Source organism: Amphritea atlantica (assembly GCF_900111095.1).
Lineage (GTDB): Bacteria > Pseudomonadota > Gammaproteobacteria > Pseudomonadales > Balneatricaceae > Amphritea > Amphritea atlantica.
Genome location: NZ_FOGB01000003.1, coordinates 1 through 57,671, shown reverse-complemented (window position 1 = coordinate 57,671; position 57,671 = coordinate 1). Strand labels below are relative to the sequence as shown.

53 protein-coding genes and 1 pseudogene (1 of these 54 running past the window's edge) are annotated in these 57,671 nt (G+C 49.6%); 35 read left to right on the top strand and 19 right to left on the bottom strand.

Annotated features, from left to right (window positions below):
- From BMY09_RS06165 to BMY09_RS06120, 10 genes are all read left to right on the top strand, one after another.
- A protein-coding gene (locus tag BMY09_RS06165; protein WP_091355423.1) for an NADH:flavin oxidoreductase/NADH oxidase family protein crosses the window boundary here: on the top strand, positions 1 to 409 show its 3' end. Its footprint begins 794 nt before the window's first position; the window shows 409 of its 1,203 coding nt (coding positions 795-1,203); its start codon lies beyond the left edge, outside the window; it ends in the stop codon at positions 407 to 409.
- A gap of 473 nt (positions 410 to 882) precedes the next feature.
- The gene (locus BMY09_RS06160) at positions 883 to 1,872 is read left to right on the top strand and encodes a ParA family protein (protein ID WP_091355420.1); all 990 of its coding nucleotides are present in this window, start codon (positions 883 to 885) and stop codon (positions 1,870 to 1,872) included.
- Positions 1,873 to 1,996: 124 nt separating this feature from the next.
- Positions 1,997 to 2,305, top strand: coding sequence for a transposase (locus BMY09_RS06155; protein ID WP_217647399.1), 309 nt, complete (start codon positions 1,997 to 1,999; stop codon positions 2,303 to 2,305).
- Between the two features lie 8 nt (positions 2,306 to 2,313).
- Positions 2,314 to 3,168 carry an IS3 family transposase gene (locus BMY09_RS06150; protein ID WP_338024150.1) on the top strand — a complete coding sequence of 285 codons (855 nt, stop codon included), beginning with the start codon at positions 2,314 to 2,316 and terminating at the stop codon, positions 3,166 to 3,168.
- 71 nt (positions 3,169 to 3,239) lie between these two features.
- Positions 3,240 to 3,524, top strand: a complete 285-nt coding sequence (locus BMY09_RS06145; protein ID WP_091355416.1) for a hypothetical protein — start codon at positions 3,240 to 3,242, stop codon at positions 3,522 to 3,524.
- Between the two features lie 2 nt (positions 3,525 to 3,526).
- On the top strand, positions 3,527 to 4,423 hold the full coding sequence (locus BMY09_RS06140; protein ID WP_091356226.1) for a TIR domain-containing protein: 897 nt from the start codon (positions 3,527 to 3,529) through the stop codon (positions 4,421 to 4,423).
- 313 nt (positions 4,424 to 4,736) lie between these two features.
- The gene (locus tag BMY09_RS06135; protein WP_091355414.1) at positions 4,737 to 5,039 is read left to right on the top strand and encodes a hypothetical protein; all 303 of its coding nucleotides are present in this window, start codon (positions 4,737 to 4,739) and stop codon (positions 5,037 to 5,039) included.
- A gap of 337 nt (positions 5,040 to 5,376) precedes the next feature.
- The gene (amrB, locus tag BMY09_RS06130) at positions 5,377 to 6,156 is read left to right on the top strand and encodes an AmmeMemoRadiSam system protein B (protein WP_091355411.1); all 780 of its coding nucleotides are present in this window, start codon (positions 5,377 to 5,379) and stop codon (positions 6,154 to 6,156) included.
- The gene (gene amrA / locus BMY09_RS06125) at positions 6,143 to 6,733 is read left to right on the top strand and encodes an AmmeMemoRadiSam system protein A (protein WP_091355409.1); all 591 of its coding nucleotides are present in this window, start codon (positions 6,143 to 6,145) and stop codon (positions 6,731 to 6,733) included. The genes amrB and amrA overlap by 14 nt, the downstream gene beginning before the upstream one ends.
- Positions 6,720 to 7,217: an O-acetyl-ADP-ribose deacetylase gene (locus BMY09_RS06120; RefSeq protein ID WP_245756514.1), complete on the top strand. Its 498-nt coding sequence runs from the start codon at positions 6,720 to 6,722 to the stop codon at positions 7,215 to 7,217. Before amrA ends, BMY09_RS06120 begins: the two co-directional genes overlap by 14 nt.
- A 116-nt stretch (positions 7,218 to 7,333) precedes the next feature.
- Here BMY09_RS06120 and BMY09_RS06115 read toward each other — a convergent pair whose 3' ends face one another.
- The 3 genes from BMY09_RS06115 to BMY09_RS06105 all read right to left on the bottom strand — a co-directional run bounded on the left by BMY09_RS06115 (position 7,334) and on the right by BMY09_RS06105 (position 9,348).
- Positions 7,334 to 7,753 carry an Hsp20 family protein gene (locus tag BMY09_RS06115; protein ID WP_091355404.1) on the bottom strand — a complete coding sequence of 140 codons (420 nt, stop codon included), beginning with the start codon at positions 7,751 to 7,753 and terminating at the stop codon, positions 7,334 to 7,336.
- A 168-nt stretch (positions 7,754 to 7,921) separates the two neighbouring features.
- Positions 7,922 to 8,329 (bottom strand): immunity protein Imm33 domain-containing protein, encoded by a 408-nt coding sequence (locus BMY09_RS06110; RefSeq protein ID WP_091355401.1) that lies wholly within the window; start codon positions 8,327 to 8,329, stop codon positions 7,922 to 7,924.
- Between the two features lie 131 nt (positions 8,330 to 8,460).
- Positions 8,461 to 9,348: a helix-turn-helix domain-containing protein gene (locus BMY09_RS06105; protein WP_175483454.1), complete on the bottom strand. Its 888-nt coding sequence runs from the start codon at positions 9,346 to 9,348 to the stop codon at positions 8,461 to 8,463.
- A 149-nt stretch (positions 9,349 to 9,497) separates the two neighbouring features.
- Here BMY09_RS06105 and BMY09_RS06100 point away from each other — a divergent pair, with 149 nt between their 5' ends.
- Together BMY09_RS06100 and BMY09_RS06095 are read left to right on the top strand one after the other, a co-directional pair.
- Entirely contained in the window at positions 9,498 to 9,863 is a 366-nt protein-coding gene (locus BMY09_RS06100; RefSeq protein ID WP_091355395.1) for a protocatechuate 3,4-dioxygenase, read from the top strand.
- Positions 9,856 to 10,695, top strand: a complete 840-nt coding sequence (locus BMY09_RS06095) for a class III extradiol dioxygenase family protein (RefSeq protein ID WP_091355393.1) — start codon at positions 9,856 to 9,858, stop codon at positions 10,693 to 10,695. Before BMY09_RS06100 ends, BMY09_RS06095 begins: the two co-directional genes overlap by 8 nt.
- Before the next feature lie 99 nt (positions 10,696 to 10,794).
- Here BMY09_RS06095 and BMY09_RS06090 read toward each other — a convergent pair whose 3' ends face one another.
- On the bottom strand, positions 10,795 to 11,724 hold the full coding sequence (locus tag BMY09_RS06090) for a flavin reductase (protein ID WP_091355391.1): 930 nt from the start codon (positions 11,722 to 11,724) through the stop codon (positions 10,795 to 10,797).
- 219 nt (positions 11,725 to 11,943) lie between these two features.
- Positions 11,944 to 12,900: a 4-hydroxyphenylacetate catabolism regulatory protein HpaA gene (hpaA, locus tag BMY09_RS06085; protein ID WP_245756513.1), complete on the bottom strand. Its 957-nt coding sequence runs from the start codon at positions 12,898 to 12,900 to the stop codon at positions 11,944 to 11,946.
- A 351-nt stretch (positions 12,901 to 13,251) separates the two neighbouring features.
- On the opposite strand from hpaA, the gene BMY09_RS06080 reads away from it, so the two are divergent.
- Both BMY09_RS06080 and BMY09_RS06075 read left to right on the top strand, forming a co-directional pair.
- Positions 13,252 to 14,427: a p-hydroxyphenylacetate 3-hydroxylase oxygenase component gene (locus BMY09_RS06080; RefSeq protein ID WP_091355385.1), complete on the top strand. Its 1,176-nt coding sequence runs from the start codon at positions 13,252 to 13,254 to the stop codon at positions 14,425 to 14,427.
- A 165-nt stretch (positions 14,428 to 14,592) separates the two neighbouring features.
- Positions 14,593 to 15,447 carry a PA4780 family RIO1-like protein kinase gene (locus BMY09_RS06075; protein ID WP_091355382.1) on the top strand — a complete coding sequence of 285 codons (855 nt, stop codon included), beginning with the start codon at positions 14,593 to 14,595 and terminating at the stop codon, positions 15,445 to 15,447.
- A gap of 108 nt (positions 15,448 to 15,555) precedes the next feature.
- Here the strand turns inward: BMY09_RS06075 and acnA are convergent, their stop codons facing one another.
- A complete protein-coding gene (gene acnA / locus BMY09_RS06070; RefSeq protein WP_091355380.1) occupies positions 15,556 to 18,273 on the bottom strand; it encodes an aconitate hydratase AcnA in 2,718 nt (905 codons plus the stop codon).
- A gap of 751 nt (positions 18,274 to 19,024) precedes the next feature.
- Here acnA and BMY09_RS06065 point away from each other — a divergent pair.
- A complete protein-coding gene (locus BMY09_RS06065) occupies positions 19,025 to 21,820 on the top strand; it encodes a bifunctional aconitate hydratase 2/2-methylisocitrate dehydratase (protein ID WP_091355378.1) in 2,796 nt (931 codons plus the stop codon).
- A 469-nt stretch (positions 21,821 to 22,289) separates the two neighbouring features.
- On the opposite strand, the gene acnB is transcribed toward BMY09_RS06065, so the two are convergent.
- A complete protein-coding gene (gene acnB, locus BMY09_RS06060; protein WP_091355376.1) occupies positions 22,290 to 24,884 on the bottom strand; it encodes a bifunctional aconitate hydratase 2/2-methylisocitrate dehydratase in 2,595 nt (864 codons plus the stop codon).
- A 444-nt stretch (positions 24,885 to 25,328) separates the two neighbouring features.
- On the opposite strand from acnB, the gene BMY09_RS06055 reads away from it, so the two are divergent.
- From BMY09_RS06055 to BMY09_RS06030, 6 genes are all read left to right on the top strand, one after another.
- Positions 25,329 to 25,781: a hypothetical protein gene (locus tag BMY09_RS06055; protein WP_091355373.1), complete on the top strand. Its 453-nt coding sequence runs from the start codon at positions 25,329 to 25,331 to the stop codon at positions 25,779 to 25,781.
- A 41-nt stretch (positions 25,782 to 25,822) separates the two neighbouring features.
- Entirely contained in the window at positions 25,823 to 27,109 is a 1,287-nt protein-coding gene (locus BMY09_RS06050) for a hypothetical protein (protein WP_091355371.1), read from the top strand.
- An 89-nt stretch (positions 27,110 to 27,198) separates the two neighbouring features.
- The gene (locus BMY09_RS06045) at positions 27,199 to 27,834 is read left to right on the top strand and encodes a hypothetical protein (RefSeq protein WP_091356224.1); all 636 of its coding nucleotides are present in this window, start codon (positions 27,199 to 27,201) and stop codon (positions 27,832 to 27,834) included.
- Positions 27,835 to 27,887: 53 nt separating this feature from the next.
- On the top strand, positions 27,888 to 28,250 hold the full coding sequence (locus BMY09_RS06040) for a roadblock/LC7 domain-containing protein (RefSeq protein ID WP_019622314.1): 363 nt from the start codon (positions 27,888 to 27,890) through the stop codon (positions 28,248 to 28,250).
- Between the two features lie 79 nt (positions 28,251 to 28,329).
- Positions 28,330 to 28,800 (top strand): PAS domain-containing protein, encoded by a 471-nt coding sequence (locus BMY09_RS06035; RefSeq protein WP_091355369.1) that lies wholly within the window; start codon positions 28,330 to 28,332, stop codon positions 28,798 to 28,800.
- Between the two features lie 5 nt (positions 28,801 to 28,805).
- Positions 28,806 to 29,552, top strand: a complete 747-nt coding sequence (locus BMY09_RS06030) for a phosphate/phosphite/phosphonate ABC transporter substrate-binding protein (RefSeq protein ID WP_091355367.1) — start codon at positions 28,806 to 28,808, stop codon at positions 29,550 to 29,552.
- A gap of 69 nt (positions 29,553 to 29,621) precedes the next feature.
- Here the strand turns inward: BMY09_RS06030 and BMY09_RS06025 are convergent, their stop codons facing one another.
- The gene (locus tag BMY09_RS06025) at positions 29,622 to 31,259 is read right to left on the bottom strand and encodes a methyl-accepting chemotaxis protein (protein WP_091355365.1); all 1,638 of its coding nucleotides are present in this window, start codon (positions 31,257 to 31,259) and stop codon (positions 29,622 to 29,624) included.
- A 268-nt stretch (positions 31,260 to 31,527) separates the two neighbouring features.
- Entirely contained in the window at positions 31,528 to 32,553 is a 1,026-nt protein-coding gene (locus BMY09_RS06020; protein ID WP_091355362.1) for a TRAP transporter substrate-binding protein, read from the bottom strand.
- A 493-nt stretch (positions 32,554 to 33,046) separates the two neighbouring features.
- Here BMY09_RS06020 and BMY09_RS06015 point away from each other — a divergent pair, with 493 nt between their 5' ends.
- Entirely contained in the window at positions 33,047 to 33,772 is a 726-nt protein-coding gene (locus BMY09_RS06015) for a GntR family transcriptional regulator (protein WP_091355361.1), read from the top strand.
- Positions 33,773 to 33,831: 59 nt separating this feature from the next.
- Here the strand turns inward: BMY09_RS06015 and BMY09_RS06010 are convergent, their stop codons facing one another.
- The gene (locus tag BMY09_RS06010) at positions 33,832 to 37,737 is read right to left on the bottom strand and encodes a translocation/assembly module TamB domain-containing protein (protein WP_091355359.1); all 3,906 of its coding nucleotides are present in this window, start codon (positions 37,735 to 37,737) and stop codon (positions 33,832 to 33,834) included.
- On the bottom strand, positions 37,734 to 39,458 hold the full coding sequence (locus BMY09_RS06005) for an autotransporter assembly complex protein TamA (protein ID WP_091355357.1): 1,725 nt from the start codon (positions 39,456 to 39,458) through the stop codon (positions 37,734 to 37,736). Before BMY09_RS06005 ends, BMY09_RS06010 begins: the two co-directional genes overlap by 4 nt.
- A 368-nt stretch (positions 39,459 to 39,826) precedes the next feature.
- Here BMY09_RS06005 and BMY09_RS06000 point away from each other — a divergent pair, with 368 nt between their 5' ends.
- Genes BMY09_RS06000 through BMY09_RS05990 form a run of 3 tightly spaced genes read left to right on the top strand, consistent with a single transcriptional unit; the run spans position 39,827 to position 42,268 of the window.
- Positions 39,827 to 40,282 (top strand): ATP-dependent zinc protease family protein, encoded by a 456-nt coding sequence (locus BMY09_RS06000; protein WP_091355355.1) that lies wholly within the window; start codon positions 39,827 to 39,829, stop codon positions 40,280 to 40,282.
- 9 nt (positions 40,283 to 40,291) lie between these two features.
- Positions 40,292 to 41,209 carry a 30S ribosomal protein S6--L-glutamate ligase gene (gene rimK / locus BMY09_RS05995; RefSeq protein WP_091355352.1) on the top strand — a complete coding sequence of 306 codons (918 nt, stop codon included), beginning with the start codon at positions 40,292 to 40,294 and terminating at the stop codon, positions 41,207 to 41,209.
- Between the two features lie 6 nt (positions 41,210 to 41,215).
- Entirely contained in the window at positions 41,216 to 42,268 is a 1,053-nt protein-coding gene (locus BMY09_RS05990) for a succinylglutamate desuccinylase/aspartoacylase family protein (RefSeq protein ID WP_091355349.1), read from the top strand.
- Positions 42,269 to 42,434: 166 nt separating this feature from the next.
- Here BMY09_RS05990 and BMY09_RS05985 read toward each other — a convergent pair whose 3' ends face one another.
- Together BMY09_RS05985 and BMY09_RS05980 are read right to left on the bottom strand one after the other, a co-directional pair.
- The gene (locus tag BMY09_RS05985; RefSeq protein WP_091355346.1) at positions 42,435 to 42,920 is read right to left on the bottom strand and encodes a Crp/Fnr family transcriptional regulator; all 486 of its coding nucleotides are present in this window, start codon (positions 42,918 to 42,920) and stop codon (positions 42,435 to 42,437) included.
- Between the two features lie 66 nt (positions 42,921 to 42,986).
- On the bottom strand, positions 42,987 to 43,331 hold the full coding sequence (locus tag BMY09_RS05980) for a DOPA 4,5-dioxygenase family protein (RefSeq protein WP_091355344.1): 345 nt from the start codon (positions 43,329 to 43,331) through the stop codon (positions 42,987 to 42,989).
- 187 nt (positions 43,332 to 43,518) lie between these two features.
- Between BMY09_RS05980 and BMY09_RS05975 the strand changes: the two genes are divergently transcribed.
- Together BMY09_RS05975 and BMY09_RS05970 are read left to right on the top strand one after the other, a co-directional pair.
- The gene (locus BMY09_RS05975; protein ID WP_175483453.1) at positions 43,519 to 43,947 is read left to right on the top strand and encodes a GlcG/HbpS family heme-binding protein; all 429 of its coding nucleotides are present in this window, start codon (positions 43,519 to 43,521) and stop codon (positions 43,945 to 43,947) included.
- Positions 43,948 to 43,961: 14 nt separating this feature from the next.
- Positions 43,962 to 44,342: a hypothetical protein gene (locus BMY09_RS05970; RefSeq protein WP_091355338.1), complete on the top strand. Its 381-nt coding sequence runs from the start codon at positions 43,962 to 43,964 to the stop codon at positions 44,340 to 44,342.
- Positions 44,343 to 44,360: 18 nt separating this feature from the next.
- Here BMY09_RS05970 and BMY09_RS05965 read toward each other — a convergent pair whose 3' ends face one another.
- Positions 44,361 to 44,543 (bottom strand): RSP_7527 family protein, encoded by a 183-nt coding sequence (locus tag BMY09_RS05965; protein WP_091355335.1) that lies wholly within the window; start codon positions 44,541 to 44,543, stop codon positions 44,361 to 44,363.
- A 286-nt stretch (positions 44,544 to 44,829) separates the two neighbouring features.
- Between BMY09_RS05965 and BMY09_RS05960 the strand changes: the two genes are divergently transcribed.
- Positions 44,830 to 46,005, top strand: coding sequence for an MFS transporter (locus BMY09_RS05960; RefSeq protein WP_091355332.1), 1,176 nt, complete (start codon positions 44,830 to 44,832; stop codon positions 46,003 to 46,005).
- Positions 46,006 to 46,281: 276 nt separating this feature from the next.
- Here BMY09_RS05960 and BMY09_RS05955 read toward each other — a convergent pair whose 3' ends face one another.
- Genes BMY09_RS05955 through BMY09_RS05940 form a run of 4 tightly spaced genes read right to left on the bottom strand, consistent with a single transcriptional unit; the run spans position 46,282 to position 50,002 of the window.
- A complete protein-coding gene (locus tag BMY09_RS05955; protein ID WP_091355329.1) occupies positions 46,282 to 47,154 on the bottom strand; it encodes an amidohydrolase family protein in 873 nt (290 codons plus the stop codon).
- 58 nt (positions 47,155 to 47,212) lie between these two features.
- Positions 47,213 to 48,271 (bottom strand): 4-oxalomesaconate tautomerase, encoded by a 1,059-nt coding sequence (locus BMY09_RS05950; protein WP_091355327.1) that lies wholly within the window; start codon positions 48,269 to 48,271, stop codon positions 47,213 to 47,215.
- The gene (locus BMY09_RS05945) at positions 48,264 to 48,941 is read right to left on the bottom strand and encodes a 4-carboxy-4-hydroxy-2-oxoadipate aldolase/oxaloacetate decarboxylase (RefSeq protein ID WP_091355324.1); all 678 of its coding nucleotides are present in this window, start codon (positions 48,939 to 48,941) and stop codon (positions 48,264 to 48,266) included. Before BMY09_RS05945 ends, BMY09_RS05950 begins: the two co-directional genes overlap by 8 nt.
- A gap of 44 nt (positions 48,942 to 48,985) precedes the next feature.
- Complete coding sequence (locus tag BMY09_RS05940; protein ID WP_091356221.1) at positions 48,986 to 50,002, bottom strand: amidohydrolase family protein; 1,017 nt, start codon at positions 50,000 to 50,002, stop codon at positions 48,986 to 48,988.
- Positions 50,003 to 50,225: 223 nt separating this feature from the next.
- Here BMY09_RS05940 and BMY09_RS05935 point away from each other — a divergent pair, with 223 nt between their 5' ends.
- From BMY09_RS05935 to BMY09_RS05905, 7 genes are all read left to right on the top strand, one after another.
- Positions 50,226 to 51,446, top strand: a complete 1,221-nt coding sequence (locus BMY09_RS05935; protein WP_091355322.1) for a LysR family transcriptional regulator — start codon at positions 50,226 to 50,228, stop codon at positions 51,444 to 51,446.
- Positions 51,447 to 51,612: 166 nt separating this feature from the next.
- Positions 51,613 to 52,569 carry a Gfo/Idh/MocA family oxidoreductase gene (locus tag BMY09_RS05930; RefSeq protein WP_091355319.1) on the top strand — a complete coding sequence of 319 codons (957 nt, stop codon included), beginning with the start codon at positions 51,613 to 51,615 and terminating at the stop codon, positions 52,567 to 52,569.
- Between the two features lie 36 nt (positions 52,570 to 52,605).
- Positions 52,606 to 53,598, top strand: coding sequence for an aldo/keto reductase (locus BMY09_RS05925; RefSeq protein ID WP_091355316.1), 993 nt, complete (start codon positions 52,606 to 52,608; stop codon positions 53,596 to 53,598).
- An 85-nt stretch (positions 53,599 to 53,683) separates the two neighbouring features.
- Positions 53,684 to 54,706 carry a TRAP transporter substrate-binding protein gene (locus BMY09_RS05920; RefSeq protein WP_091355313.1) on the top strand — a complete coding sequence of 341 codons (1,023 nt, stop codon included), beginning with the start codon at positions 53,684 to 53,686 and terminating at the stop codon, positions 54,704 to 54,706.
- A 97-nt stretch (positions 54,707 to 54,803) separates the two neighbouring features.
- On the top strand, positions 54,804 to 55,319 hold the full coding sequence (locus tag BMY09_RS05915; protein ID WP_091355310.1) for a TRAP transporter small permease: 516 nt from the start codon (positions 54,804 to 54,806) through the stop codon (positions 55,317 to 55,319).
- Positions 55,316 to 56,602, top strand: coding sequence for a TRAP transporter large permease (locus tag BMY09_RS05910; protein WP_091355307.1), 1,287 nt, complete (start codon positions 55,316 to 55,318; stop codon positions 56,600 to 56,602). Before BMY09_RS05915 ends, BMY09_RS05910 begins: the two co-directional genes overlap by 4 nt.
- Positions 56,603 to 56,614: 12 nt before the next feature.
- A complete protein-coding gene (locus BMY09_RS05905) occupies positions 56,615 to 57,016 on the top strand; it encodes a bacteriohemerythrin (RefSeq protein ID WP_091355305.1) in 402 nt (133 codons plus the stop codon).
- Between the two features lie 388 nt (positions 57,017 to 57,404).
- On the opposite strand, the pseudogene BMY09_RS05900 reads toward BMY09_RS05905, so the two are convergent.
- A pseudogene (locus BMY09_RS05900) lies at positions 57,405 to 57,671 on the bottom strand (isocitrate lyase); the annotation flags it as partial.

Below are 57,671 nucleotides of genomic sequence, written 5' to 3'. Positions count from 1 at the left end.
ATCCAGTTCTGATAGCTCATCAGAAGGCCCGTATTTTGTTGATTTTTGCCAGAAAGCACAGCTGGTTACCAGTGTACCCCTGGTTGCTACAGGCGGATTTAAGAAACGTGCGGATGCGCTTGATGCACTGGCTAGTGGTAGTGTTGATATAGTTGGTATTGCACGAGCAATGATTTTGAACCCTTCACTTGCGAACGACTGGTTGACTAATCGAGCAGGAGACCCGGTATTCCCTCGCTTTGAATCACCACCCCCTGGAGGAATAACCGCATGGTACACAATGCTATTAACCGCTTTGGGCACTGATGATGAGAAAAGCTTCTCTCTGGATCTGACTTCAGCTATCCAACAATATGAAGAACGTGACGAACAGCGTTGTGAAAAATGGAGAAGAAGATTTCGGGTTTAGTTTGAAAGGTATGTCAGATGGGATGTCCACTTTATGTTGATTAATGAAGAGAGCTGCTGCTTTCTTTGTTTTTCCAGCGAGTTGCGAAGCGACGTTCTAACCACTAGCCAGCGACGAAGCCGCGATCTAGAAAAAGCAAAGATTCAGAACGGTTAGGGGCTTCGGTTATTCTTTTATTTTGCTTGCGGTTATGCTCAGATTATCGTTAGATAAAGGCTCGTTTTGCTGCCTGATGAATTAGCAAAACGTCTGAGAACAAAGGGATAGGTTGAAACGCTGGCGGAATACTACGCCGGGTCCGGAATGCAACTGCGCATTCTCGTTTTTGTCTTAAAGGAGATTGCGATGTCAGTTTTTTCCTCTTTATTATCTGATAGTTACCTTGCCTTTAATGAATTCGGCCTGGCATGCATATGCGCAGGGGTAGTATTAAAATGTTATACGGCAATCAATCTTCAACATAGGAGTCAACATTGAAGATAATTAGTATTTTTAACAACAAGGGTGGTGTTGGTAAAACTACCTATATGTACCACATTGCCCATTTATTAGAGAAGCAAGGAAAGAATGTCCTTGTTGTAGATTTAGATAGCCAATGCAATTTGTCAGCATATTCCCTCAGCGACTCTGAGCTTGAAAGAAGCTGGCGCTCTGATCGGGGAAACAGCATTTGGAATGCAATCGAAAGAGTTTATGAAGGTTTAGGAGATATCCGCCAAAGGCGCCCTTCTTCAGTTTCATCTGAGTACCCAAATTTACACATTGTCCCTGGAGATGTTCTCTTAAGTAATTATGAAGATTCTCTTGGTGACACATGGAGTAGTGCTAAAGGTGGAAATGCTCCCGCATTACGTGTTCAATCTGCTATTTATCGATATATAAAATGGGCAGCTGAGCAAGTGAATGCTGATGTTGTAATGTTAGATTTGGGGCCAAATCTTGGCGCATTGAATCGTGCTGTTCTGGCTGCCAGTGATTATTTCATTATCCCGATGTCTCCAGATTTGTTCTCAATAAGAGGCACAAAAAATCTAGGAGCAAAACTCTCAGTTTGGAGGAGAGAGTGGGATCAATGTAATGGGGCAGCAAATAGCGATATTGAGTTACCTCAAGGTCAACCTACATTTCTTGGCTATGTTATGCAGCAGCACAACATCAGAAGAAATGCTGAAGGTATGACGCGCGGGTGGTCTATCTTCGGAGATCAAGTCGAAAGCTCAGTAAGAGAAAACATAATTAATATTCTCGACCCACTTGGGCAAGTACACGATTGGGGAGATGATAATTGGAATCTCGGTCAAATTCCGAACCTTCACAGTCTGGTTCCCTATTCACTGGAGGCCAAGAAGCCTGTGTTTGATTGTACATCCAGAGACGGATTGAATGGTGCTCATATCACAAGGGCAAGAGAAGCAGCACAATATTTCGATCCAATTGTTAACAAGCTTATGACAGTGCTGTAGTCGTATAACAAGTGGGTCCAGGTGACGCCGATGGCGCACCTGCCCCAGGCGTTATGTATCCGAGTGCCCCACAACTTGTAGACACTTTCTATAGCTATAATTAGTTGAAAGTGGAGGTGCTTACATGGCACGTAAAAAGACCCAATCATATACTGAAGAGTTTCGCCGAGAGGCGGTCAAACGTTCTGAAAAACCTGGCGTCACCCAGGCACAAGTCGCTCAAGAACTGGGCATCAGCTCCCAACAAATCGCCAACTGGAAGCGCCAATTCACTCGTTTGTCGGATAAGCAGTTTAACGCGGTTGACGGTGTGGATTACTCCAAGCAGGAAAGTGAAGAGCTTCGTCGTCTGCGTCGCGAAAATAAACGCCTACAAGAGGAGATGGAGTTCTTAAAAAAGGCAGCTGCGTATTTTGCGAAAAACCAAACGTAAGATACGCAATCATTCGCGAGTTTGAAGGCCAATACTCTGTATCGTTAATGTGTCGGACCATGCGTGTTAGTCGTAGTGGTTATTCACGTTGGCGTCATAGAGGGCCGAGTCCGCGCTCAGTCCGTCGTCAGCAAATGGGTGCCAGAATAAAAGAAACGTTTGAGGAGTTTGAAGCGCGCTACGGTGCGCGTCGTATCGCCAGGGAGCTTACCGAGCTGGGTTATTCGTGTTCAGTGAATTATGTTGCAAGTATCATGAAAGCCGCTGATATCAAGGCAAGGAACGGTAAAGGCTTCAATTATCGTCATCACAGTCTGACGATGCTGAACGTTTCGGACAATTTACTTTGGCGAAACTTTAAAGCGCAAGCGCCGAACGAAAAGTGGACAACGGACATCACTTATATCTGGGTTGAGAATCAATGGTTGTATTTAGCAACGGTAATGGATCTTTATTCACGCAGAATAGTAGGTTGGTCGCTGGATAAGTCGATGACGGAAACGTTGGTCACGACGGCGCTAAAGGATGCTCTTATGAGGCGAAAAGTAAAACCGGGTTTAGTTCTTCACTCAGATCGCGGCACGCAATACCGAGCTCAGAAATATATCGACTTTGCGCGTTCAAACGGGCTAGAGTTAAGTATGAGTCGAAAGGGTAATTGTTGGGATAATGCGCCGATGGAATCCTTTTTTAGTCGGTTGAAAGTAGAGCTTATCTACGCGAAGAACTACAGCAGCGTTCAGGATGCCAGGGCGGGTATTTTTGAATACATTGAAATATTTTATAACCGCAAAAGACGACATTCGGCGAATGACAACCTAAGTCCGGTTGTGTTCGAAGAACAGGCTGCGTTAGCGGCCTAAATAACTGTCTACTTTTTGTGGGGAACACCATAGCGAAAAAAGCACTGCCACGTCATAAACAGGAGGGAGCCATGCTTAAAATAACCGGCCTAGATAAGCTACAAAAAGAACTAAAACAGGCAGAGCAAGCGTTAAATGAACTGGATGGCGAGTTGGGCGTTGTGAACTTTGATCCTCACGAACCTGTGAGTATTGAAGCTGCTATCCAGTCAGTTAACCGAATGATTGATAACCGTGTTGAACCGTACGTTGACAATCCCATTGTTGAGTCCCTCGCTGAGCAAATGAAAGAGCGCTATAGAGAAAATATTCTCCAAAAAGCTGCTGAGGCTAGATTACAGTCTGACGAGGATTAATGATGGCCCAAGATATTTTCGGAGAAATTAACAACGCTGTTCTTGACCTACAGAATTCGCAGTTGCAGACATATGAGCGCCCATTGAAAAAACTCGCCCAATTATTGCGGAATGCCGATCTTGAACTGTACAACGAAGAACTAACGAAAGAAGTGGATCTCGATACTTTTATCGCAGAAAGCGAAAAAACTGGGGGTGGCATGGTTGGTAGTGCCCAGCTTGCATGGCCTGATGACCATAAGAAAACGATGGGATTAACGTTGCTTCTTATCGAAAAGTTAGCCAACGACCCAAGTTATGCTACTAACTTCAGCCATCATTTTTTCTATTCTGGGCGAAAAATCATTGCTGGAATCCATGCGCTTACTGGTCAGCTCATCATACCCTTTGTTCGTGATTACAAGAATTATGTCCAGTCGAAGGGGAGTACAGAAACTGTGTTGAAGTCGCCATTCTCACGCAAGGTATTTATCGTTCACGGCCACGATGATGGTGCTCGGGAAACAGTAGCCCGCTTTCTTGAACGCATTGGGTTAGAGGCCGTCATTCTCCATGAACAGGCCAATCAAGGAAGAACTATTATTGAAAAGGTTGTTGCAAACAGCGATGTTGGGTTTGCGGTAGTTCTCCTCACGCCTGATGATGAGGGTTGTGTAAAGGGAGGAACGCCAGAGCCGCGGGCTAGGCAAAATGTATTACTGGAGCTTGGTTACTTCATTGGCCGTTTGGGCCGAGATAAAGTATGTGCTCTCAAACGCGGTGCGCTGGAAATTCCTAGTGATTTTGCGGGTGTCGTTTGGGAGACAATGGATAGTAATGCTGGCTGGAAACAGGCATTGGCGCGTGAACTTGAAGCGGCTGGGCATAGTATTGATTGGAACAAGGTTATGCGCGCTTAATGGGCGATAGTCGTGAAAAAGGGGACAGATTTATTTTCTTGCCTCATACTCAACAGTCTGTATATCTGGTTAAACCGGCGAAGTGGTCGGAAAAGTTACACGTGGTCAGGGATGAAAGAGATGTTAAGATATTTTGGAATCCAGCCCATGCGAGTGAGTAAAAGATTGATAGCCGTGGACTGGTACTGAGGGTCTGTGTTTTACACGGGCAAGGATATTATTGAAGAGCCGGATGCGGTAGTTCCGCACGTCCGGATCTGTGTGGGGTCGTCTCGGTAACGGGGCGCTCTACCACGACTAACTCATAAAGAATATGCAAACATCGACTAAGAAAACTATATCAATCACAGCTGTTGTTTATGCTATTCCAATAGTGCTGTGCGTAGTTTTCAAGCTGGTCAGTTTAGGCTCTATAGGGCCAATCGTTTTATTTTATTCATTAGCAATGGCATTGGTTCTTTCATACGTTTATTACCAGTCCATGCTAAATGTTCAAGCTAAAATAGCAGCAATTATCATTGGGGTATTTGGTGGTGTAGTTGTAGCTACGTTACTGCTAAATTACTTTATGCTGCTAACGCATTTATTTGGCATCAAAGATTATGAGGCAATCTAAAATTCGTTATAACCAGGCCAGCCAGCCAGCCTCGCTCCCTGCGGTCGCCGGACACTCGCAAGCTCGCGCCGTTTATGGCGGCGTTAATGCTCGCTTTGTATTATCGTAGCTACTGCTGTTTTTCTTTGCTTTTTCTAGCGAGTCGCGAAGCGACGTTCTAACCACTAGCCAGCGGCGAAGCCGCGATCTAGCCACTGCTTTCAAAGCGATCTAGCCACTGCTTTCAGCGCGTTATTCAAAAGAGCACCAGTAGTGGGTTGGATGGTGCGGATTGACTGATTGCATTGGGGCTGATGGCCTATACTTAGGGCGTTGCAATAGGTAAGGGGCGGTCGATATGAGAATTAAGCAGTCTGCTGTTGCTGGTATGTTCTACCCGGATAATCCTGATGAACTTGCTTTACAGGTCAGCCAGTTGCTCGCCGATAATCCGCAGCAGGGGCGACTACCGGTGGCTATTCAGGTGCCCCATGCCGGGCTGGTCTATTCCGGGGGGATCGCGGCAAAGGCCTATAATCTGATCCGCCCCTATCTGGATTCGATTACCCGGATAGTGCTCCTGGGGCCAGCCCACAGAGTGCCGCTGCAGGGGATGGCGGTTATGGATGCGGGGCTGTGGCAAACCCCTTTAGGGCAGATTCAGATCGACAACATTCTTAGTGATGAGCTGGTGCGTGAGGGGTGGGTGAGCGTCAATGATCAGGCCCATGCTCAGGAACACTGTCTGGAGGTTCAGTTACCCTTTTTACAGTTGCTGGATGGCCGCTATCGTATTCTGCCGGTGCTGGTAGGGCAGACGCCCTCAGCAGCGGTATCTGCCCTGGTTGCACAGGTGCTTGAAATGCCGGGAACTCTGCTGGTGATCAGTAGTGATCTGAGTCATTTTCATCCCTATAGCGAAGCCTGTCAGCTAGATCGGGCAACCCAGCAGCAGATCGCTCAGCTGGATAGCCAGATAACACCGCAGCAGGCGTGCGGATGTTATGCTCTCAACGGTTTTTTACGCTACGCACAGTCTGCGGGGCTGAAGGCTGAGTTGCTGGGCTACTGTAATTCAGGTGATACAGCCGGTGATAAAAGTCGCGTGGTGGGGTATTCATCCTATGCCTTTTACTGAGAGTTACAGTCAGGATGAACAGCGGTTGTTAGTCCAGCTGGCGCGGCATGCCGTTGTAAGGGGGATTGCAGGACTTGAGCCGGAGCGTCCTGCGGGATATCTGATCCCCTCTGAACTGGAGAGACCCAGAGCCTGTTTTGTGACCCTGAAGATTGATGGTCAGTTGCGCGGCTGTATCGGTAATCTGGAGGCCAATGGCGCTCTGGCTGATGCGGTGTTGCGTAACAGTTATCTGGCGGCCTTTCGCGATCAGCGATTTGAGCCGGTGTCGGAGTCTGAGCGGCAGCAGCTGGAGTATGAGATATCAGTGCTGACACCGATGCAGCCTCTGCCTGTCAGTTGTGAGGCGGATCTGCTGGCAACGCTTCGTCCCGGCATCGATGGTCTGCTGTTTGAGGCAGAGGGACGACGGGCGACATTTCTCCCCTCGGTCTGGGAGCAACTGACCCAGCCTGAGCAGTTTGTTCGACAGCTACGCCTTAAGGCGGGATTGCCCGCGGACTACTGGAGTGATGCAGTGCAGTGCTGGATTTATCAGACGATACGGATTGAGGAGGGTAGCGGTGATCCGGATTGAAACAGCCGATATTACCCAACTCAAGGTTGATGCGATTGTTAACGCAGCCAACAGCACCTTGCTTGGCGGTGGTGGGGTTGATGGCGCTATACATCGGGCTGCCGGTCCACAGTTGCTGGATGAGTGTCGCGCCATTGGCGGATGTCCAACCGGTGAGGCGCGTATAACCCAGGGGTATCACCTGCCCGCGGGCTATGTCATTCATACCGTAGGCCCTATCTGGCAAGGCGGGGAGAGGGGGGAGGCGCAGTTACTGGCCTCCTGTTATCGTGAGTGTCTGAAGCTCTGTCCGGCGAAGGCGATTAAGCGTATCGCTTTTCCCGCGATCAGCTGTGGTATTTATGGCTACCCTAAAGCCGCTGCTGTGGCGATAGCTGTTGCTACTGTTGCCTCGCTGTATCAGCGTGTTGGCGTGGAGGAGGTAATCTTCTGCTGCTTTGATGAAACGATGGCGGACCTTTATCGGACTGAGATAAGTGGCTGAAAATAGCTTTTCAGATGCCGGGCGTAATCCATTTAGTGAGCCGGAAAAACAAAAACAGGGAGTGATGTCTCCCTGTTTTCCGGTTATCCGCAACTGTAACGCGGCGATAAAAATTCTTAGTTAATAGTGATTGCGCGGGGTTTCATTGCTTCCGGAATTTCCTGTACCAGATCGACGTGCAGCAGGCCATTTTCCATGCTGGCTTCGGTTACACGGACATGGTCTGCCAGCTGGAATTTACGCTCAAAGCCTCTGGCTGCGATTCCCTGATGCAGATACTGACGTTCGGTCTCTTCACTCTTCTTGCTGCCGGTAACGGTCAGCATACCCTGTTCAGTGTTGATTGAGACTTCAGACTTATCAAATCCAGCAATCGCCATCGTAATCCGGTAAGCGTGCTCGCTGATCAGCTCAATGTTATAGGGCGGATAGCCGTTCTGAGTTTGTTCATTACGGGTGGCGTTATCGATCATTGAAGCCAGACGGTCAAAGCCGATAGCGGAACGGTAGAGTGGAGCCAGGTCAAATTGACGCATAATAATATCCTCATAAAGCAATATGTTTTTGGTTGCCTATCACAATGATCAGGCGGTTAACGGACCTCTTCTGAGCCTCCGTTAATCTTCTTTATAAGGACAAAAAAAAGCCTTTCAAGGGAAAGGCTGGATTTTTTTAGCAACGTTTAAGGCTTAATGCCGGAGCGGCTAATGTTTAAATTCTGAGACATCGTTGGTGATTTCGACTTCCACCGTGTCAGCGGGAATCTTGAAGTCGTAAACCCGTTCCCAGCCTTCGGATTCCGGGGTGCGCTCCCAGACGGTGCCAGCGTTATACTCCACCAGTTCAGTCAGGGAGGGATCTAACGTAGTCATCTTTTCAACATCAACCGGCAGCAGGTTGGTGACCTCGTCTTCAAGAAACTCCGGGGTCTCATAACCGGTAAACATTCGCCAGCCGGTGTCATTCAGATGTGCAGGTACGGTTTTATACATAAAGCGTACCGGAAGCTTTTCATCAAAGACCAGTTTCGAGACAAGTGCCAGAAAGCCATTTTTCGTTTGGGCAGTTTCATCTTCTTTACTTAAAGGCTTATCGATATCGTCGAGACTCATAACAGCTCCGGTCCAGTGTAATTTACGAAGCCCGTATTCTACGCATTTTTGCGGTCAAAGTTTAGCGAGAAATAGCGCTTTACTGATGGATGACAAGCCAGATAAACAGGATGTGTTAACGCATTGAGCTCTCAATCCTGCATCTTCGATTGTCGAAACTGTTTGGGTGTCACCCCACAAAGCCGTTTAAAAAAGCGGCTAAAGTAGGCGGGATCTGAAAACCCCAGCAGATGAGAAATATCGGCAGCGGATTTACCTGTAAAGATTAAGTTGCGCTGCGCTTCAGTGAGGAGTCGCTGGTGAATCAGGCTGAGTGCTGTTTGTTGCCGTAGTTTTTTACAAATCTCGTTCAGATGGGCTGCGGTAACGCCGACCTTATCCGCGTACCAGTCGACGCTGTGCTCCTGATCAAAATGGCTTTCGAGCAGATCGATAAATCGCTTTAATCGTTGTTCTGAGCGGCTTTTGGGCTGTGCATCGGCTTCGTTCATGAGCGCATGTTGACGGGTAATCCAGATCCCCAGGGAGAGCACTCTGTTTTCCATCAGCAGGTGGCGGTAGATCTCCTTTCCTGCGCACTCTTCGTTAAGAGAGGAGAACAGATCATTAAGGTAGTTGCGGTCAGCTCCGGTTGAAAAAGAGGTCGCTGTACCGTGGGTCCACGAAGGATCATCGAGCACTTTTTCCAGTTTTTTCAGCAGGGGACGGGCCACCGCAAGCACATAGCCGTTGGACCCGGATTCCCAGCGGAATGTGTGAACGCACTGTTCGGGAATGACCAGCAGGTCGCCGGGGCTGATCAGCAGCGAACGATTATCAACCTGGGCTGAGCCCTGTCCTTCAAGGACAAAGAACATCTGCATCAGATCCCTGTGTCGGTGAGGTTTTATCTGCCAGTCATACAGAGCGCTTCGCAGACTCAACTGTTCGCAGTGGACCATATCCTCCAACGGCCAGGCCGTGGATTCTCCATAGAAATCGGTAATAGGGATAGGCTGGTGAGAGTGGCTGTTTGTCATTTTGATCTTGGTAAATCCATGTTTTGTACAATAATAAAGCATGAAATTTGCATTTTATCCAGTATAGATGCGCGTAATATACAACTTGTAGAAAGCACCTATATTTTGATACTGGGGTTTTGGTAGTCCCGCAACTCAATGGAGTCACTATGACTATAAAAAAAATGCGTGCTATTCCAGGCACTACTTTCTTCGATGGACCGATGTCCACGAAGGGTTATCCCGTGAATAAAATGTTCTACTCCTTCAACTCGAAGGAGGGCCGTGATGCCTTTGTCGCCGATGAAGAGGCTTACATGGAGAAATTTAAACTGAATGAAGCTCAGAAGCAGTGCGTGCGTGATCGTGACGTTCTGGGCCTGATTCGTGAGGGGGGGAGTATCTATTACCTCGCTAAAATCGGACCGATTCTGGGTCTGAATGTACAGGATTTTGGTGGTTTACAGACTGGACAAACCACCGAAGAGTTTCAAGCATATCTGGACAGTCAGGGGATAGGTAAAAACAATGGCTAAAATAGTAGGCGGTATCGGTTCATCTCATATTCCAGCCATTGGCGTAGCAATGGACAAAGGTCTGGAAGACACACCCTATTGGCGCGACTTCTTTCAAAGCTATGTGCCTCTGAGAAAGTGGTTTAACGAAGTTGATCCAGACATTCTGATCATATTTTATAACGACCATGGCCTGGAGATGTTTCTGGATAAGAAACCTACCTTTGCCGTGGGTACCGCACCCGAGTATGAAAATGCCGATGAAGGCTGGGGTATTAACCCTATTCCTCCGGTACGGGGTGAAACTGAGTTGTCCTGGCACATTGTCAATGAACTGGTTGAAAATGATTTCGATCCAACCGTTTGTCAGGAGATCAAAGTTGATCACGGTCTGACCGTGCCGCTGACCCTGATGTACCCTGGTAAGGATTACTCAAAGGTCAAGGTTATCCCTATCTGCATCAACTGTGAACGTCACCCGATGCCTAAGCTCTCTCGCAGCTATGCATTTGGTCAGCAGGTCGGTCGTGCGGTTGAATCCTTCGGTGGTGATCAGAAGGTTGTTGTCATGGGAACCGGTGGTCTGTCGCATCAGTTAGATGGTGAGCGTGCAGGTATTATCAACACCGATTTTGACACCGAGTGTCTGGACAAAATGGTATCTGATCCGGAAGCACTGACTAAATACAGTCTGGAAGATATTGTTGAGCTGGCGGGTGGTCAGGGCGTTGAGCTGAATATGTGGATGGCGATGCGCGGCTGTCTGACCGGTAAAGTAACCGAGGGTTACCGTAATCTGATCGCTCCGATCTCCAATACGGCTGCTGGTATTCAGTTACTGATCAACGACTAAGTCTGTTGGTTTCAGTGTAACGGAAATAAAAAAGCCCTGATTGCATATCAGGGCTTTTTTTAGCTTTGAAATAAATGCTTTAAGTTTATAGCTTTGAGTTTATAGCTTTGAGATGAGTGTCTTCAGGTTTTGCTTCAACTGATCGGTTTGATCAGAAGGTATAGAGGCCAGTAGACGGGCTTCTTCAGCCAGTGCCAGTTGCTTCATCTTTTCAGCGACCTCAGATCCTTTCGCTGTGATACGTGCAGTGCTGCCAGACAGTTCAACAAGTCCCTTTTCTGCCATCCAGCTGATAGTCTGATTGAAGGCTACTTCAGGCTGCATAACCCGCTCTGCAAGCTCCTGGGTGTTGATCTCCGGAGACGAGATCATGCGGGCAAGGATGCGCCACTCTTCAGGGGTGATGTCATGGTGTTGTTTGAGTTTTGGATAGAGTTCGGAGCTAAACCCCTGGTAAGCAACGCGCAGCAGGTAGAGCAGATAACTGCCGACGAAATCATCTTCCTGCGATGATGCTGCTTGTGAACTGTTCATCTCCGGGTGTTGAGATGAGATAGCATAGCTACCCCGGGCAAAAACCAGCGGTTCAACGCTATCGTTGTAACGGTAATTAACCACTTCGCCAACTAAGATCAGATGATCGCCACCTTCATAGACCGCCCAGGTTTTACATTCAAACTGAGCAGCATAATCATCCAGAACAGGTGAGCCGCCCAGGCCTTCTGAATAAGCCGCATTGGCGAACTTGTCTTCGCCACGGCTGGCAAAATTATTGGACGTAGAAACCTGATCCTTACCTAAGACGTTAACAGCAAAATGGCTGGCATTTTCAAAGGCAGACAGGCTGTGTGCGCCTTTGTCGATGCTCCAGAGCACCAGAACCGGATCCATAGATACCGAGTTAAAACTGCTTGCGGTGACGCCCACCGGCTTGCCGTCAGCATCCAGAGTGGTGATTACCGTTACGCCGGTAGGAAACTGTGAGAGTGCACGACGAAAATCTTTTGGGTCGAATTCTGTCTGAGACATGGAGGGTCACCTTTGATAAATAGTGTAGCGATGTCGTTATTATTGTATCTGCCGTCGATACCGGGCAGGACAAAACTTAATATATTAATTAATTATAGAGGCAGATCGGCTGGTTAACATATAATTTTCACTGCTTTAATTGTACTTTTCATAAGCTATTTACCCGTGGCTGTGAATGATAAGCATTGTAAAGACGACTTAACTGATTGAAATTATATGCTAATTTTTTCCTTCTCTGTACTGGCTGGCGGTAATGCCTGCATTTCTGCGGAAAAAGCGTGCGAAATAAGCCGGGTCTTTGAAGCCCAACTGGTAGCTTATCTCCGTGATCGGTGCAGAAGAGTATGTCAGCAGGCGTCTGGCTTCCTGCATCAGTCGCTCCATAATCAGGCGCTTGGAGGGAAGCCCCGCCAGACGCCTGCAGATCTCATTCAGGCGAGCCTCAGTCACACTGATCATTGCTGAATAACGGGCCAGGGAGAGATGTTCATGAAAATGGGCTTCGATCAGCTCATTGAAGCGGTGAAATATACGGACATCCTCTTTGCGTATTTTTTGTTTTTTCTGGGTTTGATCTGATAGCCGTGTAATATCGATGAGTACCAACTGGAGCAGTGCTTTCAGTGCCAGCGAGTGTTCCATGCTGTTATGATCGTTCTCATCGGCCATCAGGCTGAGCATGTAGAGCATTCTCTTTGCGGTGGCATCATAATCGGGTGACAGGGCTACACACAGGGGATTATTCATAATGCCATTGTTACCCCAGCGGGTTGGTCCCATCTCGCCCATCAGCTCCCACACAAGTTGTTGTCTTGCGGTAATCACATGACCGGTAGCGTCATTGTCAGTGACGAAAGCGTGGGGAATCGTCGGTGGAGTCAGGAAAAACATTGGTCCGTCGACGGTGTAGCTTGTCTCATCCAGATGAACCCGCACGGTACCATTGAGAATGACATGAATCTGATAAAAGCGATCATGGTGGTGAACGGGCATATTGCGGCCGAAAAAATCTGCCAGCTTTTCCAGTTGTTCGTAATGTATCTCTGCGTCAGTGTAATGCTGATCGTAAGCCTTGCCGATATCGATGTTGGGGATATCGGCTGATGGGCTGTTGCTTTGGGCAAGTGGTGTAGAGTGACTACTCATCGCTTTGCTTCTGTCGGTTAGATTTTCCATATCTGGGTATCACCTTATTATAGCGGTAAAACTGCATCTGTGAGGCTGCCATGTAATAGGTTGATTTGTACAAGTTCTCTCTGGTTATGGCCCGTTCTGTTTAGTCTGGTTTTACTTGAAGTGCGATTTCAGTGCTCTTTGTCCTGGTTTTATAGTAGCTATAGTATAAAAATACTTCATATATTAACAATGAAAAGTACAAGTTACCCTGTGAAAGATCCATTTTATTCTGTCGGTGTGTCATCAATAATGTATTCAGAAGTTTGATAGATGGTCCTGAATCAGGGTGTGAGTACATAGGGTTCAGGTAAGCCACTGTCGCGACAACAATAATGAGAAAGGTAATGAGTGATGCAAAGACCAAATCCGATGCTGGATGAGCTTAAAAAAATTCTCCCTGCTATCGCGGCAAATGCTGTTGAAGCAGAGAAGCTGAGACAAGTGCCAGAGGAAAATATCCGTCTGTTAAAATCGATCAAGCTGCATCGTGCGTTACAGCCTAAAGCTTATGGCGGTTTAGAGTTGTCTCTGCCTGAAGTGACCGATTGTGTTGCAGCCCTTGCCGGGGCCTGTGGTGGTACAGCCTGGGCATTTAGCTTGCTGATTACTCACAGCCATCAGATGGCGATGTTTTCAAAGCAGGCTCAGGATGAGTTCTGGGGTGAGGATCCGGACGCGGTGGCCAGTAGTTCAATCGCTCCCTTTGGTAAGACCGAAGAGTGTGAAGGCGGTGTTATCTTTAATGGCGATATGCGCTGGAGCTCCGGTTGTGATCATGCTCAGTGGGCTATTCTTGGTTTTTTGCGCGATAACAAAGAGACCGGTGAGAAAGACTACTGTTTCGGTGTTGTTCCTGCCAGTGATTATGAGATTGAAGACGACTGGTACTCTGCGGGCATGAAGCCTTCAGGCACCAAGACGCTGAAGATCAAACCTAATACCTTTATCCCTGAGCATCGTATCGAGCGTGCTAAAGCGATGATGTCTGGTCAGTCAACAGGTTTTGGTCTGTATCCCGACAGTAAGATCTATTACACCCCGTACCGTCCCTATTTTGCCTGTGGTTTTGCCGCCATGGCGCTGGGTATCGCCGAGCGGATGCTGACGGTTTATAAGGAGATGACACAAAACCGTACCCGTGCTTATACACTGGCCAGCAGTGGTAAGGAGATTCCACCGCTGATGCGTCTGGCTGAGTCGACCCATCAGGTTGCAGCTGCGCGGGCGTTTATGGAGAAAACCTGGGACGAGCATAAAGAGTTTGGTGAGCAGAAGCGCTATCCAACCGATGCTGAGCTGGCATTCTGGCGGACCAATCAGGCCTATGCGATTAAGATGTGCTGCGAGGCGGTAAACCGGTTGTTTGAGGTAGCAGGAGGTTCTACCTGGATTCACGACAATGAAATTCAGCGTCTGTGGCGTGACTGTAATATGACAGCTGCCCATGCTTATACCGATTACGATGTCTGCAAGCAGATTCTGGGACGCTCCCTGATGGGGATGGAGCCAGATCCAACCATGGTGTAATTTTCCACTTTTTAAAAAGCCCGCAAATGTTGCGGGCTTTTTTGTGGGTTAATGATCCGTATGGGAGAAACGGATTCAGGCTAAAAAAAAATTTAAAAGTGTTAGTATTGCCTTCTTAGTTTCGCCACTGTCGGCTAAAACAGGTTTTTTACATTACAGGTATGCATGAAAGCACCAAAATCTCTTCTGCCGCTGATCGATGAAGGCTTGATCGACGAGGTTATCAGCCGGCTTATGAGCGGCAAAGAAGCCGATATCTATATCGTCAGCTGCTCCGGTCAGATTCGATGCGCCAAGGTTTATAAAGACGCGGTGAAGCGAAGCTTTAAAAATGCTGCGCAATACCAGGAGGGGCGCAAGGTCCGTAGTGGCCGGCGTGCCCGGGCGATGGAAAAAAACTCGGCTTATGGTCGAAAACAGCAGGAAGAGATCTGGCAAAACGCTGAAGTCGATGCGCTGGCAAGATTGTATCGGGCTGGCGTTCGGGTGCCGGAAACCTTTGGTTGTATCGACGGCGTGTTATTGATGGAGCTGGTGGTCGATGATGAGGGAGATGTAGCACCGCGTCTTGGTGATGTACTGCTTACAGAAGAGCAGGCCGTTGAAGATTATGCAGTGATGATGCACTACATAAAGCTGATGCTGTGTGAGGGGATTGTGCATGGTGATCTGTCAGAATTTAATGTGCTGGTGGATGAGTACGGTCCGGTCGTGATTGATCTGCCCCAGGCAGTTGATGCCTCAGCGAATAACAGTGCAAGGTCAATGTTATTGCGTGATGTTACTAATATGACCCGTTACTATTCCCAGTTTGCCCCGGTACTGAGTCTGTCCCGCTTTGGTGAAGAGATGTGGGCGCTGTACGAAGAGGGGGAACTGAAGCCTGAAACTGAGCTGACCGGCCTCTATGACGGTGATGCCGATAGTGCTGATGTTGACTCTGTATTGGAAGAGATCAAAGCAGTTATGCAGGAAGAGCGTGAGCGGCAGGAACGCCTTAAAGAGGCTGAGGAAATTTAATTTTCGTTAAGCCGTTTCCGGCAGATCAGCCCTCTACAGGCTGTTACTGAAATAAAAACCCGCATGATGCGGGTTTTTTAGTCAGTATCTTTCGCTTACGCTGTTCTGCTAAGCATTCGCGGCAATAATGTCGCGTAACACCATCGGCAGAATGCCTTTATGACGTATCTGATCCAGCTCTGATGAGGTATCGATACGTGACAGCAGCTCGATCTGCTGGGATGAGCCATCCGCTCGGTGAATCGTCAGTTCTACAGAGCCTCTGGGCTCAAGTGTATCAATACCATTCAGGTCAAAGGTTTCTGATCCATCCAGATTAAGAGAGGCCCGTGTGACCCCTTGCGGCAATTGCAGCGGTAAAACCCCCATTCCCACCAGATTGGATTTGTGAATACGCTCAAAGCTTTCTGCAATGATCGCTCTGACACCCAGCAGCGCTGGCCCTTTTGCGGCCCAGTCCCGTGATGATCCGGTGCCATACAGTTTGCCGCCAAAGACAACGGTGGAGGTGCCTTCTTCACGGTAACGCGCAGCGGCATCGTAAATAGACATCTGTGCAGGTTCACCTTCAGACGGGTGGTAACGGGTTACCGCGCCAGTGGTGCCTGGCAGCATCAGGTTTCTGGCTTTATTGTTGCCAAAAATACTGCGTAGCATGACATGGTGGTTGCCCCGGCGTGCCCCAAGCGATGTCAGATCGCCCTCTGCAACGCCTTGTGAGATCAGGTATTCACCCGGAGGGGAGTCTGGACGTATCCGGCTTACCGGTGAAATATGGTCAGTGGTGGTATTGTCATCACACATCACCAGCATGCGCGCCCCGGCGATATTGTTTAACGCATCTTGTGGCGTTTCCAGTGAGAAACCGTCGAAGAACGAGATCTCCTGGATGTAGGTTGAATCTGGATCCCAGTCATAAACAGGGCCTGTCGGAGAGGCCAGGTTCTGCCAGGTATCAGGGCCGTCGAGGGCGTTCTCATAGGTTTCTCTGAAGGCTTTCGGATCCATACACGCATGCATCGTCTGAGTAATTTCAGCGTTGCTCGGCCAGATATCTTTAAGGAAAACATCCTTTCCGCTGGCATCCTGACCAATGGGCTGAGTAGTGACGTCAATATTCACGTTACCCGCAATAGCCATGGCAACCACCAGCGGTGGTGACATGAGGAAGTTGGTATCAACATCCGGATGAACCCGGCCTTCAAAGTTCCGGTTACCGGATAAAACAGAGGCTGCGATAATATCGTGGTTTTGCAACGCTTCTTCAATGCTGGGTGCCAGAGGGCCGGAATTACCGACGCAGGTTGTACACCCATAACCAGCGGTATTAAAACCCAGTGCATCCAGATGCTGTTGTAGTCCCGCCTTGGTTAAAAAGTCGGTGGCAACCGGTGATCCCGGTGCCAGAGATGTTTTAACGCCATCAGGTACTTTCATTCCCAGCTCATTCGCTTTCTTAGCAAGAAGACCTGCTGCAATTAATAAGCCGGGGTTAGATGTATTGGTGCAGGCTGTAATCGCTGCAATCACGATATCGCCGTCTTTTAACTCCCTTTCCGGTAACGGTGCGAAAATACCGGCTTCGTCTGCTTTCATTGGCGTCACATTAACGACTTCAGGTTTGCGATCTCCTTCGGTTGCCGCTTTCCTGAAAACGTTGCCAAGCTCAGCCAGCGGTAACCTGTCCTGAGGCCTTTTGGGGCCGGCGACAGAGGGTTCAACCGTGGCCAGATCAAGCTGAAGAAGATCGGTATAGCGTGGCAGCGGCTGGCCTGGCGTCCAGGCCATATTTTGTGCTTTATAGAATGCGAGTGGCAGATCACCATCCCTGCCGGTTGCTCTCAGGTAGTCGGCTGAGATCTCATCAAATGGGAAGAAGCCCATGGTTGCACCATATTCAGGTGACATATTGGCGATGGTAGCGCGGTCAGGCAGGGACAGATTGGCGCAACCCTCACCGATGTATTCAACAAATTTACCCACAACACCGCCCGGATAGTTTCTCAACATCTCCGTGATGGTCAGTACCAGATCTGTTGCGGTAACACCCTCTCTCAGTGCGCCTGTGAGCTCAACACCGACCACTTCAGGAGCCAGCATCTGCATCGGCTGGCCCAGCATAGAGGCACCGGCTTCAATACCGCCAACCCCCCAGCCCACAATACCTAAAGCATTGGCCATTGGCGTATGGCTGTCCATACCAATGAGGGTGTCAGGGACCATCAGTCCATTGATGTTGAGATAGCCCTGTGCCAGATATTCCAGGTTAACCTGATGCACAATGCCGGTTTGTGGGGGAATGATCCTGATCGTTTCAAATGCCTGCGCACCCCATTTCAAAAAGGCATAGCGCTCTTTGTTTCTGGCTGCTTCCAGCTCCCCATTAATTCTGAGAGAAGCGGGACTGCCTGTGTTGTCCATTGTCACCGTGTGATCGATAACCAGATCTGCGCGTACCAATGGCTCGATGATGGCCGGATCCATACCCATCCGCTGAACCGCTGAGCGCATAGCAGCAAAATCCACAATGGCTGGCGTGCCACTCAGGTCGTGCATAATGACGCGACCTGCCGTGAAAGGAATTTCGATCGGCTGCTTACCCTGATGTTCAGTCCAGCCTCCAAGCGCCTGAACCTGCTCAGCGGTTATGCCGTTCTGGCCAACATTCCGGGCGATACCTTCCAGGATGGGGCGAAGAGAGAAGGGTAGTTCATCAAGCTTTATACCAAAGCGCGCAGCGGTATCTGGCAGGCTATGGTAGCGGTGCGCTGTTCCGGGGAGGGTTTTAATGGAACGGGATGGATCAAAATCGATAGGACTTGTCATATTCTATTCCTCTCGCAGATGGGATGCTGCTGAACCTATAAGCTGTTTGCACGAGCCCCGGTCATTGGTGGAGTCGCCCGATCTCCCTGCTTCGTCATATATTCAGCTGTCAAACGAACCGCTATCACCTGCAACATAAATTATTACATTGTTAAGATTGTCGACAATGTTATCGGATAGATAGCTTAAAGCAAGGCTGCTGGCGCTATTTTCGTCTATATTTCATACAATCTACGACTATTTGCTAGTGTGCATAGACTGTTTTGACCTTTTTCAAGTGCTGCCGGACGGGGTTTGTGCAATGCAGAATGGCAGAGGGGGCTAGTCAAAAGAATAAATGAAGGGTCTGGGACAGAATCAGCATATGAAGCCACCGGGCTGCTAAACTGAAGCCAGTAAGAGGCGAGGGGATGGTTCTGACCGATCGATTAAATCACTATGGACACGAGCATCCGTCAAACAGCTGTGTCATAAATAACGACTGACTTATATTGGTCAACCTGAAATTAAGCATCCTTCCTGAATGATTACTGTTTTTCAGCAAAGGAGCAGCTATCCCAAATTTGCAAAAACATGTAGATCTACAACCAATGTATACCATCAGGAACAGATTGATTTTGTTGCCATTTATTTTATTTATACCGACTATAAGCGCAATTTAAACTGTTTTCATTGAGCTGTTTGTTGCTTTTTCCTTATAATCTGCCGCAGATTCATAATTAGAATTAACTGAGACGAGACGCTTTACGCTATGAGTTACTATTCTGACTACCTAGAAGAAATTGAGGTTCGTAAAAAGGACCTTGGCCTGAATCCCAAACCGATTGATAGCGCAGAGCTACTTTCTGAAATCATTGCCCAGATTAAAGACACTGGTAATGAGCATCGCGAAGCATCTTTGAACTTCTTCATCTACAACACGCTGCCTGGTACGACTCCAGCGGCTGGCGTTAAAGCCGCTTTCCTGAAAGATATCGCTCTGGGTAAAGAAACGGTTGCCGAAATATCTCCTGAGTTTGCTCTTGAGCAGCTATCTCACATGAAAGGTGGGCCATCTGTTGCAGCGCTGCTGGATATCGCGCTGTCTGACGACGCTCAGGCTGCTGCTGCAGGTGAGGTTCTGAAATCTCAGGTATTCCTGTACGATGCTGACTACACTCGTTTGGCTGATGCTTACAAAGCGGGCAATGCGATCGCTAAAGATATCCTGGAAAGCTACTCAAAAGCTGAGTTCTTCACCAAGCTGGATGATATTCCAGAGAAGATCAAAGTGGTTACCTACATTGCTGCTGAGGGTGATATCTCCACTGACTTACTCTCTCCGGGTAATCAGTCTCACTCCCGTGCTGACCGCGAACTGCATGGCCTGTGCATGATCTCGCCACAAGCTCAGCAGGAGATCGTTGAGCTGGGTAAGCAACACCCTGACGCCAAAGTGATGCTGATTGCTGAAAAAGGCACCATGGGGGTAGGTTCTTCCCGTATGTCAGGTGTTAACAACGTGGCACTGTGGGCCGGTGAAAAAACCTCTCCATACATCCCATTCATCAACAATCGTCCGGTCGTTGCTGGTACTAATGGTATTGCGCCTATCTTCCTGACTACGGTTGGTGTAACCGGCGGTATCGGTCTGGACCTGAAAAACTGGGTTAAGAAAACTGACGCAAACGGCGAAGTTGTTCGTGACGAAAACGGTGATCCTGTACTGGAAGAAGCATACTCTGTTGCAACGGGTACGGTTCTGACCATCGATACTAAAGCGAAGAAGCTCTACAACGGCGACCAGGAGCTGGTTGACGTAGCCGACGCTTTCACGCCGCAAAAAGTTGAATTCATGAAAGCGGGTGGTTCTTACGCGGTAACCTTCGGTAAGAAACTGCAAACGTTCGCTGCTGAAACGCTGGGCGTTGAAGCGCCAGCGGTTTACGCGCCATCTAAAGAGATCTCTCACGAAGGCCAGGGTCTGACTGCGGTTGAGAAAATCTTTAACCGTAATGCTGTTGGTGTTACTTCTAAGACGCCTCTGCACACAGGTTCTGATGTTCGCGTGAAAGTGAACATCGTCGGTTCTCAGGACACTACAGGTCCTATGACTTGTCAGGAACTGGAAGCGATGGCTGCTTCTACTATCTCTCCAAGTGTTGATGGTGCCTTCCAGTCTGGTTGTCACACCGCATCTGTTTGGGATAACAAAGCTAAAGCCAATACACCTAAGCTGATGGCGTTCATGAACGCATTCGGTGTAATCACAGCACGTGACCCGAAAGGCGTTTACCACTCAATGACTGACGTTATTCACAAAGTACTGAATGACATCACCGTTGACGACCGGGCAATCATCATTGGTGGTGATTCCCACACCCGTATGTCTAAAGGTATCGCCTTCGGTGCTGACTCCGGTACTGTTGCAATCGCACTGGCGACAGGTGAGTCCGCTATGCCAATCCCTGAGTCTGTGAAGGTAACCTTCAAAGGCTCTATGAAGCCTCACATGGATTTCCGCGACATCGTACACGCCACTCAGGCGCAGATGCTGAAGAAGTTCGGTGGTGAAAACGTATTCCAGGGACGTGTCATTGAAGTACAGATCGGTACTCTGCTGGCTGACCAGGCGTTCACGTTCACTGACTGGACTGCAGAGATGAAAGCGAAAGCGTCTATCTGTATCTCCACTGACGAAACGCTGATCCAGTCTCTGGAACTGGCTAAGTCCCGTATCCAGATCATGATCGACAAAGGTATGGATAACGCAGCGGGCATGCTGCAAGGCCTGATCGACCTGGCTGACAAGCGTATCGCGGAAGTTAAATCTGGCGAAGCACCTGCACTGGCTCCGGACGATAACGCTAAGTACTACGCTGAGCTGGTTGTTGATCTTGACGCAATCGATGAGCCAATGATTGCTGACCCGGACGTAAACAACGAAGATATCTCCAAGCGTTACACCCATGATGTGATCCGTCCCGCTTCTTACTATGATGGACGTAAGGTAGATCTGGGCTTCATTGGTTCCTGTATGGTCCACAAAGGCGATATGCAGATCATCGCTGCGATGTTGCGTAACCTGGAGAAGAAAGGTCCGATCACCTTTAACGCGCCACTGGTTGTTGCTCCACCAACGTACAACATCGTTGATGAGCTGAAAGCGGAAGGTGACTGGGATGTTCTCGCGAAATACGCTGGCTTCACTTTTGATGATGAACATCCAAAAGAAAAGGCACGTACTCAGTATGAAAACATTCTCTACTTAGAGCGTCCTGGATGTAACCTGTGCATGGGTAACCAGGAAAAAGCAGCGCCTGGTGATACTGTACTGGCCACTTCTACCCGTCTGTTCCAGGGCCGGGTTGTAGAAGATAGTTCAGAGAAGAAAGGTGAGTCTCTGCTGGGGTCAACGCCAATGGTTGTTCTGTCTACTATCCTGGGTCGCTTCCCGACTCTGGAAGAGTACAAAGAAGCCGTTGAAGGTATCAACCTGACCTCTTTCGTTCCACCGAGTCAGGACCTGAGCGTAGCGCATACTGCTATCCCGGCTGTTCGTCTTTAATCACAAATCATGTGACTAACAAAAAGCCCTGATCCTTCAGGGCTTTTTTTATGCTTGCGGTTTAGTTTTCATTCTGACCTCAGAGAGACCCGCGTTTGGTTAGCTGAGATTTTGCCAAATGTAGCGTGCCAAAAACCTGAACGCCCGGCGTTTCAGAAAACAGCCCTATAACTGACAGGTGGAGACCTGATACTTGACGCTGAAAAGTATCAGGGAAATGTTTTACCACAGAGGGCATGGAGAAACGCTATTTATAAGGTTTTCTCTGTGCTCTCCGTGTCCTCTTTGGCGGGGTTATTTCAGGCTGTTATATCGCTCCACAGCATATCGAATATGCTGGCATCCTTTGATAAAGTGCGATGAAGCAAAAAAAATCCGATGCTGATATCAACATCGGATTTTCTGTCAAACCCTTCTATCGCTCTGATGCTTAAGTAAGCATTAGTGGTCTTATCGGGTTATCTAACGATTACGCCGTGGCGATCACGTTAGATGCTTTGTCGATATAAGAGTCGATCTGATCGAAGTTCAGGTAGCGGTAAACATCGGCAGACATGCTATCGATCTTAGTCGCGTAATCCATATACTCCTGAACAGTCGGGATCTTACCAATTAGTGCTGCTACCGCGGCCAGTTCGGCAGAGGACAGGAAGACGTTAGCACCGGTACCCAGGCGGTTGGGGAAGTTTCGGGTGGAGGTGGACACAACCGTGGTGTTATCTCCGACACGGGCCTGGTTACCCATACACAGTGAACAGCCCGGCATCTCGATGCGTGCACCCGCTTTACCGAAGATGTTGTAGTAACCCTCTTCGGTCAGCTGAGCGGCATCCATCTTGGTTGGTGGTGCGATCCACATACGGGTTGGGATAGATGCACCAGAGGCTTCCAGCAGCTTACCAGCGGCGCGGAAGTGGCCGATGTTGGTCATGCAGGAACCGATGAATACTTCATCGATGTGGGTGCCGGCAACTTCCGACAGCAACTTAACGTCATCAGGGTCGTTCGGGCAGGCCAGGATGGGCTCTTTAACATCTTCCAGATCGATTTCGATTACGGCAGCATAGTCTGCGTCAGCATCGCCTTCCATCAGTTCAGGGTTAGCCAGCCACTCCTCCATGCCCTTGATACGGCGCTCAATTGTGCGTGGGTCGCCGTAACCCTCAGCAATCATCCACTTCAGCATGGTGATGTTGGAGTTGAGGTACTCTTTAATCGGCTCAGCATCCAGCTTGATAGAACATGCCGCTGCGGAGCGTTCAGCTGCGGAGTCAGACAGTTCGAACGCCTGTTCAACCTTCAGGTCCGGAAGACCTTCAATCTCAAGAATACGACCGGAGAAGATGTTTTTCTTACCTGATTTAGCAACTGTCAGCAGGCCCTGTTTGATCGCGTAATAGGGGATCGCGTTAACCAGATCGCGCAGGGTGATGCCTGGCTGCAGTTTAGTGCCCTTGAAGCGCACCAGAACCGATTCAGGCATATCCAGAGGCATAACACCGGTCGCAGCTGCGAAGGCTACCAGACCAGAACCTGCCGGGAATGAGATGCCAATCGGGAAGCGGGTGTGAGAGTCTCCGCCGGTACCAACAGTATCAGGCAGCAGCATACGGTTCAGCCAGGAGTGGATGACACCGTCACCTGGACGCAGGGATACGCCGCCGCGGTTCATGATGAAGTCTGGCAGAGTGTGATGCGTTTGTACGTCAACGGGTTTAGGGTAAGCCGCTGTGTGACAGAAAGACTGCATGGTCAGGTCGGCAGAGAAGCCAAGGCATGCCAGATCTTTCAGTTCGTCACGGGTCATCGGACCGGTCGTGTCCTGAGAGCCTACAGTGGTCATCTTAGGTTCGCAGTATGTGCCGGGGCGAACACCTTCGACGCCACAGGCTTTACCCACCATCTTCTGAGCCAGAGAGTAGCCTTTACCGGTATCGGCAGGCTGTTCAGGTTTGCGGAACAGATCAACCGGACCCAGGCTAAGCGCCTCCCGGGCACGATCAGTCAGACCCCGGCCAATGATCAGCGGGATACGACCACCGGCACGAACCTCGTCCAGCAGTACCTGTGTTTTCAGTGCGAATTCACACAGTGTTTCGCCGGTTTCAGCATTGACTGCTTTGCCTTCATAGGGATAGATGTCTACGACATCGCCCATATTCATCTTGTCTACATCCATTTCGATCGGCAGTGCTCCTGCATCTTCCATGGTGTTGAAGAAGATAGGAGCGATCTTGCCGCCGAAGCAGTAACCGCCAGCGCGCTTGTTGGGTACATGTGGAATATCGTCACCGAAGAACCACAGTACCGAGTTGGTAGCAGATTTACGCGAAGAGCCGGTACCCACTACGTCACCTACGTAGGCAACCGGGTAGCCCTTTGCTTTTACCTCTTCAATCTGCTTCAGCGGACCAACAGAGCCTGGCTGAACGGGTTCGATACCTTCACGCTCCATTTTCAGCATCGCATTGGCGTGCAATGGGATATCCGGCCGGGTGAAGGCATCGGGAGCAGGGGACAGGTCGTCTGTATTCGTTTCACCGGGTACTTTAAATACGGTAACGGTGATCTTCTCGGGTAGTTCAGGCTTAGAGGTAAACCATTCGCCAGCTGCCCAGGACTCCAGAACCTGTTTCGCAAACGTGTTGCCTGCGTCAGCTTTATCTTTCACATCATGGAATGCGTCAAACATCAGCAGTGTATGGGACAGAGCTTTTACAGCAGTCGGCGCAAGATCATCGTCATCAAGTGCAGCGATCAGTGGCTGGATGTTATATCCACCCAGCATGGTGCCGAGTAGTTGAACGGCTTTAACCCTGTCAATCAGTGGCGATTCGGCTTCACCTTTTGCGATAGCAGCCAGAAAACCAGCTTTAACATAGGCTGCCTGGTCAACACCCGCAGGTACACGGTTTTCCAACAGGTCAAGGATAAATGCTTCTTCGCCAGCAGGTGGGTTTTTTAATAAGTCAACCAGCGCTGCAGTCTGATCTGCATCCAGTGGTTTTGCCGGCACGCCTTCCTGGGCGCGTTCTTCTACATGTTTACGGTAAGCTTCAAGCACGATATACCTCTCATCTGTTATCTCTGTCAGACAATATTGGTACGCGACTCTCTGACAGTTGGCCGGTAATCTTAGACGCCTAACTTAAGCCTGGCTTAACTAGCTTAAATTGGCGCATAAATTTTAGCCTAAATGTGCTCTAAAGTTAAGATTTGTAGGAAGTTTAACCGCTGATGCTTTTTATTTAGGTATAGTGAATAACTGGCTAAGTTAATGTATTCATAGTTAAAATAGCGGGTGAGATCTATGTGATGCAGATCAAGGTTATCTCTTGAGAATCACAAAAGGCTGAGCGATTTATGTATTATTCAACTTAAGTCACTAAAATGTGTACTTATCAATACCCAAGCACATGTATTTATATTAACGTTAGTTACTAGTTAGTCCGGTTGAGTGATCAACAGTTGTCGGATTCAGTAAATCTTAGTAGTAGAGGGCGGGCTTGTGAATTCACCAATTTGGGCGGCAGTTTCCGGCTGGGAACTGAATGCTGAGCTTGAAGGGCTAAATGCTCTTAACATTGAGACTCTTTTTACCGCATTAGAGGGTAAAGAGCTAATCTATGACGGGCCACACAAGTCTGTTTTATTGCATCATTTCAATCGTTTGGTAGCCTCCCGGCCCAATAACCTGCGTAATCAGGTGCAGCGGGTGTATCTGTCTATCTTATGCCATGATGAGGCTGAACTGACCGGTGCGCTGCTGGATCTGTCTCTGACCCTCGAAGGTAAAGGGCAGGCGTTGCGCAAAAGACTTTTGGAGCAGGGGGCCGATCTGATCAGAAAAGAGGATCTTGAACTGTTCCAGGAAGCTCTGGCAGATGGCGATAATTACAGATTGTTGCAATTAAACAAACAGAAATCTGTGCTTTGTAACGGTAGCTTTTCACTGCATTAGTCTCTATTTTAATTTCTCACTATAACGGGGTGGGCGTAGTTGTGGGGGTATCTCATATCAAGTTGAATAAGCGTGCTGCAAGCAATGTCATTAAGCTGGGAATCGTCGGCTTTGAGTTGCAATCGAAAACAGCGATGGATCTGTTCTTTATGCAGCACCGCAGTATGTACAGTCTGGTCTCGGCTGAGCATGCTGATGTTCTGATCATCGATATGGAACACCCGGCTGTAAAACCGGTTGTTGAGCAATATCGTAATAGCCGCCCAATTATTGCAGTTACTGCCACTGAGAATGAATTTCCCGGATTTGAGACGCTACGCAAACCCCTCGATGGTAAACGTCTGATTAAAGCGATCAACCAGGCAATTGAGTCTTTTGTTCCTGCTGATGGCGATCAGCAACCTGATAATCAGGTGCGCAATGAAGGTGAAAAAGCGTTTCAGGCGTATCAGAAACGCCTGGCTACGGGTCGCCAGGCAATGGCCGATTATAAAACCATCACCTCAGACCGTGATCAGAACTCTTCTGAAGTACGGCAGCGGTTTCAGCTTGATAACCAGCCCGCCCCGGTGAACCCGGAGAGTGAAGACGACGTTGTTAAGGTTGAGGCTGATACTGTTGCTCCTCCTAAGGCACAGGTTGAGTCAGCAGTGGCCGTGCCGGTTGGGCGTAAAGCTGCAGAAAAGAAACCCCAGGATGTCAAAGCCCGGCTTTCCTATCAGATGGTCTATGAATGTTGTGGCAACGCCCCTGATGTCAATATGTATGAACCGGATCAGCGGCGCAGGGTTTTCTTTAAAGAGGATTCTACCCTGCTGGCAATTTTGCAGCAGGCTATTGTTGAAGGCGAGGCGCAGAAGGTGCCGGTGGAAATTACCGGATTGCCCGGAACGCTGGCCTATATTCCTGAACATAAGAAGTTTCTTTTCGATTTCAGTGAAGACCTTCTGATTCCGCTTGCACTTACCCGGTTTGGTTATCAGGAGCTTACGCTGAAAGTGCGTCCGGATCTGGATCTCGAGCGTCCCAGTGTGACCGGATCAAAAGTTTTACTGGTGGAAAGTGATGAGATGATCTGGAAGCTGGCACTCTGGACATCGAAAGGGCGTCTTAACCGTAATATAGACCCGGAGCAACCCCATCGTCTGACTAAGGGGCTTGATTTTGAGCGTCTGCTGGCAATACCTCACGCAACTACGATCAGTAGTTTGTGGGGAAGGCATAGTCTGTCAGCGCTGGAAGTGGTTAAAGTCCTCAAGATTCACCAGCGTTATGTGTTTTCATTTATGACTGCCGCCTACGCCCTGGGAGCGTTCCGGTCGAAATAAGCAGCAGTTGATGGCCCTTAATTTCTTCTGTAGTAATGTGGCAATTCAGGGATTTAGTAACTAATAAAAATGTAGCCGGAGATATGTTGGTGGGAGATTACAATCAGGACTCCATTCGTTATATCGCTATCACCCCTAGCGGAGCTTACTTTGCCACATTAAATTCAGCCCCGGATGACGCGAGGGCGATGTTGTTGCAGTTGCTCTCTACTGATTTTGAATTGCTCTACTCGCTGGAACTGGTGGCTGAGCTGGCTGATCTGGATGAGACCCAGGCAATGGGCTTATTCCAGCAGTTACTCGACCGGGGGTTTGTTGCACTATCTGAATCACCTCCTGAGATTAAGCGGGGTCCGCTTGAGGATATTCTGCCCGACCTTCTGCAGCAGATATCTGATAGTGGTAAGGCGCTGTTGGCAGATGACCAGGGTTTTTGCCTTTCTTCAACGGGGTATTCTGCTGAACAATCAGAAAACCTGGCGGCACTGGCCGCAGATCTGCTCTCTTTGCAGGAACGTCATAAACATATTCTGACCAGCGATCTGGAAGTAGCCGGAGACTCCTGGGGCATCATGAACGCGGCAGGGCAAAGCCAGCTGGGTTTTTGGGTGATCTATATCGGTCATCAACGCTTCACGCTGGTGATATCTGATATGCCTAAACTGAATCAGCAGGCGTTTGCTGAAATACTGGCGAGCCTGGCTCGTCGATACCTTGATTACTAATTAATAGTTTTAATGAACTCCCATATAGGGAAAATAAATGGAAGGAGTGTTCTATGCGTTCTGAGATGCTGACCTCAATTTTGAGTGATCTCAACGGCACATCTGCTGATATCGAAGCCTCTGCGGTAATTTCTACAGATGGTCTGATGATTGCGGCGCTGCTGCCATCAAGTATGGATGAAGACCGCGTTGGTGCAATGAGTGCTGCCATGTTGTCTCTGGGGGAGCGTACTGCAAAAGAGCTTGCCCGGGGTGAACTTGAGCAGGTACTGGTCAAAGGGGACGAGGGCTATATCCTGATGACCCATGCGAATCAGGACTCAGTACTGACTGTTGTTGCTAAACCGAATGCTCGTCTGGGTCTTATATTCCTGGACGTTAAGCGTGCGGCAGAGGCGATCGGTAAGATCCTTTAATCGTAAACATCTGGCACCGGTTATGGATTAACAGCTATCAGGGAAGATGTGCGGTGCCTGAGCGAAGAAGGCTGTAAGTATGTCTGAGCAAGACACAGGAGAAGTACGTACCGTAGAAATAGCATATTTTGATGGTACGAAACGCACAGCAGATATTGTTGACCGGGAGGTTCCTTATCCTGATGGCAAGCTGATTGTGTCCAGAACCGATCCGCAAGGTATTATTACCCATGCGAATCAGGCATTTATAGATATGTCCGGTTACTCGGAAGATGAGCTGATCGGAACCAATCATTACATCTTACGACATCCCGATATGCCTGCAATTGCGTTTAAAGGGCTCTGGGATACTATAGAGCAGGGAACCAAGTGGCACGGTTATGTTAAAAATTTACGTAAAGACGGCGCCTATTACTGGGTAAAAGCGACCGTGATTCCGAACATCCGTAATGGCCAGTTGGTTGGTTATACCTCGGTTCGGCGTAAGCCTTCGCGCAGTAAAATTGTTGAGAGCGAAGCGTTGTACAAAACATTGTTGGCTGAGGAGTGATAAAGATGACATTTAATCTCACGGTCAGCCCTGATTTTGCCCCCGACCATATTTCAGGGTGGTATTTTTTCAACACCTGGCTGCAGCGTAAACTGGGTGTCGGTATTCATCTTGAACTGTATGATAGCTTTGATGCACAGCGCGAAGATATTCGTGCCGAAAAATTTGACCTGATTTATGCAAACCCTTACGACGCCTCTATGCTGGTGCGGGAGATGGGGTTTCAGGCGGTAGTGAAACCGGCCAGTAAGTCTGATGAAACGATTATTGCCGTTAACGCTGAATCTCCATTTCACACGGTAGAAGATCTTATCTCTGGCTGTCGTGTAGCAACCACAGATGACCCGGATGTACATACCATGGGTATGATCATGCTGGAGTCGGCGGATCTGGACAAAAACAATACTGAGATTAAGCAGCACAGCAGTTATGTTGTTGTAGCGAAAAATCTGTTAAACGGTGATGCGGATGCCGGTTTTTTCCTCAAAGATGCGTACGATGAGTTGTCTGAGCTGATCCGTTCAAAAATGCGTGTTCTGGTGAGTAGTCAGATCAGTGTAGTACATCACAGCTTGCTGGTGGGGCCGAGGATGGCGGAGCATATCCCTGCCATTCAGACCGCTTTGCTGACGATGCATGATGATGAGAAAGGTAAGGGAGTCCTCGAAAGTATGGATATCGAAACCTGGGAACCCATGGACTCAGAGCAGACTGAGTTTATGATAGACCTGATCGATACACTGATAGATTAACCGAAATTATCTCACTATAAAAAACGCCCCGGTCGAGGGCGTTTTTTTTTACCAGATCGTTTGTGCTGCTTAATGGCCGACTTTAAATCGCTTCATTTTTCCGTACAGATCACTGGCAACCTTTTTAAACGAGGTCGATATTGTCTGGGTGTTCTGGGTGAGTTCATTGGAAACCTGGTTCTGATCACTCAGGTGGGCCAGGTTTCGGTTGATCTCATCCGTCACCAGACTTTGCTCTTCGGTTGCAGAAGCGATCTGAATTGCCATGTCGTTTACCTGTGTGGCGGATGTTTCGATTTCACTCAGAAGGTCCTGAGTGCTTTCAACCAGTTCGACAGAGGAGTTTACCTGCTCAGAGCCTTCGCGAATTGAGCTGACAGCCTGATTCACCCCCGTTTGCAGCTTTTCTATCATCGCCTGTATCTCTTCGGTGGACGCCTGGGTTTTACTGGCCAGCGAACGAACCTCATCGGATACAACGGCAAACCCACGGCCATGATCGCCTGCTCTGGCGGCTTCTATTGCGGCATTCAGGGCAAGCAGGTTGGTTTGGTCGGCTATCCCTCTGATAACATCCAGCACTGAAGCGATATTTTCAGACTCTTTAGCCAGGTTGCCTATCACCTCTTCTGAATTGGTAACTGAGCGGGTCAGGCTCTGGAACTTAATCACCGAATCATTAATTATGTCCCTGCCTCTGTGGGAGATATCGACGGTTTTAGCGGTTTCTGAGGCTGTACGCTGAGCGTTTTCAGCGACGTCGCGGATGGCGGTACTAAACTCCTCCACCGCGGTTGCTATCATCTCGACCTCCTGGCTCTGCTCATTAACAATTTTCATGCTGCTGTCAGCCGATTGCTCCAGTTGAGCTGAACTGCTGTTCATTGACTCCGCCTGATGGCGGATGTCAGATATCAGTGTTTCAAGGTTGCTGACAAAAGTATCGAAAGTATCAGCTAACTCACCCAGTTCATCTTTCCGATCGGAGTTTATTCTGAGAGTCAGGTCGCCATCGCCCTCACTGATCTCCTGGATGCTTGTGGTAAGCCGGCGGATATTGGTGACCAGAAGTTTCGGTGTTAAGTAGGTGAGCGCGCCGGCAATAATCAGCACGATGAAAATGAAAACTCCCAGGCCAAAAGACACTGTCGAGATCTGTTGCTCCAGCCGGTCACGCTCGCGGATCGATTGTGCATCCAGCTCTTCACCTGCCAGATTGTATAGATTTCGGAGTTTTTTGAAGGCGGTTTGCGCCTCGCCATCGCTCAGGGCGCGTGCCTGGTCGGTATTACCGGTTTTTATAAGCGCCAGTACCCGATCCGCTTTTGCTTTCCAGTCACTGAAGCGCGTATCAAAAGCATCCAGTTTGCGGATGATGTCGGGGTATTCTGACATCAGCGCTTTGTACTTATTCATCCGATCCAGTGCCTGCTGAGCATTCTCATTAAAATCGTTGAGAATTTTATCGCTGGTATTGCCCAGCAGATATTCCAGCTCGGCTTCTCTGGCCTGGTACAGGTCTCTGTCTGCGTTAAGTATGCTTGAAATCGCCGGCAGGTAGTTCTGACCAAAGGTGTTTACACCTGATTTCATCTCATCTGTCAGAATTTTGCCGGATACTGCGATGATCAGGATCGCCAGGGTCAGTATGACCATCGCGATTGAAAGTTTGAATCGAATGCTTTGAAACGGGCTGGACTTCATCATTACTCAACCTGTAGTGGTTTGCTTGCTTGTTGAATGTAAAGCTCAGGCTATCGTGAAGATGACTTAAATCAATAAAAATAGGTCTCAAAGTGACAGTGTCAGCCTTATTCTCTCAAATGCGTCTGCATGCTTCAGGGGATGGGTCTGCGTTTAGCTGATGTGAAGAGGGAGTCTGCCGCTATCTGCTGATAGGGCGCTAGTGTCTGAGAGGGGGGAATAACATTGTGTGAAAGCCTCTGAACCCTTCAGGTTCAGAGGCCATGATGGTTCAGGAAGGACAGCTTGTGGCTAGCTCTCTGGCCCGCGTATATACTTTTTTCGCCGGCAGACCCTTAGCTTCAAGGCTGTCAATATAGTTTTGGGATGCTTTATCCAGCAGTGGTTTCCAGTCCGGGTTGTTTACGCCTCCCTCAATGGTGAAGATCTCGTGGCCGGCATCCTTCGCCTGCTTTTTGCCTACCACATCCAGTGCGTCAAACACTTCACCTGCCTTCTCAGCCCATGTAAGGCCTGAGTTTTTGTCGATAATGGCCTGAAGGTCCGCTGGTAGACTGTTATAGACCCGTTTATTCATGGTGACGATAAAGGATATGGTGTATAGACCGCCCACTTCTGTATGGGTGTTGGTCAGCTCATTGAGCCGGAAAGACGCCATCGCTTCCCATGGAAACGCGACGCCATCAATCACGCCCCGTTGCATCGCCGTGTATGAACCGGGTGCCGGCATGCCCACTGGTTGTGCATTTAACTCTGTCAGCAGCTCTGCGACAACCGTTGTTGGACGGCGAATGCGCAGGCCCGACAGATCAGAGGGTACCTTGATCAGTTTATCCCGGGTGTGCAAAAGACCGGGGCCGTGGGTATAGAGGAAAATAGGTTTGGTATCTTCGTACTCTTCAGAAATCAGCTTCTCATCAAGCAGGCTTTGCAGAATGCAGGAGCCATTGACTGCATCTTTAGCAACGCCAGGGAGCTCGACAATTTGTGTCAGAGGGAAACGGTTTGCACTATAACCCTGAACCGTTGCCGTTACATCCATTATCCCGTTTTTGACTGCGTCATATTGTGCTGGTGGTTTTGCCAGAGTACCGGATGGGTACACTTCTACTGAGATGCGCCCGCCGGATTCCGCTTCGATTTTATCCGCCCAGGGTTGAATCAGGTTTTTATGTGGGCCGGAGACGGCTGGCCAGAGATGCCCCAGCCGGATAGTGAATTCTGCTGCCTGGGCGGGCGAGAGAAGTGCGGCCGATAGCAGGCCTGCCGCGGTTAAACGGGTCAGAAGTTTACACATATGTTGCTCCTATAATTCATCATATTGATGATGCGCAGATCTGTTCAGCTGTCACCCGGGCTTTACGTTATCCCTGAAAGAGTTGTTGCTGAGCTATTGCGGGATGGTCAGATCTGCATCTGTTTATTTTTATTAGCTATATAGGTTTGTATTAATGATAGTGTATCGGTTAAGTTTTTTATTGCAGCCCCCCGGGCTATCTGTTGCAGCATCTAAGCGCTTCATCGGCAGCGTCGTTGACCTATACTCTTAAGTACAGGTCTTGCATGCCCTGGCAATGCTTCAACGAATATAGGTTATTGGATTCAAAAATGTAAAGTTATTTTGTTTGTGATATATTTTATCAGGTTTGTTTTATCGGCTTATTTATTTAAAAACATATAGATAGGCGGGTATTTGTTTTTTGTTTTGGGTGTAAGTTTTTGGTATTTGTATCCAAGTTGTCAGGTGTGTCGGGTGTTGAAAGTAGACCGAATATTGAGCGGGAGTCTGGATGAGTAAGCAGGGGCAACGGGTTATTCTGTCGTTACGACAGATGATTGTGAACGGTGATCTTGCGGCGGGAGAACGACTGCGGGAAGAGTCGCTCGCCGAGCGATTAGGTGTTTCACGCACCCCTATCCGGGTGGCTCTGAAGCTATTGGCGCAGGAGGGGTTGCTACAGACGGTGGGGGCACGGGGTTATGCTGTGCGTCAGATCAGCACTGAAGAGATCAGGAATGCGGTTGATGTGCGGGGGGTTCTCGAGGGGATGGCTGCACGCCTGCTAGCTGAGGTCGGGCTGACAGAGAGTGTTCGCGATACGCTTAAGCAGTGTCTTGATCAGGGTGATCAGCTGTTTTCCCGAGGGGCTATTGATGAAGGGGATGTGGTTACGTTTCACGACCTGAACATGACATTTCATAACACCATCATTGATAACTGCGGTAATGGTGCAGTCAAGAGCGCCATCATGCTTAACGACCATATTCCCTTTGCCTCGGTGCACTCTATTGCTATCGACAGTTCCGCGATGGATCGGGAGTACCTGCGCCTGACGTTTGCGAATGTTCAGCACCACCTTGTTTACGATGCACTGATAAACCGGCAGGGCACCCGTGCCGAATCACTGATGCGTGAGCATGCCAATGCCGCATTACGTTATGCTGAGATTTTTGGCGTGGGGAATGGTGATCGGGGGAGCGTCAAAATCTTGCGCTCCGATCTGACCGCCGACTAACCAGCAGCGGGCAGGGCGCTTGCGTCGGGGATCCTGTCTTCAGATTAACGCTCCTCAGATTATCGCTCCATTGTGTAGATAATATCACCGCCGTTATGTTCTGTGGCGGTTTGGGTTTCCACGCTCCAGGCATCATTGAGACGATAACGCATAAAGAATGTATGCGTCGGCTCGAGCAGTCCAACCCCATATTTAACATACAGGCGGGGCGACAGATATTTGCCAATATACAGCGATGTATCGGTCGCAGTATCGCCTCCGGCAACCCCCAGTTCGTCGATATTAAAGGTTTCTGATATCTGCTCAGCGATTGTGTTGCCGCCTTTCAGGGTTAAAGCTGATGCGGCTTTAAACAGCAGTTCCTGTTCACTCATCGAGTTGCCGCCAGCGCCTGGCGCGTGACCAAACATCAGATAGGAGAGTTGGCTGCTTTCCGGCATGGCCGGTTCGGAGAACAGCGAGAGACGGGGATCATTCAGGGTTCCGGATACTTTTGCACCGGCAGTGATATCCTCCACCTGTCGCGACACTCGCAGATCTAACCCGGGGTTGTCCACCGGACCTCCGCTGTAGACCAGGCTGCCGCGATCAATATTAAGATCCTGCCCATAGAGGCGGTACTGACCCGAAGCTACCTGCATAACGCCGGTGGCACGCATGACCTGTCGGCCATCATCCTCAATCAGTACACTGCCCAATAAGCGTCCTTCAAACCCCAGCGCTTCCAGGTTGACCTTATCCCCGAGGGTAATTCGCATCTGGGCATCCAGATTGCGTTTGTGGGTCGCCCCGGGCGTGTCTGGGTGATTCGGGTCGACAATCACTACATCATCCGATACCGGCGAGGTCGCTTCGATCTCGGGTGGCTTGATACTGGCCTCCGGTATTTTAATCTCGCCTCGCAATACAATCTGATCCGGGGTCACGTTCAGCTTAACAGAGGGGGATATCCACGCCTGAATCTCCTCGGTGGCAACGGCTTTGAAACGTGTGCCTTCCAGAGTCAACTCTCCGCTATCGGCCACCGGGTTGTACTGCCCATGCAGCTCAACAGGGCCATTGTCGGATTGCATTCCGCCGTTAATCAGCAAAGTGTTGCTACCGGGTTCGCCAGTTACATCGAGGTTGATCTGTTGCAGGCTTATACCCAGCGCGGGCAGGTCCGCACTGGCATGGTTGAGGGTCAGATGTCCCTCAATACCGGGTTTGTCTACCGTTCCACTCAGCGCCAGTTGCGAACTGATCTGTCCGGTGATCGCCTGAAGCTGCGGTGTGAACAGGGAGATGAATTTAAGGTCATCCACGGACAGGTTAAGATCGCCATTAAGCTTTCTGCTATGGTAAGGATCATCAACGGTGACCTGTGCTGAAAGTTTTCCCGTAGGATACCGAAGTGGCAGGTTCAGACCTGCTCTGAGTTGATTGTTGTGACCCTGGATACGCAGGGTAATATCGTCAGCACGTATTTTAAGGTCATCCTCCTCGAGCAGTAGCTCGGTATCTTTCAGAACTGCATAGCCTTTAATTTCCGGTGCCAGGCCCGGTGCTTGTGAAAACTTCAGATCAGACTCCAGATAACCCTGTAATGCCGCCTGAGTTGGTATCCAGGGCTGCAGGTGGGTCAGCGAGAGTTGTTTCGTATCGATGGCTGCTTCAAGCCCTTGGGTCGCTGACCAATCGGTTGAGGCACACAGGGAACTGTCGGTTTTGATGGTTGAGTTGAGGCAGAGGCTATCAAGGTGTGCCGCAGTGGAACTCAGTGTCACAGCCACCGGGCGCTGAATCTGCCAGCCGCCCAGTTGCGGCTGAATGAGGTTAAGTGTGTTCAGGGTTCCGTGCCACTGCTCCTCTTTCCACTGGCCACTGAGCGCCAGTTCAAGGTCGGCGGGGCCCTTATCGGTTGTCAGTGTCAGTTGGTGCTTATCAGGCGTCCCCTGACCAGCGATGTTAAGTTCTTGCCACTGGTTGCCAGCGATATTGAGCTGTGCAGCGCTGAGCCGAATATGTGAACGGGTTTCCGGGCTGAGGTTCAGATCCAGGTCTGCGTTTAAGTGGCTGGCTTGATAGGTATCATATGCCAGATTCTGCCCCTCAAGGGTGGCGATAAGGTGCGGCGTTTTCTGGCTACCGGTTAACGTGCCTTTACCATCCAGGCTGCCTTGCAGACTGGGCAGCAGCTGGTTCAGATTGGGCGAGTGAGCAGACCAGGAAAGGTTGAGCTCTTCATCTATCGTTCCGCTGGCCTGAATGGCAGTAGCGGCTATGTTCAGACGAAGATCGGCGATATTGATGTCGCTACCGTTAACCGTGACCTTGCCATGACTGCTGAGGGGTTCATTGCGCAGCACCCCGCTGAGGGAATCAAGCAGTAGCTCAACTCTGAGCGGTTCCGCTGCGGGCTGACTGCCAGTGACCGCTGCCTGAAAGTCCAGCTTGCCGGGCCATTCCGGCCAGAACTGTCCGGGGTTCAGTTGTTTTCCGCTGGCTTTCAGATTCCAGTTCAGTTGCGGCTGCCAACGGACTTTACCACTGACCCTGACACTGCCTTCCAGTGTTTTTCCTGTCAGCAAAAAAGGCTCTAGCCCCTCACTGTTACCGCTGCCTGTCAGCGTCCACTGACCTGGAGGGATGGCGGGGCCTGCAAAAGCGCTGTTGAGGGTAAACCGATAGTGTTGCAGATCACCACTGACCTGAAGCTCGCCTTTGGGGCTTAAATAGGCTGCCTCCCCCTGAAGAGGGTAGCGCAGGTTATTCCAGTGCCCCTGTATATCAAAGCTGAGTGGTTCGCTGGTTACAGCCACTTTACCGGTTAACTGGAGCATTAGCGGATTGCGGCGGTTGCCCTGTAACGGTTCAGTCTGGATCAGATTCAGTTGATCAATCTGCAGCGTGTTGTCTGCAAAATGAAGTTGAAGTGAGAGCTGTATCGCACCGACTTCAGGCAACTTTGTCTCTAGCTGACTATTGAGTTTAAGCTGGTCATCACTGCCGTGTGCGGTTACCGATCCGCTCAGGTTACTATCGCTTAACTGCGGGGTAAACTGCCCCAGATCAGTTGTTATACGCTGTAAAGTCAGCTCTCCCTGTGGTTTTTTCAGCAGGTTTTGCAGCGATGCTGAAAGCTCCGTGTTGATTAATCCGCTGAGTGTCTGCTCAACCTTCAGGGTGTTGCTATCTCCCTTGAGTGTTCCGGTTATGTTGCCCTGGCCCGACAGCGGTTGCTGCTCAGGCAGGGTTAAACTCCATTGGGTGTTCAGCTCCAGCGGGAACTGGCCATTGGGTTGAAGCTGACCACTGATTAGCATCCGGGCCTGCGGGGTGACAACCTTAAACTGATCAATGAACAGTGTATCGTCCGAGGTATGGACACTGATGAAAGCGCTTGAAACGTTAGTTGTGGTTGCTGGCTGATCATCTTCTTTTACAGCGTTTATAAGGCTTAATTGACTGATATTTAACGCATCAATCTGTAGCGTCAAAGGCAGGGTTATATCTTCCAGAGCCAGGTCGGTCGTTTGATTTTTATCAGGGGGCGCTGTGGCCTGACTTGTCGTTGTAATGACCGGCTGCTCAATATCCAGCCTGATAATGTGCAACTGGCCGGTAAGTAGTGCCGATGGTTGCCAGTCCAGTGAGATGCGGTTGAAACGCAGTTCTGTGTCCGGCTGTCTATAGGCGATCCCTCTAAGATCGGGCTGGCTGAGGATTGAGCCCTCAATCTGCTGAACCTCTAATTTGCCCGGCAGCCACTGTTGGCTTATGGCGATCAGTTGCCGCAGACCGCTGGTCGTTGCTGTGAAGTAGAGGAGTGTGGCGCTTGCCAGCAGAGCGAACACCATGAGCAGTATCAATAGCATCCGGAACAGGCGACGTATCCGCTTTGGCCGATGTTGCTGATCAGTTGATGGCGCAGGCTGCTGTTCAGTTGAAGACTCTGACTGAGCTGATTTTCCAGATGGGCTCACAGATCGGTCCCCAGATTAAAATGCAGGTGAATGCTGTTATCGTCACCATTGTCCTGAGGAACTGCCAGGTCGAAACGAACCGGCCCTACCGGAGAGAACCAGCGCAAACCGATGCCTGCACCGGTATGCAGACTGAGTCGGGTATCATTAAACGCATTTCCGCTATCGATAAACGCCGCCACTCCCCAGTTCTCTTTAAAACGATAATCAACCTCAAGGCTGCCCACTAGCAGGTTGCGACCCCCGATAACATCACCACTGTCATTGCGTGGCCCCAGGCTTTTGTAATCGTAGCCCCGGACACTGTTGTCGCCGCCGGCAAAAAAACGCAGACTGGCGGGCAGGGCGTCGAAGTTATCGACCCAGGTGGTACCGGCTTCAGCCCGGGTGAGCAGGCGAAACTTATCGGTAAAGCTATAGATTCCTTTGCCACTGAGGCGGGTCTGGACAAAATCTTCGGTTGATATCACCGCTTTGCTGCTGCCACGCAGTTGTGCAGAGAGACTGTAGCCATTTTTTACATGTAAACGGTCTTCAGTGGATAGGGTGCTGTAGTTGATCTGTGGGATCAGAAAGTAGGAGGTGTCCGTCTCGCCACTAAAGGTTGATTCCTCCTGTTGATAATTCAGGGCCATCACCTGTTGCCAGCTTCCCAGTTGTTTCTGCCGCGACACGCCAATAGAGTAATTGCGTGTTTCAACGCTGTCGGAGTTCTCATCCAGCAGGCTGAAGAGGATGGAGTAGCGGTCCTGACGGGGGTTTTTACCCGGAATCGAATATTCAGCAGAGAGATTGGTGATAATCTCTGAGGTAAGCAGCTGAGTATGGAACTGATGACCCTGGCGATTAACCCAGCGTTTTGTCATACCCAGCTTCGCCCGTGCGCCGGTATCGGTGCCATAACCCAGGCCCAGGTGATATTTGGTTCTCTTATTGGGCTGCAGATCAACGTAAACGGGGACTTCAGTGTCGCTCATCTCGTTCCATAGCGGCCTGACCTCCACCCGTTGAAAATAGTCAGTATCGATCAGCGCTGATTGCAGGTCGATCAGGCTGCTGTTCTGCACCGGGTCTCCGGATGAGAAAGTGGCATAGGATCTGAGATAATCATCGTCAAAGGGGTTGGGGGCAAAAGATATTTCACCAATATTGAAGCGGGGGCCGCTGTCGAAGTAAAGCATAATCGTTGCCGAATAATCGGACAGGTTCACTTCCACCCGGTGACGCGTCAGGGTTGCCTGATAATATCCCCGTTCGACGGCCAGTGAACTGAGCTGTTTTTTCAGCTGTTCATACTGACTGTGAATCAGAGGTAGGCCCTGACGCAGGGGGCTTTTTGCCAGTAGCTGCTTAAAGGATTTGTCGTTGCTGGCATCACCGTTTAGCTGTATATCCAGCTTTGATATCAGCACTGGCTTACCGGGGGTGATGCTGTAACGGGCGACCCAGTCCTGATCTGTTTTGTTTAACTGGCTTTTAATTTGCGGCCTGTAGAAACCAAAAGGCTGCAGTGCTGTCCTGATCTCACTGTCTGCCTGACTATGCAGGTAGCGTAACCGACTAGGATTGGTGACCTCTTTATTGTTGAACTGTTCGATGCTCAGCATGCTGCGGATATTGACTTCCTGCTCTGAGTTTACACCCTCAATGGTGATAGCGAGATTGCCAGCCATAATCTGTAGAGAGAGGCTGCTGAGCAGTAACAGAAGTATCAGGCGCATTAAAATCGTCGTCCGTATTTTGGCGCGGGTAAAAAACACAGGTTTTGATTATACCGGGTAGCGCAGGTATTCATACTGCAATTGCACAGTCTGTGCGCGTATCCGCCTGAGGTATTTATCAGAGCGGCATAAAGCCTTCACAAGTAATGGGTTGACCCGCCCAGGAAGATAAAGTTTTATAAAGGGGCAGGAAAGTCACTGTTTATTCATAACTTTCATCAGTGGACTATCTGTTTGCTGAATAATGGTGTATATCGTCATCGGTTAACGTGCTGGCGCCAGGTTCTGGTGGATTAACGTAACCGGATGATCTGATTTTAAGACCTCTGATTATGCTCAACTGACTGGTGAGTGAAGGAGATGCGATCTTGAATAGCGAGAATAAACCGGTTATCGGGTGGCGTGAGTGGGTGTCTTTGCCGGGGCTTGGCATTGATCAGATCAAGGTCAAGGTAGACTCTGGCGCCCGCACCTCTGCGCTACATACGTTCAGGCTTGAGCCGTTTCAGAAAGAGGGCCAGGATTGGGTGAGCTTTGATGTGCATCCAAATCAGTACGATCCCGATACGGTTATTCGCTGTGAGGCTCCAGTGCAGGATATACGCACGGTCACCGACTCGGGGGGGCATCAGAGTCAGCGCTATGTCATACTGACTGATATTGTAATTGGTGATCAGCAATACCCTATAGAGCTGACACTGACTAACAGAGACACAATGCGATTCAGAATGTTACTGGGCAGAACGGCGATGAACGGCCGCTTCCTGATAGATCCTGAAGGCGCATATTTAATTTCACAAGGCATTCATCCGCCTGAACAGTAAGGTTTTATAATGAAGATAGCCATTTTATCGCGCAATCCGTCTCTGTATTCTACGCGTCGTTTGATTGAGGCAGCAGAGGCTGCCGGTCATGAAGTCCGGGTACTGGATGTATTGCGTTGCTATATGAACATTAACTCTGAAGAACCGAGTATTCACTACAAAGGTGAGGATCTGGGCAGCTTCGATGCGGTTATTCCCCGGATTGGTGCATCGGTAACCTTTTATGGTACCGCTGTGCTACGTCAGCTGGAAATGATGGGGGTATACCCGCTGAACGAGTCTGTAGCGATCAGCCGCTCCCGGGATAAGCTGCGCTCAATGCAGTTGTTATCGCGCAAGAAAGTTGGCTTACCGGTTACCGGGTTTGCCAGTAAACCAAGTGATATTCCCGATCTTCTGGATATGGTGGGTGGTGCCCCTGTGGTGCTCAAACTACTGGAGGGTACTCAGGGGATCGGTGTGGTCCTGGCCGAAACCAGAAAGGCTGCCGAGAGTGTGCTGGAGGCTTTTATGGGGCTGAAAACCAATATTATGGTTCAGGAGTTTATCAAAGAGGCTGGCGGTGCGGATATCCGTTGTCTGGTTATCGGCGATAAAGTGGTGGCGGCAATGAAGCGTCAGGGCAAAGAGGGTGAGTTTCGCTCTAACCTGCATCGTGGCGGATCGGCTTCACTGGTCAGAATCACTCCCCAGGAGCGTGCGACAGCTGTTTTGGCGGCTAAAACCATGGGATTAAATGTTGCTGGTGTCGATCTGTTGCGCTCTGAGCGGGGGCCGCTGGTGATGGAGGTAAACTCCAGTCCAGGCCTGGAGGGTGTGGAGCGGGCTACCGGCAAGGATGTGGCTCACAGCATAATCACCTTTATTGAGAAAAGTGTTGCAGAAAAGAAAAAAGCGACCCGCACACGCACACGGGGCAAAGGATAATACTTTATGGCGCAACTGAATCAACCGCTTGAGATTGCCGGTTGTATTGTAAAGCCGGGCGAGCGGCGAACGATTCATGTCGATCTGGCTCGTCTGTATACCAATACCCATCTGGATCTGGATATCGAGGTGATTCATGGGCGCCGCGCCGGGCCAACACTAATGGTATGTGCTGCAATTCATGGTGATGAGCTCAATGGTGTAGAGATCTGTCGTCAGCTCTTGAAGTATAAATCTTTGCACCGCATTGCCGGGACGCTGATTATTGTGCCGGTGGTTAATATTTTTGGTTTTATCCATCAAAGCCGTTATCTGCCGGACAGGCGCGATCTTAATCGCTGTTTTCCCGGCAGTGAGAAGGGCTCACTTGCCAGTCGGATTGCCTACATCTTCAGGACGCAGGTTCTGAGTCACTGTACCCATGTGCTGGATCTGCATACCGGGGCGATTCACCGCAGCAATATGCCGCAGATCAGGGCAAATCTGGACAACCCGGTGGCAAAAGAGATGGCGGATGCATTTGGTGCACCGGTGATCATTGATTCAAAGTTACGGGATGGTTCGCTGCGCCAGTGTGCTGATGAAGCAGATATCGCTTTGATACTTTATGAGGCGGGGGAAGCACTGAGGTTTGATGACCGGGCGATCCGGGGAGGGATCCGCGGTGTGTTAAACGTTGTCCGCTACCTGAAAATGTTGCCACCGTTGAAGAAATCTAAAAAAGTGCTTGCACCTGTGGTTGCCCACTCTTCAGCCTGGATTCGGGCCAATTCCGATGGTGTTTTCAGGTCAGTGGTTTCGGTTGGTCAACGGGTTAGCAAGGGACAGATCATGGGGGTGGTTGCATCGCCTTTCGGGGCTCATGAAGAGGAGGTGGTCGCACCTAATTCCGGTATTATTATCGGACAGAACAATATTCCGGTCGTTAATGAAGGGGATGCCCTGTATCACCTTGCCCGCTTTGAATCGAGCAGTCTGGAAGCGGAAAAACAGGTAGAACGGATTACCGAAGAGATTGAAGCGCAGCGTATGCCGGAAGATAGCGAACTTAATTTATAATTCTCTTTTAAATTATATAGTTATGTTTGTTTTGTAAGATTTTAATTTAATTGGAATTGCTGCGATTGAGGAAGGGTTAAGCGCTTCTGTTTACCGCTATCGGGCTTTATCCCATGCTCTTCAACCGATTCTTTAGCTCCTGTTTGCAGGGGCTTTTCTATGGCGCTCAGTATTTGATCGCGTTTTCGACCAGCGCATTGCTGAGTTTGCGGATATTTCTGGCCATATCGCGAGCCAGATTCAGGGTGATAATGCCAAAGTCAAAGGGATAGTTTTCATGAACCCGGGCAAACAGATCAGAACTGATCTCCAGCACCCGGCTGTCACAGTTGGCAACGGCATAGCCTGCATGGTTGTGCAGGGCGATCATAGCAACGAAGCCAACCTCTTCACCAAAACCGATATCGCGGGTGTTATAACGCTTGCCATCGTGGAGTTTGACAAAGCTGAGGCTGCCTTCCAGAACGACATAGAAAGCATTGCCGCTATCGCCGGCGTTAAATACCTTCTCTCCGCTGGCAAGTTCAAGTATCCGCCCCTGCTCGAGGATAAAGTTAATACAGTCATCGGTGAGCGCTCCAAACAGAGACCCCTGACGTATTTTTTCCTGGGGCAGGCGGGTATGGATGTCCTCGGCTGTTATCGTTTTCATCGCTTATTTAACAATTAAACCCTGTATGGTCAGCCTAGTACAAATCTGCAGTTCCGGTGAAATAAGTTATTGCAGGAACTGTTCGATGTTGAGGGGCTTACTGTCGCCGAGCCACATAATATATTTGGTATGGTCGTCAAGGTCGTTGCCGGTAACCGGATGGATAAAGACAGTCAGTCCTTTACGATTAAGGATTAGCCACGGCAGAACCTTGCCGATGTCTGGCGCACTGAAGGAGAGTTGGCAGCTCCATTCAGGGTGCGGGCCTACCAGTTTCTGGTGTACTCTGCCCATCGCGACCCCCAGTGTATCGTGGGCCTTTTCGCACAGCTCAACCGCCTGGTTAAGACTGTTGGCATCGAAGTAGACGTGTGCATGATAGGCGGTGATCTCTGTCGTTACCTGGGTCATCTTTATTCCTGTGTTTCTGGTCGTTGCAGATAATAGAGTAAAGCATTTTACAGAAGCAATTGTTATCGAAAAACTGAATAGTGCTCAAAGAAAACAGATGGGTGTTAACGTGTGCAATCTGAGATGCTATACAATCGATACACTATAGTTTCCCGAAACACGAAAATAACGAAATAGCAGGAATATGATGAGTAAAACCTATCTGCAGGCATCACTGACACTGGATGCCGCTCTGGTGATCGCCCGGGCTGCGATTAATCACGGTAATCAGTTGGGGATCAAGGTAAATGTGGTGGTGGTTGATAGTGCCGGTAATCGTCTGGTGTCACTGCGTGAGCCAGGAGCGCCATTACCGGCGATGGATTTCGCTGAGAAAAAGGCATACACCGCTGCAAATTTCAGATCGCCAACTGAGAAGTGGGCGGAACTGCTGGAGGGCAGACCCATTGTTGCGAATGGTTTAGCACAACACCCAAAAGTGGCACTGTTCGGCGGTGGTTTGCCGGTGCTGGTGGATGGCAGTGTGGTGGGGGCTGTGGGCGTTGCCGGCGGCAAAGTACCAGAAGATCTGCAGTGCGCTGAAGCAGGGATAGAAGCGCTTAATGGGCTGATCTGAGGCGGAGTTCCACTGTGTCAGGCTGGTTCCGTCGACTGAAAAAACAGAGCTTGAAAAAACTGATCATGATCGATACTGGCTACCATAGCCATCATCTGTCAACCATCCTGCTTGAACGTGGTGGGTTTTCCCTATTGGCTTTTATCGATGAAGAACCGTGGAATCACCTCAACCTGATGAACGGCGCAAAAATTCACTATCCCAGTGAGTTGCTGGCGCTGGCAGAGAAAAACAGGGCTGATGCTGTTATTAAATTGACTGGAAAGGGGTGGCAGCCAGCCAGTGACTGTGTCTCAGAACTGCAGAAAAAGGGCATAGCGTATATCACGCTGGATGTGGCGATAGCGCCGGATGAACAGTTGAAAATTATTGTGGAGCGTTTATCAGCTGAGTGATGAAGACGACTGGCTCTCTTAGCGGTGAGCCAGTGGTCCTGGAATGAATTCAGGCAGTTCAGCAGAAAACAGGTTGGTCACTTTTTTAGCGATATAAGAAACCATTTCAAGCAGATATTCTGCACGCATGCGCTCAGCTTCTGCAACAATTTTATTCAGGTCATAATCAGCAGATTGATCGGTATATATGTACTTGCTCATGGTCATATTCCTTTAAATGTTTAAGATAGAGGCTATTTTAGACTTTGGTATGACACCATACAAACGAGTATTATTTGAATGAAAGATTAGAAAAATTCATTATTTTAAGTGGGTCGGTCAACCAGTCAATAGTGGTGGGGTTGAAGAGGGCTGGACGATAGCTATTCGAATTATTCTATTGCTATCGACATAGAATGATTCGTCTCCCCCTGATTAGCTCACTATAATTGTCACTCAGTTCCGCTTTTGTCATTCACCGCTTCAATCTCTTTAAGACAGGTTTATTGTGACCAGAATACTGCGTAAGTTTTTTCTGCCAGTGGTTTGCCCCTCTGCTATTGTGTCCATTGTGCAGCAGGCGATGCTGGTTGTATTACCACTTTATGTGCTGGCTATTGGAGGAACGCTGGCACAATCGGCGATGATTATTGGCCTGAAAGGTATCGGGATGATGCTGGCGGATCTGCCTGCTGGATTGCTGCTGGCGCGATTCGGTGATAAACGGGTAATGCTTGGTGCCGCGTTTGCCTCTGTCCTAGCACTGCTGCTGATGTCTCAGTTTCCGACGATGCCTGTATTAATCTCAACAGCACTGCTACTTGGCCTGGCACATGGTAGCTGGCTGGTGGGGCGTATCTCTTTTATTACCGACGCCTCGTCTATTGAAGAGCGGGGCAGAGTGATGGCGCTGTCTGCCGGAACCATTCGCCTGGGTAATGTTATCGGCCCGTTATTGGCAGGTATGCTAATTGCCGCACAGGGCTATCAGGTAACACTGGCAGTGTTTGCTATCTGCTCGTTGCTGGTAGTGTTGTGTGTTGTGCGCTGGGTTTCCTATACAAAACCTCAGGGGCATGACAGTCACAGCGTTATTGCACTGCGTGATGCCCTTATCGATAACCGTAAGGTGTTTATGACGGCGGGTGTTGCCTCATTTGCACTCATGCTGGTGCGCTCTTCGAGGGCGCTTCTGCTGCCTCTGACAGGGGCGGCCCTGATGCTGGATGAAACCAGTATCGGTATTGCCATCTCAGCGGGAGCCATCATTGACACGCTGCTGTTTTATCCGGCCGGTAGTCTGAGTGATCGTATTGGCCGTAAACCTATCTTTATCACCAGTCTTGTACTGCTGGGTATGAGTATCAGCCTGTTGCCGTTAGCCGAGGGGTTGTGGAGCCTCATCCTGATCGCTTCGCTGATGGGCCTGGGTAATGGTGTTTCCGCAGGCGTTATTATGACTATGGGCTCAGATCTGGCGCCTCAGAAAAACCGTGGAGGCTTTATCGGCATCTGGCGATTGTTTGCCGATGTGGGGGTGACCTCAGGGCCGTTGATCATTGGTTTTATGGTCAAGCTGGCCGGTTTAGCTGTGGCCACTTGTAGTATTGGTTTTCTTGGGCTGCTGGGCAGTGCGTTTGTGGTCAAAGCCGTTGCTGAAACGCATCGTAAACCGGCTGAGTAAAGCGGCAGACTGTTAGCTTCTTACGTTATGGCAGCCTCCGGTCATCTCATGTGTTCAGCCGCTGCTGATATAGATTTTGCCTTACCCGTTTACTGAATAAATTTGATATAGCTGCCTGCAGTGTTTTCGGGTAGTGAGAAATACCATCACCATAAACAGTTTTGCGGGGAGGGAAGGTGATAAAAAGGCCTCTGAATGAGGCCTTTGTCACTGATGCTAATTGCATCAGTGAGGGACATGGATGATTCGGTCACCCTGATGCTTTGCTGAAAGAGATTATTTATCCCAGTACAGACGCATCGGGTTATCAATCAGCAGCGCCTGTTGCAGTTCTGCTGTTGGTGCAATCAGTGGGATAACGTCAACCAGTTTGCCATCATCGGGCACATGGGATTTCATGTTGGGATGCGGCCAGTCGGTGCCCCACAGAACCCGGTCTGGAAACTTCTCAACCAGGGTGCGGGCAAATGGAACGACATCGCTGTAGTCAGGAGCTTGCTGAGTCAGACGCTCAGGACAGCTGACTTTAGTCCAGATATTAGTGTTTTCAGCCATCAGGTTGATAAACCGTTGAAAATCTTCGTGGTCAACACCGTTTGCAACATCGGGACGGCCCATATGGTCAACGACGATGGTGGTGTTCAGCTGCTTCAGAAACGGAATAAGATCTGCCAGATCTGGCGCTTCAAAATAAACGACGATATGCCAGTCCAGCTGTTTGATCTTCTCAGCAACACTGAGGAAGACCTCTTTGGGGGTGGTATCGACCAGCCGCTTAACGAAGTTGAAGCGAACCGCACGAACGCCGGCCTCATGCATCGCCTGCAGCTCTTCCATTGTGATAGCCGGATCAACAACGGCTACACCACGTGCCAGCTCTCCGGCTGTGTTCAGCGCATCAATCAGGGCCGCGTTATCAGTACCGTGGCAGGAAGCCTGAACGATGACATTGCGTGCAAAGCCAAGATAGTCCCGCAGGGCGAAGAGTTGTTCTTTAGATGCATCACAGGGGGTGTATTTACGTTTTGGGTGGTAGGGGAATTTATCCGCGGGTCCAAATACGTGACAGTGAGCATCGACTGCCCCGGCTGGAGCTTTAAACTCTGGCTTGCTGGGGCTGTCATGGAATGGAAGGTAATCAGCGTCCATTATTTAATCCTGTTCTTATGTTGGAAAGACTCAGTAGGCAAAGTTTTGATTCAGCGAATCAGTCCGCAAACACTTCACCATCAAACAGTTTACGGGCGGTTCGTAAGATCGCAGCACTTTCTGCATCGCCCTGTTGATTCATTTTAAGAATCACGGTCATCTCACCGATCGGATGTTCAACCGGCATCGTTTTAGTCGAGCCCTCGGGTATGTCCGCCAGTGCATGTGCCGGAGAGTCCGGCAGAATGCAGGCTGTCGCAACGCTGACTGCACCCAGTACACCGATCGAAGCGTGGCAGCGATGGGGGATGAAGGTGCGGGTCGAGATTGAACCGCCCTGAGTCGCCCGGCTGACCATGCTCATTTTAGGTACCGATTTGTGGGTGACATCACCCAGATTCATCATTGGGCCCGCCTGCAGGCGGATCGATTCGAGGCGGGATTTAAGCGCTTCATTCTGCTCCAGCAGCTCCCGGGATTCCGTGCCGCTAATACCCAGATCTTCAGCTCTCATGACCACGACCGGCATACCGTTATCGATACAGGTCACCGCGACACCATCGATGATGTCAACCTGATTACCGGTTGGCAGCAGGGCGCCGCAGCTTGAACCTGCAGTGTCCTGGAAGGTGACAGGGATGGCACTGGATGTTCCCGGAACACCATCAATACAGGCATCACCCCGATAGCTGACTTTACCGTTGGGGGTGTGCACCTCCTCAATGGCGATCTGACCGGTATTTTCCATATAGATGGCTACGGAGGTCTGATCCCCACTGATATCGACCAGGCCGCGCTCAATTGCAAACGGGCCGACACCCGCGAGAATGTTGCCACAGTTCTGGGCATCCGTAACGGTCGCCTGGTCAACAAATACCTGCAGAAACAGATAATCAACATCGACGCCGGGGCGTTGCGATTTCTTAACCACCGCCACTTTTGATGTCAACGGATCAGCGCCGCCGATACCGTCTATCTGACGCGGGTCCGGTGAGCCCATAATGTTGAGCAGAAAGTTATCCCGCTCTGTGGTATCAGATGGCAGGTCTTCTGCGAGGAAGTAGGCCCCTTTAGAGGTCCCCCCCCGCATCCACATACAGCGTGCTGAATCAGACATATTTCAGTCCTTTCTCTTTCAGACGTGGGCGCATGTTGTAGATATCCAGTCCCAGCTCACCATTTGCCATACGTACACGCTTTTCCTCTTCCCGTGCTTCCCGAGCCAGTGCTTCCGCCAGAACCTCTTCTGCTTCTTCACGGCGAACCACCACCACACCGTCGTCATCGGCGATGATAATGTCGCCCGGGTTGACGATCTCATCTGCGCAGACCATTGGTATATTAACTGAGCCTAGCGTTTCTTTGATGGTGCCCTGGGCGAAAACATGTTTTGACCAGACCGGGAAGTTCATCTTACGCAGATCACGGGTATCACGAACACCGCCATCAATGATCAGGCCGACGACTCCACGAGCCTGTGCAGAGGTCGCCAGCAGATCACCAAAAAAACCAAAATTAGACGGGGAGGTCGGGGCAAACACCATAATATCGCCCGCCTGGCACTGCTCAATCGCAACGTGCATCATCCAGTTATCGCCTGCCGCTCCGGAGATGGTGATAGCAGAACCGGCAATAGTAACATCCATCTGAATCGGGCGCAGGTGGTCGGCCAGCAGGCCACGGCGGCCCTGTGCTTCATGTACCGTCGCAACGCCACACTTGCCGAGCGCTTCTATAATAGCGGGATCGGCGCGCTCAATATTTTGTACAACAACATTCTCTTGCATAACTGTTCTCCTAAATCATCAGGCCTGTATCGGGCGCGCTTTGATTACTCGACAATTTTCAGACGGCTGAATACCCGGCGGGCATTGCCTTCAAAGATCATCTGCTTCTGTTCCGCTGAGAGCTTGCTGTTGTTATCGATATACCGCTTGGTGTCATCGAAATAATGACCGGTTTCCGGGTCGACGCCGCGTACCGCACCGATCATCTCGGAAGCGAACAGGATATTTTCTGTTGGAATAATATCCAGCAGCAGATCGATACCTTTCTGGTGATAAACACAGGTATCGAAATAGATGTTTTTCAGTGCTGAGATCTCAAGCGGCTCATAACCCTGATCCTGCATAAGGCCCCTGAAACGACCCCAGTGGTAAGGCACTGCACCACCACCGTGGGGGATGATGATTTTCAGTTCAGGAAAGTCTTTGAACACATCGGACATCACCAACTGCTGGAAGCCGGTTGTATCTGCCCCCAGATAGTGAGATCCAGTGGTGTGGAAGCAGTCATTACAGGAAGCACTCACGTGGATCATCGCGGGTACGTCCAGCTCACACATCTTTTCATACAATGGATAAAAGGATCTGTCCGCCAGGGAGGCATCCTGCCAGTGACCACCGGAAGGATCTGGATTCAGGTTGCAACCGATAAAGCCCATCTGCTCAACGGTACGTACCAGCTCGGCAACTGATTTTGCCGGATCAACACCGGGGGACTGTGGTAACTGCGCAACCGGGGCAAAGTTTTTCGGGAACAGGTCGCAGACCCGTTTGATCAGATCATTCTGATGCTCGGTCCAGTACTGGCTGGTGTATTCATTGCCGATATGGTGACCCATCCAACTGGCACGGGGAGAGAAAATAGTCAGATCGGTTCCACGTTCCTGCTGCAGGCGCAGTTGGTTTTTTTCGATACTTTCGATGATCTCATCATCACTGACGACGACCTTGCCTTTCTCACCTTTGAATGATGGGTCCTTAGCTATAGCCGCTTTTTGCTGCTCACGATATTCGCCAACGCCTGGAGGCGTTGTGGTGTAGTGTCCATGACAGTCGATAATCATCTTCGGTTCTCTCATACCTTGTTTATAGTGGTGCGCCTGATTTACCTATAGGAAAAACCTGAAAGGGGATTACCAGACAGGATGGTTCCACTTAGCAAAACGGGCAAACATAGCTTAAAGGTATTCTGAACGACCCGGTTGTGGCTATTCAGTTTTTAAAGTTATGGTATTAGTTTTTGAGATAGACTATGTTTTAGTGAACACTTTTCAGAGGGCGGTATACGTGTTTGAAATACCAAATATAAGGCATCTCAGGGTTTTTCTGGAGGTTGTCGAGTGCAAAAGTATCAGTAAAGCATCAGAGCGCGTCTTCCTGTCGCAGCCTGCAATAACTCAGGCGATTGCAAAGCTTGAAACTGCACTGGGTGCTTCGCTGTTCAGTCGCCGCAGTGATGGTATGTATGTCAGTGAGTCCGGTGAGGTGTTTGCGCTTCGTGTTCAGCGAGCGCTGGATATGGTGCTTGAGGGGTTGCGGGGAGCCGTCAGGCTGGGGGGCAGTAAGTCCCAGCCAGCGCACCTTTTACAGATGTTGACAACGACTCAGTTGCGGGCGCTTATTGCGGTAACCGAGGCTCACAACTTTAGTATTGCAGGTCGGAATCTGGGTATCTCTCAATCTTCGCTACACCGTGCTGCGCGAGAGCTGGAAGCGCTTCTGGGGGTGGTTTTATTTGAGAAGACCAGCACCGGTATCAGTTCAAGCAAAGCGGCCAGGGCATTAGCCCGCGCCTGTAAACTGGCCTTTTCGGAAATTAGTCAGGGCCGGGATGAGGTCGATGCACTGCATAACCGGGAAGTGGGGCAGTTGGTGATCGGTAGTATGCCCCTGGCGCGGACATCACTGTTGCCAAAGGCGATTATAGAGTTTTCCCAGCGTTTTCCCGATTTCAGAATCCGGGTTAACGATGGCCCCTATGATGATCTTTTATACCATCTGCGGCATGGCGATATCGATCTGCTGCTGGGTGCGTTGCGCTTTCCCGTACCCGCTGATGATGTGATTCAGGAGGAACTGTTTTCCTCCCCGGTTGAGATAGTCGCAAGGCCGGGTCATCCTCTCTGTAGTGATCGCAATGTGTCATTGGAAACGCTGCAAAAATATCCATGGGTGGTGCCGGGAAAAGGCACGCCAACACGGGCTATCTTTGAGTCAACGTTCACTGAAGCGGGGTTAGACGTGCCCTCCCGGCTGGTGGAAACCGGTTCTCAGATTCTGGTTCGTTCGCTGCTGATGGGTAGTGATCGCCTGACAATGATATCCGAGCATCAGATTCAGCATGAGCTTTCTACAGGCGTTTTTAAGACAGTTCCTTATGAGGTTGAGCACGCATACAGGCCTATAGGTATCAGTGTCAGGAATAACTGGAAGCCAACAACTACGCAGTCTGTATTCATAAATCTGCTCAGCGATACAGACCATGGGGTCGATCTTGATGATCAGTGATAAAACTGATTCTATGCAAAAAATGAATAATATTACCGGTTATTTAATTATCCTGTTCTGATAACCGGTGTTAGCTTGTTATGTATAGAGTCAGTAAGTTCTGTTGATCATATTTGTGCTGCTTCTGCATTGAGAAGCAAAGAAGACAAAAATTGGAGAAAGTTCAATGAGAGTATGTATTGCCGGCGCTGCAGGCGCTTTTGGTATGAAACATCTGGAAGCGATCCGTGCTATTGAAGATGCCGAGGTTGTTTCTGTTGTTGGCAGCTCTAATTTAGAGAAAATTAAAGCGTTTGCTGCTGAACATAACATCCCTCATTACACCACTGATCTGGCTGAAAGCCTTGCCCGGGATGATGTGGATTGCGTTATTCTGGCGACTCCTACTCAGGTGCATGCCGCTCAGGTAAAACAGTGCCTCAAAGCAGGTAAGCATGTTCAGACTGAGATCCCAATGGCAGACAATATTGAAGATGCCAAAGAGATTGTCGCGTTGCAAAAAGAGACCGGTCTGGTAGCAATGGCCGGTCATACCCGTCGTTTTAACCCCAGCCACCAGTGGATCCACAATAAGATTCAGGCAGGTGAGCTTAATGTCCTGCAGATGGATGTACAGACCTATTTCTTCCGTCGTACGAATACCAACGCAAAAGGCGAGCCCCGTTCATGGACTGACCACCTGCTGTGGCACCATGCCTGTCATACGGTTGATCTGTTCCAGTATCAGACAGGTGAAACCGCCAGTCAGGTTCAGGCTATGCAGGGACCGATTCACCCAGATCTGGGGATCGCTCTGGATATGAGTATCGGTATGAAAGTACCCAGTGGCGCGCTGTGTACTCTGTCTCTGTCATTCAACAACGATGGTCCATTCGGAACCTTCTTCCGTTACATCTGTGATAACGGCACTTATATTGCCCGTTATGATGATCTTGAAGATGGTAAAGGTAATCCGGTTGATCTGTCTGGCGTAGCGGTCTCTTTCAACGGTATTGAGCTGCAGGATCGTGAGTTCTTTGCGGCTATTCGCGAGGGCCGTGAGCCCAACTCCAGCCTGAGCCAGTGCTACCCTGCCATGGAAACCCTCGACCAGCTGGAGAAATGTCTGGCAGCGGCAGAGTAAACCCAAAGCACGATTAAAGCAGGAGAGGTTGTCTTCATGAATACCCGTAAACTCGGTTCTTTCGAATGCTCGCCGATAGGGCTGGGCTGTATGAACCTGTCACATGCTTATGGTACGCCACCTTCCGAGAAGGACGCAGAGCAGGTTCTGTTGCAGGCTCTCGACATGGGGTACAGCATGCTCGATACCGCAGCGTTATATGGCTTCGGTAATAACGAGATTTTACTGGGCAAGGCGCTAAAAGGGCGTCGTAACGATTTTGTGCTGGCCAGTAAATGCGGCATGTTTAAAAACGATGCGGGCGTGCGTGAAATTAATGGTCGTCCTGAGATGATCAAAAAGACCTGTGAAGACAGTCTGCGCCGGCTGCAAACCGATGTGATTGATCTCTATTACCTGCACCGTTGGGATAAGAATGTACCCATTGAAGATAGTGTAGGAGCACTGTCTGATCTGGTTTCAGAAGGCAAAATTCGTGATGTTGGGTTATCAGAGGTTTCCGCAGAGACACTCAGGAAAGCCAGTAAAGTGCATCCGATTGCGGCGGTGCAGACTGAATATTCCCTGTGGACCCGTAATGCAGAGATTGCTGTGCTGGATACCTGTCGCGAACTGGGTGCAACCTTTGTTGCGTTCAGTCCGTTAGCCAGAGCGTTTCTGACTGGAAAGCTGCGGGATGTGAATGCCCTTGAAGAGCGGGATATCCGTCGCGGAATGCCGCGTTTTTATCCGGAAAATTATGCTGAAAACCTACAACTTCTGGACCGCGTAGAGAGCGTTGCTAAAGCCGAAGGGATGACCCTGGCGCAGCTCTCTCTCGCCTGGTTGCTGGGGCGTGATGAAAATATTATCCCGATTCCGGGAACTACGAACCCTGATCATCTGAAAGAAAATATCAGTGCTGTGGATCTGCAGCTGAGCGCTGAAGCTTTCCTGCAACTCGACCAGATTATCAATCAGAGCACCGTCACGGGGAGTCGTTATAACCCGGCAACCCAGGCAGAGATTGATACCGAGGAGTTCGTTTAATCTTTTTTCAAAACGGTTCTGTGCCCGCGTGGCCGTCATAATAAAAATATAAAGCGTTTATAAAAATTTTACTGAGGAGTCTTAAATGAAAAAGCCCCTGCTGAAAACAGCAATGGCGTTAACGGCTGCCCTGATCATTCAGGCGCCCGTTCAAGCTGCTGAATACACACTGCGCCTTGCGCACTTCTTCCCTCCTGTAGCAGGTCAGCATAAGCTGATTGCTCAGGCCTGGGCGGATAAAGTCAAAGCCGATTCAAATGGCCGTATTGAGGTTGAAGTTTACCCTTCATCAACCCTGGCAAAGCCACCGGCACAGTATGATGCGGTTAAGAACCGTATCGCTGATGTAACCATGACCATTCAGGGTTATACCGCTAACCGTTTTCCGCTGACTCAGGTGGTTGAGCTGCCTGGCATTGCCAAAGATGCGGCAAATGGCTCCTGTATTATTCAGGGACTTTATGATGAAGGTTTGATTGCCAGTGAGTATAAAGAAACGCACCCACTGTTCTTCTTTACTCATGGCCCGGGTCATATTCATACCACCGAAAAACTGATTCAGAAACCATCTGACTTTGAAGGGTTGCGTATCCGTCGCCCGACAGCTGTGGTGGCAAAACTTCTGGAAGGCCTCGGCGCGCAGCCTGTTGGTATGCCTGCACCACAGGCTTATCAGTCCGTTCAGCGCGGTGTTATTGATGGTGTTTCATTGCCATGGGAAGGTCAGTTGGTGTTCCGTATTAATGAGCTGACGCCTAATCATACCGAAGTGGGTGGTTTGTATACGCTGTCATTCCTGATGACCATGAACAAAGATGTATATAACAGCATGCCTGCTGATCTGCAGAAAGTGCTGGATGATAATTCCGGCGCTGAGTGGGCGCAGCGTGCAGCCAGGGTGTTTGATGACCTGGATGTGAAAGGGCGTGCTCAGGCGGTAGCGAATGGCGATAAGATCTATACCGTCGAAGGCGGCATCTCAAACCCGGACTGGAAACCGGTTATCGATGGCGCGATCGAAGAGTACCTGTCTGAGCTGGAAGCCAAAGGGCTGCCAGCACGCAAAGTCTATGCCCGCGCGAACGAACTCGCTGCTACCTGTAATTAATGTGCGATTCCTGTCTGACTTATCATCTGGATGAGTCAGGCAGGAGCTGCCTTTAACTGTTAGCCCAGCCTTACTACTCAGTTAAATGGAGTGCCTTATGATGGCTTTCAGCCGGCTGTTTGATCGTATTACCCATGCCATGCATGTGATCAGCGGTGCTATTCTTGTTTCAATGATGTTCATCACCCTCGCGGATGTTCTGGCCCGTGCGTTGTTTAAAGCAACCGGAGGCTCAGTAGACCTGACCTTTATCGGTGGGGTAGAGCTGATTAAGTATGGCTTGTTGCTGATGGTGGTGTTTGCATTGCCATATTCAGTGGGTCGTTCCCAGGTAATTGTTGACCTGTTTACCGAAAATTTATCGTCCCGAATGAAGGCATGGCTTGAAGGCTTTTATATGCTTGGTTTTGTCATGCTGGGTGGGGGGATGAGTTATCGTTTTTATCATGCGATAGGACAGGCGGAAATGTCTGGAGAGACCACTCAGGACCTGCTGATTCCGTTGAGTTATCTTTACGCTATAACCTCTTTTGCGACTGCTTTTCTAGCACTCGCGGCACTCCTGATAAGTATTCGTTTGTTTTTCTTTCGTAAAGAGGTGCATCAGTCATGAGCGGATCAATCATCGGTTTAATCTGTATTTTCAGCATGCTGGGGATGATTGCACTGCGTATGCCAATTGCCCTCGCGATGGCGCTGACTGGCTTTGTCGGTTTTGGCTGGATCGTTGCGTTCGAGCCTGCGCTCTCTATTCTTGACAGTGGTCCGTTCGAAACCCTGTCTAACTATAGTTTCAGCCCGATCCCTATGTTTATCCTGATGGGGGTGTTTGCCTCAAAGGCAAAAATGTCTCAGGAACTGTTTGAAGGTGCCCGCACTCTGTTTGGTAGCTGGAGAGGGGGGATGGCTCTGGCTGCAGTGACTTCATGTGGGATTTTCTCAGCTATTTCGGGTTCATCCATGGCGACTGCCGCGAGTATGTCGCGGGTAGCATTGCCTGAAATGGAAAAGAATGGTTATGCAAAATCGCTGGCATCCGGCACCCTGGCAGCTGGTGGTACGCTGGGTATTATGATTCCGCCATCAATTGCGTTGCTGCTCTATGCGTTGATCACGGAACAGTCGGTTGGTGATATGTTTATCGCAGGCGTGATTCCCGGTCTGCTGGGACTGGGTCTTTACTGTGTAACCATTGCTATTGTGGTGATGCTGTTTCCTAATCTGGCGCAGCCGGGCGCTAAAACTACGTTTGTTGAAAAGATTATCGGCCTGAAAGGTCTGGTGCCATTTACCGGCGTGTTTGCTCTGATAATTGGTGGTATCTATACCGGTTTCTTTACACCGACAGAGGCTGCATCAGTAGGCGCTGCCGGGACCTTCGTGATTGCATTGTTGCGGGGAATGAGCTTTAAGCAGTTTAAGGAATCGGTTGAAGAAACGCTGTTTATGTCTGCGATGATCTTCTTTATGATCATTGGGGCGGAGATATTCGGCTACTTCCTTTCGGTTTCCCGTATCTCCTTTTCGCTGGTTGAGTTTGTCGATAGTATGCATCTGACACCTTATATGGTGCTGTTCTGTGTACTGCTGCTATTCATTCTGCTGGGGTGTGTGATGGACAGTATCGCCATGCTGCTGCTGACCGTTCCCGTTGTTTACCCGCTGATTGAAGCCGCCGGTTTTGATCCGATCTGGTTTGGTATCATTGCGGTAATTACCGTTGAACTGGGGTTAATTACCCCTCCGGTGGGTATGAATGTGTTTGTCATAAAATCGGTTGCGCCCGATATCCCGATAAAGGATATTTTTAAGGGAGTCTTTCCGTTTGTGTTGTCAGATATTGTACGCCTGGGTTTGATTATCGCTTTCCCCATGCTGGCTCTCGGCCTGCTTTAGGAGTTATCAGCTATGAATGTTAACTGGACCAGTGATCTCAGTGTTGGGGATCACAATATTGATGATGATCATAAAGGGTTGTTTGCGCTGATAGATGAGCTTGATTCAGCGGATATGAGTCATGATTATATCAACTCCATCCTGGATCGTCTGAAGGCCTATACCCGTGGTCATTTTAGCCGGGAGGAGGTGTATATGAAAAACGCAGACTTTCCCGGTTTAGAGGAACATCTGAAACAGCATGAAAGCTTTGTTGAGTGGCTGGAGACTATACGCTCGACCTATGCCCGCTTTCCCCAGAGTCCATTCATTATCGGTGATTCTGTCAATGGTTATCTTCAACGCTGGCTGCGGCAGCATATCCTCGAGGAGGATATGAAATACCGCGATTATATTCTCGGGCAACAAAAGTAGCAGTTGAAACTGTTTCTGTTCAGTATCGGGTAATCTGCGTTATTAATCGGCACTGCTTCAGTGTCGGGGAAAAAGCTCAGGCAGTAATATGTCTGAGCTTTTTTTATTTTAAAAGTGAGTAGCAGCAAAAGCATCATTCAGGTTGTTGCAATAAGCAGTTGGCTGAGAATGTTTAAGGACGGTTTAATCCAGATCAAAGGGGGCTCTTTATTCCCGGCAGTTCATTCTGTGTGGTTAATTCCAGGCAGGTATCCTCTGATGCTTATTCAACTGCGTAGCGGATTAATACTGTTCTGATCATCACAATGATACCGCCAGAATCGCTGTTAACAGACGAAAAAAAGGACGCCGAAGCGTCCCTTTTTTTATCACCTTGTCAGGTCAGATATTAACCGAACTGGTTCATGGTGTTGTCTTCACCCGCGGCTTTCAGTGCGGCTTCACCGGCGAAGTATTCTTTGTGATCATCGCCCATATCGGAACCGGCCATGTTCTGGTGCTTAACGCAGGCGATACCCTGACGGATCTCTTTGCGCTGTACGCCAGCGACGTAGCCCAGCATGCCCTGCTCACCGAAGTACTCTTTCGCCAGGTTGTCGGTAGACAGCGCAGCGGTGTGGTAAGTCGGCAGGGTGATCAGGTGGTGGAAGATACC

What these genes read in the sequence shown, in the direction of transcription:
- BMY09_RS05925 (WP_091355316.1), top strand. Translation starts at nt 52,606, where the DNA reads ATGAATACCCGTAAACTCGGTTCTTTCGAATGCTCGCCGATAGGGCTG.
- BMY09_RS06140 (WP_091356226.1), top strand. Translation starts at nt 3,527, where the DNA reads ATGGCCCAAGATATTTTCGGAGAAATTAACAACGCTGTTCTTGACCTA.
- BMY09_RS05985 (WP_091355346.1), bottom strand. Translation starts at nt 42,920, where the DNA reads ATGAAAACGATAACAGCCGAGGACATCCATACCCGCCTGCCCCAGGAA.
- hpaA (WP_245756513.1), bottom strand. Translation starts at nt 12,900, where the DNA reads ATGGAAAATCTAACCGACAGAAGCAAAGCGATGAGTAGTCACTCTACA.
- BMY09_RS06040 (WP_019622314.1), top strand. Translation starts at nt 27,888, where the DNA reads ATGCGTTCTGAGATGCTGACCTCAATTTTGAGTGATCTCAACGGCACA.
- BMY09_RS05945 (WP_091355324.1), bottom strand. Translation starts at nt 48,941, where the DNA reads ATGCAAGAGAATGTTGTTGTACAAAATATTGAGCGCGCCGATCCCGCT.
- BMY09_RS06155 (WP_217647399.1), top strand. Translation starts at nt 1,997, where the DNA reads ATGGCACGTAAAAAGACCCAATCATATACTGAAGAGTTTCGCCGAGAG.
- BMY09_RS06065 (WP_091355378.1), top strand. Translation starts at nt 19,025, where the DNA reads ATGAGTTACTATTCTGACTACCTAGAAGAAATTGAGGTTCGTAAAAAG.
- BMY09_RS05905 (WP_091355305.1), top strand. Translation starts at nt 56,615, where the DNA reads ATGAATGTTAACTGGACCAGTGATCTCAGTGTTGGGGATCACAATATT.
- BMY09_RS06100 (WP_091355395.1), top strand. Translation starts at nt 9,498, where the DNA reads ATGACTATAAAAAAAATGCGTGCTATTCCAGGCACTACTTTCTTCGAT.
- BMY09_RS06030 (WP_091355367.1), top strand. Translation starts at nt 28,806, where the DNA reads ATGACATTTAATCTCACGGTCAGCCCTGATTTTGCCCCCGACCATATT.
- BMY09_RS05990 (WP_091355349.1), top strand. Translation starts at nt 41,216, where the DNA reads ATGGCGCAACTGAATCAACCGCTTGAGATTGCCGGTTGTATTGTAAAG.
- BMY09_RS05975 (WP_175483453.1), top strand. Translation starts at nt 43,519, where the DNA reads ATGAGTAAAACCTATCTGCAGGCATCACTGACACTGGATGCCGCTCTG.
- amrA (WP_091355409.1), top strand. Translation starts at nt 6,143, where the DNA reads ATGCCTTTTACTGAGAGTTACAGTCAGGATGAACAGCGGTTGTTAGTC.
- BMY09_RS05940 (WP_091356221.1), bottom strand. Translation starts at nt 50,002, where the DNA reads ATGATTATCGACTGTCATGGACACTACACCACAACGCCTCCAGGCGTT.
- BMY09_RS05915 (WP_091355310.1), top strand. Translation starts at nt 54,804, where the DNA reads ATGATGGCTTTCAGCCGGCTGTTTGATCGTATTACCCATGCCATGCAT.
- acnA (WP_091355380.1), bottom strand. Translation starts at nt 18,273, where the DNA reads ATGACAAGTCCTATCGATTTTGATCCATCCCGTTCCATTAAAACCCTC.
- BMY09_RS06110 (WP_091355401.1), bottom strand. Translation starts at nt 8,329, where the DNA reads ATGAGTCTCGACGATATCGATAAGCCTTTAAGTAAAGAAGATGAAACT.
- BMY09_RS05980 (WP_091355344.1), bottom strand. Translation starts at nt 43,331, where the DNA reads ATGACCCAGGTAACGACAGAGATCACCGCCTATCATGCACACGTCTAC.
- BMY09_RS06005 (WP_091355357.1), bottom strand. Translation starts at nt 39,458, where the DNA reads ATGCGCCTGATACTTCTGTTACTGCTCAGCAGCCTCTCTCTACAGATT.
- amrB (WP_091355411.1), top strand. Translation starts at nt 5,377, where the DNA reads ATGAGAATTAAGCAGTCTGCTGTTGCTGGTATGTTCTACCCGGATAAT.
- BMY09_RS05920 (WP_091355313.1), top strand. Translation starts at nt 53,684, where the DNA reads ATGAAAAAGCCCCTGCTGAAAACAGCAATGGCGTTAACGGCTGCCCTG.
- BMY09_RS05950 (WP_091355327.1), bottom strand. Translation starts at nt 48,271, where the DNA reads ATGTCTGATTCAGCACGCTGTATGTGGATGCGGGGGGGGACCTCTAAA.
- BMY09_RS06105 (WP_175483454.1), bottom strand. Translation starts at nt 9,348, where the DNA reads ATGACAAACAGCCACTCTCACCAGCCTATCCCTATTACCGATTTCTAT.
- BMY09_RS06115 (WP_091355404.1), bottom strand. Translation starts at nt 7,753, where the DNA reads ATGCGTCAATTTGACCTGGCTCCACTCTACCGTTCCGCTATCGGCTTT.
- BMY09_RS06025 (WP_091355365.1), bottom strand. Translation starts at nt 31,259, where the DNA reads ATGATGAAGTCCAGCCCGTTTCAAAGCATTCGATTCAAACTTTCAATC.
- BMY09_RS06075 (WP_091355382.1), top strand. Translation starts at nt 14,593, where the DNA reads ATGAAAGCACCAAAATCTCTTCTGCCGCTGATCGATGAAGGCTTGATC.
- BMY09_RS05955 (WP_091355329.1), bottom strand. Translation starts at nt 47,154, where the DNA reads ATGGACGCTGATTACCTTCCATTCCATGACAGCCCCAGCAAGCCAGAG.
- BMY09_RS05965 (WP_091355335.1), bottom strand. Translation starts at nt 44,543, where the DNA reads ATGAGCAAGTACATATATACCGATCAATCTGCTGATTATGACCTGAAT.
- BMY09_RS05930 (WP_091355319.1), top strand. Translation starts at nt 51,613, where the DNA reads ATGAGAGTATGTATTGCCGGCGCTGCAGGCGCTTTTGGTATGAAACAT.
- BMY09_RS06095 (WP_091355393.1), top strand. Translation starts at nt 9,856, where the DNA reads ATGGCTAAAATAGTAGGCGGTATCGGTTCATCTCATATTCCAGCCATT.
- BMY09_RS06035 (WP_091355369.1), top strand. Translation starts at nt 28,330, where the DNA reads ATGTCTGAGCAAGACACAGGAGAAGTACGTACCGTAGAAATAGCATAT.
- rimK (WP_091355352.1), top strand. Translation starts at nt 40,292, where the DNA reads ATGAAGATAGCCATTTTATCGCGCAATCCGTCTCTGTATTCTACGCGT.
- BMY09_RS06015 (WP_091355361.1), top strand. Translation starts at nt 33,047, where the DNA reads ATGAGTAAGCAGGGGCAACGGGTTATTCTGTCGTTACGACAGATGATT.
- BMY09_RS06080 (WP_091355385.1), top strand. Translation starts at nt 13,252, where the DNA reads ATGCAAAGACCAAATCCGATGCTGGATGAGCTTAAAAAAATTCTCCCT.
- BMY09_RS06020 (WP_091355362.1), bottom strand. Translation starts at nt 32,553, where the DNA reads ATGTGTAAACTTCTGACCCGTTTAACCGCGGCAGGCCTGCTATCGGCC.
- BMY09_RS06145 (WP_091355416.1), top strand. Translation starts at nt 3,240, where the DNA reads ATGCTTAAAATAACCGGCCTAGATAAGCTACAAAAAGAACTAAAACAG.
- BMY09_RS05910 (WP_091355307.1), top strand. Translation starts at nt 55,316, where the DNA reads ATGAGCGGATCAATCATCGGTTTAATCTGTATTTTCAGCATGCTGGGG.
- BMY09_RS06090 (WP_091355391.1), bottom strand. Translation starts at nt 11,724, where the DNA reads ATGTCTCAGACAGAATTCGACCCAAAAGATTTTCGTCGTGCACTCTCA.
- BMY09_RS06135 (WP_091355414.1), top strand. Translation starts at nt 4,737, where the DNA reads ATGCAAACATCGACTAAGAAAACTATATCAATCACAGCTGTTGTTTAT.